This window comes from Candidatus Roizmanbacteria bacterium (genome assembly GCA_016700135.1).
GTDB lineage: Bacteria > Patescibacteriota > Microgenomatia > UBA1406 > GWC2-37-13 > UBA1450.
Genome location: CP065004.1, coordinates 1 through 57,671, shown reverse-complemented (window position 1 = coordinate 57,671; position 57,671 = coordinate 1). Strand labels below are relative to the sequence as shown.

The 57,671-nt window shown below is 42.9% G+C and carries 56 protein-coding genes and 1 tRNA gene (1 of these 57 running past the window's edge); 32 read left to right on the top strand and 25 right to left on the bottom strand.

The genetic code is table 11. The features are described from left to right. Positions 1-305: the 5' end (the start) of an AAA family ATPase gene (locus tag IPM65_00285; GenBank protein ID QQS44037.1), read on the bottom strand. 739 nt of this gene lie to the left of the window's left edge; 305 of the gene's 1,044 nt are visible here — the first part of the coding sequence; it begins with the start codon at positions 303-305; the stop codon falls past the left edge of the window. A gap of 110 nt (positions 306-415) precedes the next feature. On the opposite strand from IPM65_00285, the gene IPM65_00280 reads away from it, so the two are divergent. Beyond that, positions 416-715, top strand: a complete 300-nt coding sequence (locus IPM65_00280) for a co-chaperone GroES (protein QQS44036.1) — start codon at positions 416-418, stop codon at positions 713-715. Positions 716-750: 35 nt separating this feature from the next. After that, positions 751-2,406 carry a chaperonin GroEL gene (gene groL / locus IPM65_00275; GenBank protein ID QQS44035.1) on the top strand — a complete coding sequence of 552 codons (1,656 nt, stop codon included), beginning with the start codon at positions 751-753 and terminating at the stop codon, positions 2,404-2,406. 44 nt (positions 2,407-2,450) lie between these two features. Here groL and IPM65_00270 read toward each other — a convergent pair whose 3' ends face one another. From IPM65_00270 to IPM65_00255, 4 genes are all read right to left on the bottom strand, one after another. After that, positions 2,451-4,490 (bottom strand): hypothetical protein, encoded by a 2,040-nt coding sequence (locus IPM65_00270; GenBank protein ID QQS44034.1) that lies wholly within the window; start codon positions 4,488-4,490, stop codon positions 2,451-2,453. Positions 4,491-4,592: 102 nt separating this feature from the next. After that, positions 4,593-4,769, bottom strand: coding sequence for a hypothetical protein (locus IPM65_00265; GenBank protein QQS44033.1), 177 nt, complete (start codon positions 4,767-4,769; stop codon positions 4,593-4,595). Next, positions 4,769-5,368, bottom strand: coding sequence for a hypothetical protein (locus IPM65_00260; protein ID QQS44032.1), 600 nt, complete (start codon positions 5,366-5,368; stop codon positions 4,769-4,771). Before IPM65_00260 ends, IPM65_00265 begins: the two co-directional genes overlap by 1 nt. A 28-nt stretch (positions 5,369-5,396) precedes the next feature. After that, entirely contained in the window at positions 5,397-6,854 is a 1,458-nt protein-coding gene (locus tag IPM65_00255) for a hypothetical protein (protein ID QQS44031.1), read from the bottom strand. 132 nt (positions 6,855-6,986) lie between these two features. Between IPM65_00255 and IPM65_00250 the strand changes: the two genes are divergently transcribed. Further along, positions 6,987-7,070, top strand: a tRNA-Tyr gene (locus IPM65_00250). Between the two features lie 46 nt (positions 7,071-7,116). Here IPM65_00250 and IPM65_00245 read toward each other — a convergent pair. Then, positions 7,117-7,536: a hypothetical protein gene (locus tag IPM65_00245; protein QQS44030.1), complete on the bottom strand. Its 420-nt coding sequence runs from the start codon at positions 7,534-7,536 to the stop codon at positions 7,117-7,119. A 612-nt stretch (positions 7,537-8,148) separates the two neighbouring features. Here IPM65_00245 and IPM65_00240 point away from each other — a divergent pair. The 3 genes from IPM65_00240 to IPM65_00230 all read left to right on the top strand — a co-directional run bounded on the left by IPM65_00240 (position 8,149) and on the right by IPM65_00230 (position 9,673). Continuing rightward, positions 8,149-8,730, top strand: coding sequence for a hypothetical protein (locus IPM65_00240; protein QQS44029.1), 582 nt, complete (start codon positions 8,149-8,151; stop codon positions 8,728-8,730). 164 nt (positions 8,731-8,894) lie between these two features. Next, positions 8,895-9,227, top strand: coding sequence for a hypothetical protein (locus tag IPM65_00235; GenBank protein QQS44028.1), 333 nt, complete (start codon positions 8,895-8,897; stop codon positions 9,225-9,227). 179 nt (positions 9,228-9,406) lie between these two features. Beyond that, positions 9,407-9,673 carry a hypothetical protein gene (locus IPM65_00230; protein QQS44027.1) on the top strand — a complete coding sequence of 89 codons (267 nt, stop codon included), beginning with the start codon at positions 9,407-9,409 and terminating at the stop codon, positions 9,671-9,673. A gap of 78 nt (positions 9,674-9,751) precedes the next feature. On the opposite strand, the gene IPM65_00225 is transcribed toward IPM65_00230, so the two are convergent. Then, positions 9,752-10,975 (bottom strand): phosphodiester glycosidase family protein, encoded by a 1,224-nt coding sequence (locus IPM65_00225; protein QQS44026.1) that lies wholly within the window; start codon positions 10,973-10,975, stop codon positions 9,752-9,754. A 93-nt stretch (positions 10,976-11,068) separates the two neighbouring features. Between IPM65_00225 and IPM65_00220 the strand changes: the two genes are divergently transcribed. After that, positions 11,069-12,142 (top strand): hypothetical protein, encoded by a 1,074-nt coding sequence (locus IPM65_00220; protein ID QQS44025.1) that lies wholly within the window; start codon positions 11,069-11,071, stop codon positions 12,140-12,142. On the opposite strand, the gene IPM65_00215 is transcribed toward IPM65_00220, so the two are convergent. Genes IPM65_00215 through IPM65_00200 form a run of 4 tightly spaced genes read right to left on the bottom strand, consistent with a single transcriptional unit; the run spans position 12,136 to position 17,530 of the window. Further along, positions 12,136-13,149, bottom strand: coding sequence for a D-alanyl-D-alanine carboxypeptidase (locus IPM65_00215; GenBank protein QQS44024.1), 1,014 nt, complete (start codon positions 13,147-13,149; stop codon positions 12,136-12,138). The two genes, IPM65_00220 and IPM65_00215, sit on opposite strands and share 7 nt — an antisense overlap. Next, positions 13,100-14,503: an aspartate--tRNA ligase gene (locus IPM65_00210; GenBank protein ID QQS44023.1), complete on the bottom strand. Its 1,404-nt coding sequence runs from the start codon at positions 14,501-14,503 to the stop codon at positions 13,100-13,102. Before IPM65_00210 ends, IPM65_00215 begins: the two co-directional genes overlap by 50 nt. 52 nt (positions 14,504-14,555) lie before the next feature. Beyond that, entirely contained in the window at positions 14,556-15,251 is a 696-nt protein-coding gene (locus IPM65_00205) for a 50S ribosomal protein L25 (protein ID QQS44022.1), read from the bottom strand. Next, positions 15,251-17,530, bottom strand: a complete 2,280-nt coding sequence (locus tag IPM65_00200) for a DUF4012 domain-containing protein (protein ID QQS44021.1) — start codon at positions 17,528-17,530, stop codon at positions 15,251-15,253. The genes IPM65_00205 and IPM65_00200 overlap by 1 nt, the downstream gene beginning before the upstream one ends. Positions 17,531-17,580: 50 nt before the next feature. Here IPM65_00200 and IPM65_00195 point away from each other — a divergent pair, with 50 nt between their 5' ends. Both IPM65_00195 and thpR read left to right on the top strand, forming a co-directional pair. Next, a complete protein-coding gene (locus tag IPM65_00195; GenBank protein QQS44020.1) occupies positions 17,581-18,048 on the top strand; it encodes an adenylyltransferase/cytidyltransferase family protein in 468 nt (155 codons plus the stop codon). Positions 18,049-18,071: 23 nt separating this feature from the next. Continuing rightward, positions 18,072-18,623 (top strand): RNA 2',3'-cyclic phosphodiesterase, encoded by a 552-nt coding sequence (thpR, locus tag IPM65_00190; GenBank protein ID QQS44019.1) that lies wholly within the window; start codon positions 18,072-18,074, stop codon positions 18,621-18,623. A gap of 5 nt (positions 18,624-18,628) precedes the next feature. Here thpR and IPM65_00185 read toward each other — a convergent pair whose 3' ends face one another. After that, the gene (locus IPM65_00185) at positions 18,629-18,820 is read right to left on the bottom strand and encodes a hypothetical protein (protein QQS44018.1); all 192 of its coding nucleotides are present in this window, start codon (positions 18,818-18,820) and stop codon (positions 18,629-18,631) included. Between the two features lie 22 nt (positions 18,821-18,842). After that, positions 18,843-19,148: a hypothetical protein gene (locus tag IPM65_00180; GenBank protein ID QQS44017.1), complete on the bottom strand. Its 306-nt coding sequence runs from the start codon at positions 19,146-19,148 to the stop codon at positions 18,843-18,845. A 222-nt stretch (positions 19,149-19,370) separates the two neighbouring features. Between IPM65_00180 and IPM65_00175 the strand changes: the two genes are divergently transcribed. From IPM65_00175 to IPM65_00155, 5 genes are read left to right on the top strand one after another with little or no spacing between them, the layout of a single operon-like run. Next, positions 19,371-20,522 carry a DUF3048 domain-containing protein gene (locus IPM65_00175; protein ID QQS44016.1) on the top strand — a complete coding sequence of 384 codons (1,152 nt, stop codon included), beginning with the start codon at positions 19,371-19,373 and terminating at the stop codon, positions 20,520-20,522. A gap of 33 nt (positions 20,523-20,555) precedes the next feature. Next, a complete protein-coding gene (locus tag IPM65_00170) occupies positions 20,556-21,131 on the top strand; it encodes a hypothetical protein (protein ID QQS44015.1) in 576 nt (191 codons plus the stop codon). A gap of 9 nt (positions 21,132-21,140) precedes the next feature. After that, positions 21,141-22,496, top strand: a complete 1,356-nt coding sequence (gene secD / locus IPM65_00165; protein ID QQS44014.1) for a protein translocase subunit SecD — start codon at positions 21,141-21,143, stop codon at positions 22,494-22,496. Positions 22,497-22,499: 3 nt separating this feature from the next. After that, the gene (secF, locus tag IPM65_00160) at positions 22,500-23,372 is read left to right on the top strand and encodes a protein translocase subunit SecF (GenBank protein ID QQS44013.1); all 873 of its coding nucleotides are present in this window, start codon (positions 22,500-22,502) and stop codon (positions 23,370-23,372) included. Positions 23,373-23,374: 2 nt separating this feature from the next. After that, positions 23,375-23,998 carry an MBL fold metallo-hydrolase gene (locus tag IPM65_00155; protein QQS44012.1) on the top strand — a complete coding sequence of 208 codons (624 nt, stop codon included), beginning with the start codon at positions 23,375-23,377 and terminating at the stop codon, positions 23,996-23,998. On the opposite strand, the gene IPM65_00150 is transcribed toward IPM65_00155, so the two are convergent. After that, a complete protein-coding gene (locus IPM65_00150) occupies positions 23,979-25,331 on the bottom strand; it encodes a CCA tRNA nucleotidyltransferase (GenBank protein ID QQS44011.1) in 1,353 nt (450 codons plus the stop codon). The two genes, IPM65_00155 and IPM65_00150, sit on opposite strands and share 20 nt — an antisense overlap. 14 nt (positions 25,332-25,345) lie before the next feature. Further along, on the bottom strand, positions 25,346-26,203 hold the full coding sequence (locus IPM65_00145) for a deoxyribonuclease IV (GenBank protein QQS44010.1): 858 nt from the start codon (positions 26,201-26,203) through the stop codon (positions 25,346-25,348). A 118-nt stretch (positions 26,204-26,321) separates the two neighbouring features. Between IPM65_00145 and IPM65_00140 the strand changes: the two genes are divergently transcribed. The 8 genes from IPM65_00140 to IPM65_00105 all read left to right on the top strand — a co-directional run bounded on the left by IPM65_00140 (position 26,322) and on the right by IPM65_00105 (position 33,839). Further along, entirely contained in the window at positions 26,322-27,299 is a 978-nt protein-coding gene (locus tag IPM65_00140) for a serine hydrolase (protein QQS44009.1), read from the top strand. A 159-nt stretch (positions 27,300-27,458) separates the two neighbouring features. Then, complete coding sequence (locus IPM65_00135) at positions 27,459-28,199, top strand: hypothetical protein (GenBank protein QQS44008.1); 741 nt, start codon at positions 27,459-27,461, stop codon at positions 28,197-28,199. 21 nt (positions 28,200-28,220) lie between these two features. Next, the gene (locus IPM65_00130) at positions 28,221-28,706 is read left to right on the top strand and encodes a nucleotide exchange factor GrpE (GenBank protein QQS44007.1); all 486 of its coding nucleotides are present in this window, start codon (positions 28,221-28,223) and stop codon (positions 28,704-28,706) included. Positions 28,707-28,738: 32 nt separating this feature from the next. After that, positions 28,739-30,631, top strand: a complete 1,893-nt coding sequence (dnaK, locus tag IPM65_00125; GenBank protein QQS44006.1) for a molecular chaperone DnaK — start codon at positions 28,739-28,741, stop codon at positions 30,629-30,631. Between the two features lie 63 nt (positions 30,632-30,694). Further along, complete coding sequence (locus IPM65_00120; protein QQS44005.1) at positions 30,695-31,543, top strand: DnaJ domain-containing protein; 849 nt, start codon at positions 30,695-30,697, stop codon at positions 31,541-31,543. Between the two features lie 6 nt (positions 31,544-31,549). Further along, positions 31,550-32,551, top strand: coding sequence for a hypothetical protein (locus IPM65_00115; GenBank protein ID QQS44004.1), 1,002 nt, complete (start codon positions 31,550-31,552; stop codon positions 32,549-32,551). 23 nt (positions 32,552-32,574) lie between these two features. Continuing rightward, positions 32,575-33,141: an elongation factor P gene (efp, locus tag IPM65_00110; GenBank protein QQS44003.1), complete on the top strand. Its 567-nt coding sequence runs from the start codon at positions 32,575-32,577 to the stop codon at positions 33,139-33,141. Positions 33,142-33,218: 77 nt separating this feature from the next. Next, complete coding sequence (locus tag IPM65_00105) at positions 33,219-33,839, top strand: helix-turn-helix domain-containing protein (GenBank protein QQS44002.1); 621 nt, start codon at positions 33,219-33,221, stop codon at positions 33,837-33,839. Here IPM65_00105 and radA read toward each other — a convergent pair whose 3' ends face one another. Beyond that, positions 33,840-35,123: a DNA repair protein RadA gene (radA, locus tag IPM65_00100; GenBank protein ID QQS44001.1), complete on the bottom strand. Its 1,284-nt coding sequence runs from the start codon at positions 35,121-35,123 to the stop codon at positions 33,840-33,842. 70 nt (positions 35,124-35,193) lie between these two features. Here radA and nusA point away from each other — a divergent pair, with 70 nt between their 5' ends. The 7 genes from nusA to IPM65_00065 all read left to right on the top strand — a co-directional run bounded on the left by nusA (position 35,194) and on the right by IPM65_00065 (position 43,100). Beyond that, complete coding sequence (nusA, locus tag IPM65_00095) at positions 35,194-36,345, top strand: transcription termination factor NusA (GenBank protein ID QQS44000.1); 1,152 nt, start codon at positions 35,194-35,196, stop codon at positions 36,343-36,345. Between the two features lie 61 nt (positions 36,346-36,406). Continuing rightward, a complete protein-coding gene (gene infB / locus IPM65_00090; GenBank protein QQS43999.1) occupies positions 36,407-37,852 on the top strand; it encodes a translation initiation factor IF-2 in 1,446 nt (481 codons plus the stop codon). 15 nt (positions 37,853-37,867) lie between these two features. Continuing rightward, positions 37,868-38,923, top strand: coding sequence for a hypothetical protein (locus tag IPM65_00085; GenBank protein ID QQS43998.1), 1,056 nt, complete (start codon positions 37,868-37,870; stop codon positions 38,921-38,923). A 49-nt stretch (positions 38,924-38,972) separates the two neighbouring features. Beyond that, a complete protein-coding gene (locus IPM65_00080) occupies positions 38,973-39,944 on the top strand; it encodes a DNA recombination protein RmuC (protein QQS43997.1) in 972 nt (323 codons plus the stop codon). A gap of 48 nt (positions 39,945-39,992) precedes the next feature. Continuing rightward, on the top strand, positions 39,993-41,681 hold the full coding sequence (gene recJ / locus IPM65_00075) for a single-stranded-DNA-specific exonuclease RecJ (protein QQS43996.1): 1,689 nt from the start codon (positions 39,993-39,995) through the stop codon (positions 41,679-41,681). Positions 41,682-41,766: 85 nt separating this feature from the next. After that, on the top strand, positions 41,767-42,318 hold the full coding sequence (locus tag IPM65_00070; protein ID QQS43995.1) for a LytR C-terminal domain-containing protein: 552 nt from the start codon (positions 41,767-41,769) through the stop codon (positions 42,316-42,318). 503 nt (positions 42,319-42,821) lie between these two features. After that, entirely contained in the window at positions 42,822-43,100 is a 279-nt protein-coding gene (locus IPM65_00065) for a hypothetical protein (GenBank protein QQS43994.1), read from the top strand. Positions 43,101-43,104: 4 nt separating this feature from the next. Here the strand turns inward: IPM65_00065 and argS are convergent, their stop codons facing one another. Then, positions 43,105-44,898 carry an arginine--tRNA ligase gene (gene argS, locus IPM65_00060; GenBank protein QQS43993.1) on the bottom strand — a complete coding sequence of 598 codons (1,794 nt, stop codon included), beginning with the start codon at positions 44,896-44,898 and terminating at the stop codon, positions 43,105-43,107. A 59-nt stretch (positions 44,899-44,957) separates the two neighbouring features. Beyond that, a complete protein-coding gene (locus IPM65_00055; protein QQS43992.1) occupies positions 44,958-46,304 on the bottom strand; it encodes a cation:proton antiporter in 1,347 nt (448 codons plus the stop codon). A gap of 91 nt (positions 46,305-46,395) precedes the next feature. Between IPM65_00055 and IPM65_00050 the strand changes: the two genes are divergently transcribed. After that, positions 46,396-47,313 (top strand): PEGA domain-containing protein, encoded by a 918-nt coding sequence (locus IPM65_00050; GenBank protein QQS43991.1) that lies wholly within the window; start codon positions 46,396-46,398, stop codon positions 47,311-47,313. On the opposite strand, the gene IPM65_00045 is transcribed toward IPM65_00050, so the two are convergent. The 4 genes from IPM65_00045 to IPM65_00030 are packed head-to-tail and all read right to left on the bottom strand — an operon-like array spanning position 47,310 to position 51,930. Beyond that, on the bottom strand, positions 47,310-48,455 hold the full coding sequence (locus IPM65_00045) for a glycosyltransferase family 2 protein (GenBank protein ID QQS43990.1): 1,146 nt from the start codon (positions 48,453-48,455) through the stop codon (positions 47,310-47,312). The genes IPM65_00050 and IPM65_00045 overlap by 4 nt on opposite strands. Next, entirely contained in the window at positions 48,452-49,399 is a 948-nt protein-coding gene (locus IPM65_00040) for an SDR family oxidoreductase (protein QQS43989.1), read from the bottom strand. The genes IPM65_00045 and IPM65_00040 overlap by 4 nt, the downstream gene beginning before the upstream one ends. Further along, on the bottom strand, positions 49,396-50,691 hold the full coding sequence (locus IPM65_00035) for a UDP-glucose/GDP-mannose dehydrogenase family protein (protein ID QQS43988.1): 1,296 nt from the start codon (positions 50,689-50,691) through the stop codon (positions 49,396-49,398). Before IPM65_00035 ends, IPM65_00040 begins: the two co-directional genes overlap by 4 nt. 45 nt (positions 50,692-50,736) lie before the next feature. Next, complete coding sequence (locus IPM65_00030) at positions 50,737-51,930, bottom strand: hypothetical protein (GenBank protein QQS43987.1); 1,194 nt, start codon at positions 51,928-51,930, stop codon at positions 50,737-50,739. Positions 51,931-52,109: 179 nt separating this feature from the next. Here IPM65_00030 and IPM65_00025 point away from each other — a divergent pair, with 179 nt between their 5' ends. Beyond that, complete coding sequence (locus IPM65_00025) at positions 52,110-53,567, top strand: hypothetical protein (GenBank protein QQS43986.1); 1,458 nt, start codon at positions 52,110-52,112, stop codon at positions 53,565-53,567. 5 nt (positions 53,568-53,572) lie between these two features. Here IPM65_00025 and IPM65_00020 read toward each other — a convergent pair whose 3' ends face one another. Together IPM65_00020 and rfbB are read right to left on the bottom strand one after the other, a co-directional pair. Continuing rightward, a complete protein-coding gene (locus tag IPM65_00020) occupies positions 53,573-54,397 on the bottom strand; it encodes a sugar nucleotide-binding protein (GenBank protein QQS43985.1) in 825 nt (274 codons plus the stop codon). After that, positions 54,394-55,404 carry a dTDP-glucose 4,6-dehydratase gene (gene rfbB / locus IPM65_00015; GenBank protein ID QQS43984.1) on the bottom strand — a complete coding sequence of 337 codons (1,011 nt, stop codon included), beginning with the start codon at positions 55,402-55,404 and terminating at the stop codon, positions 54,394-54,396. Before rfbB ends, IPM65_00020 begins: the two co-directional genes overlap by 4 nt. 263 nt (positions 55,405-55,667) lie before the next feature. Here rfbB and IPM65_00010 point away from each other — a divergent pair, with 263 nt between their 5' ends. Further along, positions 55,668-56,468: an inositol monophosphatase gene (locus IPM65_00010; protein ID QQS43983.1), complete on the top strand. Its 801-nt coding sequence runs from the start codon at positions 55,668-55,670 to the stop codon at positions 56,466-56,468. Here IPM65_00010 and IPM65_00005 read toward each other — a convergent pair. Beyond that, positions 56,463-57,278 carry a PAS domain S-box protein gene (locus tag IPM65_00005; GenBank protein QQS43982.1) on the bottom strand — a complete coding sequence of 272 codons (816 nt, stop codon included), beginning with the start codon at positions 57,276-57,278 and terminating at the stop codon, positions 56,463-56,465. The two genes, IPM65_00010 and IPM65_00005, sit on opposite strands and share 6 nt — an antisense overlap. Positions 57,279-57,671: the final 393 nt, after the last annotated feature.

The window sequence follows — 57,671 nt, the reverse complement described above, 5'->3', positions numbered from 1 at the left end:
ATGGAGAGATACTCAAGGATCCTGAGTTTCACCCGATCCAGGCCGTAATGGTTTTTATCAAGACTGGCTTTTGCCTTTGCGATATCAACAACATCTTTTGTTTCGGCATACCAGGGCAATGCAGTAATCCAATCAATGTATTTTTCGATAATATCAAGATGGGCGAGATTTCCTCCGAATTTCAGTGAAAGATTGATGCGTTCTATCTGTTCAAGTGCCTTCTGCTGCAAATTAGCAGGAAGCTGTACAGATTGCAATTTTGTTTTTAGCTTTGTTATTTCCGATAAAGCCGCTTGGTTATCCATAAAATTAGCAGACAACTAATCCACTTGACAAATTCTTACTACTTCGTTATAAATATATATGTCTTGAGTAAACAGGTAATTACTATTTATAAGTTAACTATAACAGATTTATGGCAGCTAAAACAAATATCAAACCGATGTTTGATTATGTCTTGATCAAGCCTCTGGAGCGTGAAGAGGTGACAGCATCAGGTATCGTGCTCCCGGATACCGTCAAAGAAAAACCTCAAATGGGAGAAGTTATGGCAATTGGTCCCGGAACAATGAATGATGACGGGAAAACCCTTCCGATGCATGTGAAAGTCGGACAGAAAGTCATTTACAAAAAATGGGGCGGCGATGAAGTCAAGGTCGGCCAAGAAGAATGGCTCTTGACAGAACAGAAAAATATTATGGCAGTTGTTGCCTGATACAGACATTATTAATTAATAATTAAAACTAACTTATGGCAAAACAAGTTATTTTCGGAGATGATGCTCGACAAAAACTTGTCGGCGGAGTCAACAAACTCGCTAAAGCAGTTGTGACAACCCTTGGTCCCCGCGGACGCAATGTCGCACTTGAGCGAAAATGGGGCGGCCCGATGGTCGTTCATGACGGTGTCACCGTTGCTAAAGATATTGAATTAGAAGATCCTTTTGAGAATATGGGAGCACAGATGGTCAAGGAAGCAGCTTCCAAAACCAATGACGTTGCAGGAGACGGAACAACATCCTCAACTCTTCTTGCGCAGGCAATGGTCAACCACGGCATGAAAAACGTCACAGCCGGTGCAAATCCGATGATCCTCAAAAGAGGAATGGATACCGCAGTTGAAGCAGTGATTAAGGAAATCAATAAGATCAAAAAAGAAATTCCGGTAAACGACGTTGCTCAGATTTCACAGGTTGCAACCATCTCAGCAGCCGATGAAGAGATCGGAAAAATGATCGCAGAAGCAATCAAAAAGGTAGGTAAAGACGGAGTGGTCACTGTTGAAGAAGGAAAAGGCCTTCAGATGGAAAGTGAGCACAAAGAAGGTATGGAGTTTGACCGCGGATACGCATCTCCGTATTTTGTCACGAATCCAGACCGTATGGAAGCTGAGATCGAAGACCCATACATCCTGATTACTGATAAAAAAATCTCAACCGTTCAGGATATGCTTCCGTTCCTTGAGAAAGTCGTCAAGGTCTCAAAGAATATTGTCATCATCGCTGATGATGTCGAAGGTGAAGCTCTTCCGACACTTGTAGTCAATAATTTGAAAGGTACATTTAAAGCTCTTGTTGTCAAAGCACCGGGTTTCGGTGATCGACGCAAGGCAATGCTTGAGGATATTGCAATTCTGACCGGAGGAACCGTGATTTCGGAAGATCTCGGAAAGAAACTTGAGAATGTCGATATTGAAGATTTGGGTCGTGCGGACAAAGTCTGGTCTGATAAAGAAAACACCAGAATAGTCGGTGGAAAGGGCAGCAAAGAGGCTTTGAATGCACGAATTGCTCAGATCCGAAAAGAGATCGATTCTACAACTTCAGACTTCGATCGGGAAAAACTGCAGGAACGACTTGCCAAACTTTCAGGCGGCGTTGTCGTTATAAAGGTAGGTGCAGCAACCGAAGTTGAGATGAAGGAAAAGAAAGAGCGTGTAAATGATGCAGTCGCAGCGACAAAAGCAGCTCTTGAAGAAGGAATTGTAGCAGGAGGTGCAACAACATATCTTCAGGCACGAAAAGCCATCAAGGCAGTTCGTGAGAAAATGGGCTCTGAGGAAGAAAAGACCGGCGCAGACATCATCTTCAAAGCTCTCGGTGAACCGATCCGCATGCTTGCACAAAACAGCGGAATGGAACCCGGACGCGTCATGTATCAGATTGAGCAGAAAGATGATCCTGAATACGGATTTGATGCTGTCTCACGTGACTTTGGCTCAATGTTCAAGAAAGGAATTATTGATCCTGCCAAAGTAGTGCGAACTGCTATCCAGAATGCCGAATCAGTCGCAGCTGCTATCCTGACCACAGAAGCGCTTGTTGCGGATATTCCTGAAAAGAAGGAAGAACCCGCAGGAGGAGCCGGTATGGGAGGCATGGGCGGCGGAATGCCCGGCATGTTCTAAGGTAATAAACCGATTAAAAAACCCGCTCGAAAGGGCGGGTTTTTTTATGAGGAAGTATAGACCACACTACAGTTCTCCGGAACCATAATACCGTATTCATCATAAGACACTCCGTCTTTTGTCGATAGGTACTCTGAAATGTGGGAATGCATACCTGCAAAAGCGTCATAACAGACCATTTCGTTGTTCCCGCTTCGGTTCACAATTACAAGTACTTCATCGGCATCAGGATCGTCAGGGTCAGATTCCCGCACATATGCGAGTACGTTGGGATTTCCCGTATTGATAAACCGGATGTTTGCTGTCTGAAGAGCGTGTGATTGTTCCCGAAGTGTTGAAAGTCTCTGCACATGTCCCAGCAACTCCGATTTTGGAGCGGCAGGATAATCCTTCGTGAGGTCCCACTCAAAAGGTTTCCGATTCATCGGGTCAGTGACGATCGGACAGTTGCGGTTATTCATCCCCAGCTCGTCTCCTGACCATAGGCAGGGTGAACCGGGGAGAGTCATAATCATAGTAAGACCGACCGCAGTTTTATCCCATTTGGCTTCGGGATGACCAAGCAGATCATTTAGCCGGATCACATCATGAGTACCGGCATTGTTCATCATGGTTTCGACAACCTGTTTGGGGTGACGGGAGACAAACCATTTGATATAGTCTGCAAACTGATATGCATTCACCGGATACGCACGATCACCTGACAGATGCTGACGGCGTGTGGGTGTGTCACCGATCAGAAAATCGAGCGTTTTCTGCCAGAAGCGGTAATTCATGACGCCGTCAAATTTGTCGCCGTTGAGCCAGTGCGCTTCATTTTCGTTGTCCCAAATCTCTCCGACAATCCATAGTTCAGGGTCAATGGTTTTGACAAGCGTTCTGAATTCATTCCAGAACTCAGGACGGTTGATATCATTGGGGACATCAAGCCTCCATCCGCCGTTTTTCTTTGTCCCGTCCTTTTTTTCTCCGCTCATCATGGCGCTCCAGAAACCTATTACTCCCAGTTTTTTCTGAGCTTCTTCAAGCATTTGAGGATCTTCCAATATTGCTTCTCTCGTTCCGGCATTTTGAATCCGGGTAACCCAGGTTTTCCACTCTTCAGTCTGCTCATCGAGAGGTTTCCCAACGGCATATCCCTCGCCCAAAAAATGGTCCCGTACCCCGGCGCTATGGTGATCCAGCTCTGGAAGAGTGTCATGGCCCCACCAGCCTTTCCAGCCTGTAAGCTTCCCCTCTTGATCAAACTGAAGACCTCGATACCAATCGGTATACGAAGACTGGATCCCGTTTTTTTCAATATCTTGGAAAGCTGTATGAGCGCGACCGGTATGGTTGACTGCAATATCAAGGACGACCGGGATGTGATCCGTCAGTGCATCGAATTGTTGTAACCCTGTCATCTTCATTTCTGCCCGTTCTCGTTCATCTGCTCCGTAGTATTGTGCGTCTGAAAATCCGGCGAAGCGGTGATTTACACTGGTATAATCGGCTGTATTGTATCCGTGTACGGTATCGGACTCAAAGATGGGATTGAGGTAGAGGCCTCCCGCTATGTTTTTTAAGTAGTCGATATTTGCGATGATCCCTTCCAGTGTGCCGCCGGCAAAATTGACATTATCGAAAAAATCGCGATCCTTCCTATTTTGCAGTTCATGCCAGTGTGTCGTTGCCGCTTCACGAATTTCTACATCAGGTGACCATAGGTTGGGATTGCAGAAACGGTCAACCATAATCTGATACATCGGTTTTGATTCCTTCACCCATTGGGGAGTGGGATAGGCATAAGCAGCTGATACTTCCTGAAGGAGGGTCAATAATGCTTCCGTGCGGCGGCGGGAGTCAGGAATAGCCTGAATTTCTTCCAGAGCTTCCTGTACTTCTGCGGGTTGATGTTCTCTTTCGAAACGCACATACTCATCGATATAGCCCTTTTGGATATGCTGGCGATATGTCTCGGGATCGTCAGCGCGCGCTCTGGTACAAGAGAGAAAGAATCCATTTAAGCCTTGAAGACCCGGTTGACCCGGAATGTAATACGGAGGACCTTGTAAAAGAGTTGAAATGTGTTCCGCTGCAAGCATGCAAATGGACAAATAATAACTTGTCCTTTGATATGATCCTATCTTATTACCTGAGTTATTGTCAATACATCATGAAGAGATCTGCGTACCTGAAATGCACAGTTAGTTGAGTTGGAATGAAGGAGTTCCTGAAAAAAGGAACATCAGAATACCGAGTACAACAAGAAGTATGAAAGTGAGAGCAACAACAATAAATGGAAACACAGTAAGCAGTCCGCCGGTAATTGCCGTAAATAATTTTCTCAGATTTTCCAGTATATCTACCGGAGGGTTTTCCATTAGTGTACTGTTGAATTAGAACTCAAACTGTCAATGATATGAGGAAGTTTGGTCAGCGGGAAAAGCTGTTCATCCTCCGCCAGATCTCCGTCGGAATAAATATCGATGGATCCGATTTTCATCTCCACATCGTATTCTCCGATGATATTATCGAGAATGAGAAACACCATATGATACATTTTTTCGTCTTCATCATCCATATCCTCAACATACAGTGAAAGATTAATCCGTCCTTTTTCTTTCTGATACGAAAAGCTGATATCATTCGGAGTCAGGATGAGATCATCAAGCTGGACTTCAAGTTCGGAGACATCTTTTCGCTGTCTGAAAGGAATGATATGCCATCTGTCCAGATCAGGGGCATACTTCACAAGCTCAATAACATCGGAAAAAGCTGATTTCATGCCGTTTGCACTCACGACAAATTCACGCTGTCCTTCCATTTCGGGACCGATTTCAAATACGAGATCTTTGTTCACTTTTTGGAGTTCATTCAACACCTGCGGCAGAAGTTCTTTCTCATATGCTTCATAGTAAAAAAGCCGCTCTTCCTGTTGCTGAAACCATTTCCAAAAATCTTTGTATGTTTGGTCAGTCATATCCAGTTATTGTACCACAGGTTTATCTTTATTTATCGTACGCCTTCAGCATCTCATACGCCTGTTCATATGAGATGATCCATCCTGTAGTCCGTACACTGCGGTAGAAAAAGGAAGTATAGAAATCGCCGAACCGGTTGTATACCTCAGGATATCCGCGATATCTTGAAATATTGAATTCGTATGTTTCAAGATGCTTTGCGGCATAAGTGAGATATTTTTCTGACTTGCCGTATTGTGACAAAGCAATAAGAAGTTTTATGTATTCCATTCCCCAATGGCTCCAGATGACAAGTGATCCGTAGTACGGAGCTCCGATATTTACAGGAAAGTGCAGTCGTTTTTTTCGAAAATCATTGTGATATCTTATCGGAAACGGCTGATCAATCTCATTTTCAATAATATAAGAGACTGCCTTATTGAGATACGTGCGATCTTTAGGATTTTTTACGGATAGAAATCCGGTTTGAAATGCGATAAGCCAATCAGATGAATACCAATTCCCGTCACGTGCTTCATCACTCATGTCTTCCAAAAACAGACCTTCTTCCCGCCAATATTCAGCCAAAATCCGTTTTTTATATACGGCAAGGAAGGCTTCATCATTCTCTATCAATCCAAGTTTTTGTGCCAGCTCCGTTGTTTTCCAAAATATTACATTATCATAAAAGCCTCCATACTTTTTAACGATGTCTTTCGTTCCGGAAAGTAAAATATCTTTTTTTATAAAACCCGATTCGGTATCAAAGACCGTAGCTTTGTACGTATAGTAATGCCTTCTTAAGATTGCTCTATACTCATGCAGCATGTCCTGCGTTGTTTCAGTTGTTGCCAGTTTGTATGGTGTACTTTTTTTAAACGGATATATTTCCTCAAGCGATTTGCTCCCCAGAAGCTGGTCAAAGGCATACAGCAGACTGTATAAAGTATCAGACGGGGTAGCATAAATATTCAGCAATATGACAGAGTTCGGAGTAGTCGGCACGATTGTCGTTGACAACTCTTCTGATTGACTGAAAACATTCAAAGCGTATGCCAGGGTTTTGAGGTAAATTCTTTGACGGTTGAGCCAGTCATCCATATTCAGTGCCGTTCGCGGGTCCAGAATACTGTGATAAAAAATGCCGAGGGATCGGGGATACAGGACACTGAAATGATCTCCCGAGATCAGGTACATATTTTTGGGATCAAACCGTTTCTCATGAATCTCTTTGATAATATCAGCCACGATAGAAGATCGGGTGCGATTCCGTCTTCCGAAGCGGCTTCCTACAATATGCCAGGCTGATTTAAGCATGGAAAAATGTTTCCAGAAAAGATGATAGCGGAGCTTAACCGACCTTATCTTTTTCAGCACCAGCTGATTATCGATTTCATCCACTTTTGAAAGATCTTGTATCAGTGAAAATCTGACGAAAGGATTTGTGAAGTATGAGACGACTGCGATAAGGCAGAGGACAATCAAAGTAATCTGAATATAAATCATAATGAGTCGTGTAGGATAATTTGCTCTATCAAAGGAAGTATATCAGGAACGGATGCCGGAAATCTTGTGCGAGGGTTTGTGAGTCGTTTATACTTTTCTAACTCAGTGTTGAGTGGTATAATAAACGCTTAACCAGGGGTGGCGGAGTGGCCAATCGCAACAGACTGTAAATCTGTCGGGCTTTGCCCTACGGGGGTTCGAATCCCTCCCCCTGGACCCTGAAAAAAAAGAGAGCGTACGCTCTCTTTTTTTTATATAATGATTACTTTTCCCCGATCTTTGTTTTATTTTTCTTATAGTACTCCAGTATTTCGGTGAGCCAGCCGGCGCTTCTTTCAGGATCATTTCTCATATACCACTGTAGTTCAAATCCAAAGTGGCACATTTCTTCAATTTTTGTTTCTTTCGTGAAATCGTATGATTTTTCTGAAGTCATCCATAGTTCTCCAAGAAGAACGCAAAACATATCGAATGAGATATGATAATTAACATAGTCACGGACGATAGCAAGAAAAACAAATTCTTTCTTTGAATATGGATCGTTATCAATGAGAAGGTAATGAGATGTAACCTTAAATTCTGAAAGATACATGTTGAAATGAACTTTAATTCTGTCTTCATTTTGTACTGTCCAGTGTTTTTGATCAATATCCTTACCTGGTTTTTGTCCGGAAATATGCATATTGGTATTATAGATGATGAAAATGAGAGGGAGAATTACTTCTCCCCCTCAAGTTACCTTGCGATTACTTGATACTATTCACCTCTGAAAGTAGCACCAGGAGGTTTTCTTCCTGCTTTTGTACCACCTTCACTGTGGGTAGACCAATGTGCATCAGTTTGTCCTGGATTATTCCAGGAAAGATGCCCTTGATCAGGCCAGAATACGGATGTATGACCTTGCATGCTTGTAGTTCCACTAGGGGCAGGTTGTCCGTCAACCAAAGCATCCAAGTCAAAAACTCGACCACACGGAGCGACATAGATATTGGCCATTACGCCATTCCTTTCTATTCATATACGTCAAAGTTCGGAGCGAAATATCTTACTGGAAATCGCAAGGCAAGAAGTAAGATAATCAGATTTACTGAGGCATGTTACGGTAATCTGATTAGAACTTTATATATCGAACGATCTTGATATTGAATGACAGGTTTGTCAATATTACTGACAGTACTCCCTTTTTAATAACAGTAAGTATATCCTATAATAATTGACTTTTTACCTTTAATTTAATTTAATATCCCATTCTGTAGGGCCAAATATGGAATAAGCATTCTGTATGGTATGCCCTATGAACAGTGCAGAGACGTTTCGGCTACTATCTGCCGAAAGGCAGTTTATCTATAACCATCTGAATTCAAGAGAGGAGGCTATCGTGGATGATGATCGGGATAAGTCGTGTGGTGAGATGACTGTAGATGCAGTATTAAAGGCTGTTGCCAATGCTGTGGCATTACTCATTGTCATTGGTGTTATGGCCTTATGGGAGTTCGGAATAAACCCGAACAACAACTACAGCGTCTATGCAAACGGCGACACCGTGTATTCGGTCGCCGGAGTCAAGTGTGAGGATCAGAAGATCCGGTGGAACTTCCAGATGGGTGAGATGTGGTACGGCAACGATAAAAACCATGTCCGTCTCCTCGTTTGGGTACAAAATGCACCGGAAGATGAACCTTCACGAGTTCAGGAAATTGAGGTTGCAGAACGCAGCTCTCTGTATCTTGAAGGCTGTGAAGGCAAGAGTGAAGAGGTCGCGTACTTTTGGAGCATTGACCGCACAAAGCGGGAAGTGCATTTGAGAGTACGCAAATATGAAATCGCAGAATCCCGGTATTACATCATCCCAAGTATGGAAGGAGAAGGAAAATGAACAACCGCAATGCCTTCATGATCTTCGTAATCCTGCTCAGTATTCTGGTCGCTTGTGTCAGCTCAGTTGCGAACCTTGTGTCGACGCAGATTCTCCTCAGCTTGTTTTTCACCTTGTTGATCATCCTCGGTCCGCTCAAAATCGGCGAGGACAGTTTCGACCTGGTGGATAAGTACATTGATGGGATTATCGATCGAGGTACAAAGCTCCACTGGCTTTGGCATCTTGTCTACAGCGGCATGATCGGTTTGATCTGTTTCGTCGTATGGCCGGCAGTTGCCGTGTTTCTCATCGACAACGATCATCTGATGCTTCGCGAGTGGTACCAGTACTACCAGTACCTTGACCGTAACCCGTCGGGCCTCTCCTCATACCCGGTCTATGCTATGGAGTTTGGGTATCTGGCACTCGGCACATCAGTCCTTGGGTATGCCATTGAAGGCGTGATTGTCACGCTCAGTGCCTGGGCCAAAGGCAGAATGAAGCGAGGTGCCTGATGGCATGGAAGAAGGAAGAATCAGAGGAAGATCTCAACTGGGCCAGCTGTTTGAAGGCTCTGCTGGATCTCATCCGCATACTGATTTATGTTGCAATCGGCATTTGGTGGGTCGTCGAATTCATCTTCAACCCAAACAGAAACGTGAGTACGTATTTCCTGGCAGGGCACACGTACGGCATGGCCGTAAAATGCCAGGAAGAGTACCAGCGTTGGGAACTCAGGGTTGATGCGATCGAAGACAGCGCCACCGTGACCCGTCGCCAAGTAAGTCTTGATGGAAATCCGACCGGCGAAGAATCGGTTGAGATCTCCGAAAAGAACGACCTGACATTTCCCTGCAGGGACGAAGAAGTCGTTGCCGGGCTGGTCTGGTCGATCGATCCTGAGGAAGGAATTCATTTCCGTGCGCCGCGTTCATTTGAGATCTGGGAGATAGAGAAGTAGCTGAAAACGTTTGAAGCAAGATGAGCGTCCGGACGGTGCCGACAGGTACCGGAAGGACGCTTTTCTTTTAGGAAAAACTTACTTACTAACCAAAAGTATCCCAAAGGGAGTATTTCTTCCGGGGCCGACGATATATCGTCCGGAACTCCAAAGGGCAGTCGAGCCGCCACTATCCAGATTGAGTGAACTTGAGATTCCGAGAGTCTGGAGGACATGTGCCATCTCTGCAGCAGATACATTATGTACGACACCGATATATACGGTACTGCCTGTCGTGCCGATAAAACTTCTTGATCCCTTTCCTGACCGTTTCGGTTCTCCGTCACCGCCAAATACCCGATTACCGTTCAGAGTCAGAAGCGGCTGACTGGCAATGACAGAATCAACTCCTGTATCTCTGCCCCATTCCTGAGAAGCCCCCACAAACCGTCCGGAATTCCCGGAAAAAATAACGGCAGGCACTGTGCTGTATACATTATTGTCGGAGTTGAAGTAATATTTATTTTTATTCATCAAAAGAGTATCAAAAGAATTTGCTTTTCCGGCACAGCTCGGATAGGAAGCAGGGCAGAAATACGGGCCGTTGATCCCTGCAAATGCTCCGCTTCTTGCTGCATAACTTCCCAGTGAATCAACGGGACAGTTGTCACGGCAGTCACTCTCGGAGGCCGTATCAACAATCACTCTTGTGTTGTTCAGGTCTGCAGAAATAATATCGACCATATAGGTGCCGACGGAAGTTTCAACGGATTGACGGCTGTATCCTGATGAAGGCGGAACATTATTAACAGATACACTTGAAGGAATAGTGAAGGAAGATGATATCTCTGAGCGTTCCGCTATGATTGATTTGTTCAGTGATGCCAGATTTGCCTGAGCAGATGCGTAGTTAAGCTTTGAAAGGAATGTTAAAATTTCAGCGTATGATTTTTCGAACTCCGCAATTTTCTTATCGGAACTTTTTGGAGCGGTTTCTTTCAACTGAACCAGTTCCTCATATGTTTCGACTGCGGCTGAAAAGGTTTCATTTGTTTGCTCAAGTTCATTTTGAAGTTTTTCGTTTCGTACATACTGATCTTCTTGTTTCAAAGCAAAAAGATCCGAACCTACTTTTTCAAGCTGTGTTTCGAGTTCGTGAATCTTTCTATCTTTTGTTTTGATTTCGTTGTTAAACCGGGTAGTTGTCTGATAATACTGCCAGCCTCCGCTTAAAGCAAGAGTTATGATTACTACTATAAAAATAATAGGTTTGAGATTTTTCGGCAGATGTATTTTGGGTACAGAGAGTTTTAGCCGTGTCATTATGTTTTGATTATACAGACATTGTGAATGTGTACTCAAGTAAGAATGAATGATGACCTTTAGCTCCTGTGAGCTTTCTGCTATCATGAGTACATGACACTTACTGAAGTCAGTTACTACACCAGAAAATTTGCACCTGTCGGGATCATTACAGGTCTTGTTATTCTGATTTTTGTATTTGGTTTCAGGCTGCTTCTTTTGTATTTAGAAATACAATCAACTGCTCCGAAACCTGTAGCCGATACGACACCAGTTGCGACAGATCAGATCTTCGGACCTATCAAACGTCCTCAAATCACGGATGCAAAGCCGTCTTCAAACTATACGTGGGTGCTTGATACTCTGGACGGTACTCCGAATGTCGATGAAGCAACATCTGCTGCTAATGTCTATTTCGTACCTCAACAAACTGCAACGTTCGGATTTCTGGCAAAAATATATGCGATGGCAAAAGCTGCCGGAATTGATACCGATATTATCCAGCATCAGCTGCAGGATAAAACGGCAGTATTTGATGACGGAGTCAGGAAGATGTCTATTGATATCAGGACGTTCAACTTCACCTATGATTATAAGGTGACTGATGCGGACAATGTCGATACGGTAGTTGACCCGAACCTTGAATCCACGGTAGTCTCAGATGCGACGGCATTTCTGACAAATGTCGGGCGGTATCCGACGCCGCTTTCTCTCGGAGACAAAAACGTCATATATATGCGTCTGGATCCCACGACACGGGAGGTCGCAACTCTCAACAATCCGGCAGGATCCAATATGGCAGAGGTAGACTTTTTTCCCGAAGATATTGACGGGCTTCCCGTTGTAACTTCCACTTATTACAACAGTCCGAATTATGTTTTGTTTCTGACCGGAGGAGATGATAACCGACCGATACGGGCGAGAATCTCATACTTTGAAATGTCTCCGGATCAGGTCGGGCTCTATCCGCTCAGATCGGCACAACAGGCATGGGACGATCTTCAAAAAGGGAAAGGAATGGTGGTTTCGGCAGGTGCAGCAAACGGTGAAGTCAAAATCCAAAAGGTATTTATGGCATATTATGAACCGGATACATATCAGGAATATGTTCAGCCGGTATATGTCTTCTTAGGAGAAAACCGTGTTGTGGCATACGTTACAGCGGTGGCAGATGAAGCTCTTCAATAAGCCGAAAGCGGAGGATCGATATACGTCACATTATTTTTTATCCAATCAACCAGAACTCTCGTATCAAGGAACCGGTCATCACTTTTCATAACGACAATGATATAGTCATGTCCGTTGTGCCGATAAAAGCTGACAAGGTTTTCTCCGGCAGCTTCTGTGTATCCGGTTTTCAAACCTCCCAGCCCCTGAATCTCACCCAATAGCTTGTTGACGTTCGTCAGTGTATGGAAAGTATTGTAATCTACATCTGAGATGATGATTTCCTTGGTTCCGACCATTTTGCGGAGATACGGGTTTTTCAGGAGTTCACGTGCTGCGATACTCAGATCAAACGGAGTTGTTTTTTGCTGGATGTTATCAAGTCCTGCAGGATTGGTAAAGTGAGAGTTTTTCATCCCGAGTGTCTGTGCCTTATTGTTCATTTCTTCAACGAAAAAGCGGAAACCTTTTCCGTCAGCAAGGGCATAGGCAGCATCATTTCCGGAATGAACGAGTGCTCCGTACAGCAGATTTTCAACCGTAATTTTTTCTCCCGGAACAAGCCCCATGACCTGGCCTTCGATATGCGGCTGATTTACCGTCACGATGTCCTGAGCGCTATAAAGATCATTGGCAACAAGGGCGGTAATGATTTTTGTAGTTGATGCCGGGAAAAATTCAGCATGTTCATTCTTTTTATAAATGGGGGTAAATGAATCATATTCGACAATATAAACACCCGCCGCTGTCACATAGGGAGGGAAGGATTGGCTGACTTGGGGTATGGGATGGATGGTATATTGTTCCGTTGTTTTCAGTTCGGCAAACGTTTCTCTGTTGTATGCCAAAAGCTGAAAATACGGATAGTCTCCGGGATAAAAAAGGGTCAGAAATGTGGCAAACAGGAAGAAAAAATAGAATCGAAATGGCACGATTACACGGTTAAAAGTTAATAATGGCGAGATAACAGATATCTCGTTATTCTTTATTGTCCACGGAAATACCCAGTTCTGCAAGCTGTTTTTCATCAACGACGGAAGGCGCGTCCATTACTGCCGTTTTGCCGCTCGAACTCATGGGGAATGCAATTGCTTCCTTGAGAGATCGCTCGTTTTTCAAAACCATGACATGACGGTCTATCCCGAGGGCGATTCCGCCGTGCGGTGGAGTTCCGTATCTGAAGGCTTCAAGCATGTGTCCGACACTTGCTTCAGTTTCCTCTTTTGAGTAACCCATTGTTTTGTATGTTGCTTCCAAAATTTCAGGTTTATGTGCTCGGATGCTTCCCCCGCCTGCCTCAAAACCGTTACAGACAAGATCATACTGTGTTGTCATAATCCGATCAATATTCACACCCTTCATATGCCACTCGAGATGTTCGGGTAGCGGCATACTGAACGGATTGTGTGTGAACGTCCATCCGCTTTTTCCGTCTGCGACTTCTGCTTTATCCTCGGTGTCAACTTTCTTAAAGAAGGGAAAATTTATGACCCAGGCAAAAGCGAGGACTCCGTCCTTTTTCTCCTGTTCAGTTCGTAAATCAAATTTATCAGCACCGAATTGCTTCATGGCATCTGCATAATCAAATACAGGGAACGTGTCTTTCTGGAGTTTGCCTCCGACTGCTTTGACGGCATATTTGACGATACTTTCTACGGTCTGCATGACATCATCGCGGCTGACGAAACTCATCTCAAGGTCAAGCTGAGTATGCTCAAATCCGCGATCGGCTCTCAGATCTTCATCTCTGATGCAACGTGCAAACTGAAAATATCTTTCAACACCGGCGACCATCAGGAGTTGTTTGTACTGCTGAGGTGACTGCGGTAGTGCATAAAATTTCCCCGGCTGCAGTCTTGCGGGGACCAAAAAATCACGGGCCCCTTCTTTAGTGGATTTCGTAAGCATCGGAGTCTCAACTTCGGTAAATTCTTTCTCGTGCAGTGCTTCCCGAAGAGCATGAATATAATCTGATCTCAGCTTTAAGGTTTCTCCCAATCGTTTCCTTCTCAGATCAAGATAGCGGTATTTGAGACGAAGTTCTTCATCGATATCATATCCTTCCGAATCAAGCGGGATAGGCGGAGTTTGGGCTTTGTTGAGAATTTCAAATCCCTTAACTTCCATTTCAATAGTGCCTGTCGGTATATTCGGATTTATCAGACGTTCGGGTCTTTTCTTGATAAGACCTTTCACAAGGATTACTGATTCAGGGGTGAGTTCACGGAGGCTCTCATCACCGACAGCCTGGAGTTTGCCGGTCCGGTCCCGAAGATCGATAAAAATAATTTTTTTGTGATCGCGCTTGGTATCAACCCAACCATACAGTTCTACTTCTTCATCAATATGGTCAAGAGTATCAATGACTGAGAGTTGTTTCATATGAAGGGATTATACCAAAAAAGAGGTACCAGATGATAGAAAGAGATTGTCTTTATTTCTCTTCTTTCTCTCCGGCTTCGGCAGGTGCAGCTCCTTCGCCCTCAGCTCCTTCTTCACCTTCTTTTTCTGTCAGGATTTCCGGAGCTTCTGTTGTAGTCTCTGGTTCAATTTCTTCTTCGACGTGTTCGGTCACTGAAACGATAAGCATTTCAGGATCTTCATCAACTTCGTACGCGTCAGATTTGGCAAGATCGGAGACACGGATAGCGTCGCCGATTTCTTTCAAAACCGAAATATCGATCTCGATAGCATGGGGAATATTGGTCGGAAGTGCACTGACGACTACTTCCTCTACCTGAGTGAGAAGAACTCCGTTCTTTCGTTCGACAGCTTCGGATACGCCGATAAAATGCAGAGGCACACGTGCTTCAACTTTCTGTTTCAGGTTGACCTTCCGGAAGTCTACATGAAGAATTTCTTCCGTAACCGGATGATACTGGATATCCGAAACAAGGGTCGGATAATCGTTATCACCGACTTTGATGTAAATGACTGTCGTTTCACCAGCAGATTTAAAAAGATTATTAAAAACCTTTGCATCAACTGACAATGCAACGGAAGTAAAACTTTTCCCGAAAATATTTGCAGGGATCATTCCTTCTTTACGAAGTTTGCGTGTTTGTTTGCCGAACGTTTCTCGTGCTTGTGCTTCCAAGACGACTTTCTCAGCTGGTTGTGGTTGGGTCATTATTGGTTTTTAGTAAATTCTATCAGGAAAATCTTATCTGATGAAACTGAGGTATTATAGAGGATTTTATCACTCTCTGCAAGAGGAGAAAGATTATGTCGGGTCACCGAAATGTTTGACGGCACCTCAAAAGCAAACTGCAGATCATAATTCGGAGAGCCGATCTGTTTCTGCAGGATTAGCTGATATACTCCTGCTCCCTGGATAATAGTTGTCGGAAGACGGTATATGATCTCGACTTTCCGTTTTTCCTGCGGCTCAACAGTTAGGAGGAAACCGACAGTCTTGTAGGTAAAATTGGTTTCATCATATTCCTCAACCGGAGATCCGTCCACCGTTACACTTTGGATGAATGAATTCGGAGGAAGAAGAACCTGAAAATAATTTTTGTAGGTTCCCCCGGGAAACACCCCCTGATTGGAGTCATTGGAATACATAACTGAAAGCGTGTTCACTATCTTTCCCGAGGAATCAATCGAAACCTTCAGAGAAGTCGGCCGCTGGACGAAAAAATTTGCTTTGTTGACACCGAGGTTGGCGTCCAGCTGGTAAGCATAATCAGGAATACAGTGATCTGATACGGTACAGCTTGGTGACAACATACGTCCTGACCAGTACTGTTCCTCAAAAACCGATTGAAGCCCGGGGTCTTTGCTGTACAAAACCAGCTGCTTTTGATTCAGTGAATCTTTAATATTTGAAAAGAGCGCTTCCATATCGGCATCTGCCAGATGCAAAAGCATCTGATCCATTACATCGGATAAAAAGCTTTTTTTCTGTATCGATCCGGGGAAAAACTCTTCTTCGGCATATAGCTGTGCTTTCAGATAAAAATTCTCTGCGGTAATGGTATCTCGATAATCGGGAATATACAGACTGTCAACAGTACTCAAAATATTTTTCACTGCCGTTGTTGTGAGAAGCAGTCCTCCGTCAAAATCCGTTTCTCCGACTTCAATTTCCAGGAATTCCTCTGCCTGAGTGAAATTGTCGATAAAATCACCCGTAAATGCCGAATCACGAAGATACCAGAACGGTTGCTCCATAAATTTTGAAATCGGTTCGGGCGGGGCGATATGTGATGTCAACTGTCCGTCGGCATCGTACACGTCGTAGACCTGTATATCACCGATTGTGTAATTTGAAACATGAACAATAGCATATGATCCGATAAAACCACCTCCCGGCCGGAGTTCCATATTATTGGCAAATAACAGAAGATATTTTTTGTCCGTATCACGGGCAAGAAGAGTATCCAGATGAGGACCGATCGATTCATAAAAACCGAGAGACTGATCAATCTTCCTGAGTTTTTCTTTTGCGTCAGTCAGCTGTGCATTCCAGGTGGGCATCTTATTTTCCAGCAGGTCGATTTGTTCCCGGACATCAGTAACATTTGAATTCAGCCTTTCTTTTGCTTCTATGAGTTCGGTCACATCCTGATCAGACTTGTTTTTTTCAAAGATACCGTCGGCCAGCAACTTTGCATCCTGTTGAAGGTCAGATGCTTTGGACATAATGACGGATGCCGATGAGTTCAGTTGTATCAGATTCTCAAACGGCAAACCGATTGAAAAAAAGTACAAAACGGGTTTAGAAAAACTAAATAAACCTTCACCTGCAGCAAGCATTGCGCTGCCACGCTCAAGATGCGGTTCTGCGGTTTCAACATTCCCTTTAATCAACTGTTTGTAAGCGAAATAATGGGAGACAGTACTTCCGAGAAGAGGAATCATGAAAATAAATTGCGAGAAAACCAATAATGCTATACCGAATGAGACAAGTTTTCTGGGTGTAAGAAATTGTTTCCAGGAAAACGGCTTTTTTTTCGGTTTCGATTTTTTGACTTGTTCGAACGGTTGCTGATGGAAGATATGAAGAAATATATCCTCAGTCCGGGAAAAGGAAAACCAGAAAAGAGTATCGATATCTTTGTCATACTGTGCAGGACTGGTCTCAAGATTCAGTATTTTTATGTGCTGCAGTTTGTATTCATATGCAAACGAAGCATATGTCTGAGCAAGTTCATATTCATTAAACAGTATAAAAATAAACTTAGTATCAGTCAGGTTCTTTATTGACGGCAGGAGAATATCCGTGAATTGTACGAAGATACAGATATCATATTTGGAGTAATCCGTGACCGGAGTTGAAGTTGAAAATACATCCAAATTCATTTCTTTTAGCTTATTTTTAAGTTTTTTAAGAAACAGAGTGTCATGCGGAGCGACAATTAATGCTTTCTGTGATGTATCCTGTATTTCTGTTTTCAGCAACATATGATAGATTAAGACAACGGAATGAAGAGTTGGCTTGTTATAATTGTAATATGAAACAGAACATATGGAAATACGAGAGTGTCGAAAGCTTGCGTGATAAGTGGGACGGCAAGATTTCGGTATTATGCGGAGGCTGTTTTGATTTGATGCATTACGGACATTTCTCTTTTTTACGCGATGCCAAGGCAAGTGGAGATATTCTTATAATCGCTCTTGAATCGGATGAGGCGATAAATAAACGGAAACACCGTACTCCCATTCATTCCCAATTGCAGCGTGCTGAAATCCTAGCAAGTCTGGATGTAGTTGATTATGTTATACTGCTTCCTTTCTTCACCGAAGATAAGGAGTACGGTCGGATGGTTGAAGTGATCCGTCCGTCATTGGTTGCGGTTACCAAGGGAGATCCCAACATTGAGCGGAAACGAAAGCAGACGCTGGCTGTCGGGGCAGACGTTGTGGAGGTAAGTCCTTTGCTTGAAGCATTTTCAACTTCAAAAATTCTTAATTCGTTATAACTGTTATTAATTACTGAATTACTATGCGTTTATTTCTTGCGGCGGCTATTCCTGAAAATGTCGTATCGGAGCTTGATGCTTTGTATGACGGATTGAAACGGGATTACCATGAATTCAACTGGGTACCTCAAAAAAATTACCACGTGACGATTGCCTTTTTAGGCGAACGAAGTGAAGACAAAATGCCGTATATTATTGAAGCAATCGAGCGCTCGACGTTTGATATACAGCCGACAAGGCTTTTTGCACTTGAGACCGGGATGTTTGTTCATCAGGGAATTATTTTACGGCTTGCTTTCAGCCGGAATAAAGATTTTGAAAAGATCCGTGAGAGGACGGTCGACCTTTTCAGTATGGAGAAGGAAAATGATTTGAAAAAGAAATATATCCCGCATATGACACTGGCAAGATATAAATTGCCGTCAAAACAACAATATTTCCATCTGCGGAAAAAACTTCAGAGGTTGAACACTACAATCGAATTCCCGGTTACGGAAATCCATTTGTATAAAAGCATAACAAAGCCAACGAACCCAGAGTATGAAATTGTCCATACTTTTGAGCTCGTTGAGTGAGATAGTTATGAAATACTATCCCATGTTTCTTTGCTGACGAATTTGGTCAGTTTGACGCCGTCTTTTTCAGCTTTTACTGCATAACGAATTTGCTTGTCTCCACTTTTTGTTTCTCTTTCATAAGTTACTTTTTCAACCTGTGAAGAAGGAATAGAAACTTTTCGTCGGTTTTTTACGTCATAAAACTCAATGTCCATACTGTTCACCTCCTTTCCGAAATTAAAATGTTATTAAATTGGTAATATCGATAGCTCCCGAAATTTGCGCTACATATAGAGCGACCTGCACGCAGACGATAATCATAGTAATCATAAGAGATTTCAAAAGATCATTGCGAAAATATGCGGTATTCTGTTCCTCTTGGAGGAATACGGGTTTTGTTTCCGGGTGCTTTTTTTGGACAGCAGGTAAGGGTGTAGATTCCTTTGGCTCTGTCTGAACGGAAGTCGGTCGGATCACTTCCTGCTTTTTTTGAAGACGGTGACGCTGTGCCTCGATTTTTTGTTTTTTAGTTTTCTTAGGCATGATGACATTTAATCATATTGACAGTCCATATGCAAGAGGTTACAATGACCTTCGTCTTATGGGAACGGGGAATTACGAATGTTTATGAGAATTAAGGCTTTACAAAGCCTTAATTTTTTTATTTGAGTAGAGCACTGTTTTTTTCAGGAAACACATAAAAAAATGTATTACAATGTTCATACAGATGTAACTGTAGTCATTATTATTTGAGATATCCTTTACATGAACAAAAAAATTATATTGATTGTCGGTGCGGTAATTTATCTGGTGACCAGTTTCGGATCTTACAAATACTTCAGTGCAAATACAGTTGATACTTCTGAATATGAAGCTCCTGTCGTCGATGCAGACGGCAACGTTGTTGATACTGCCCCCAAGACTGAAGAATGTCCTCTCAACGGTAAAATGTATTCTAAAAATCAGCGTGCGAAATGGGAGAAAAGGAGACCTCTCGGTATTATGGTACAAAACAATACTGAAGCAAGACCTCAATCGGGATTGTCGAGCGCTGATATCGTCCATGAAGCAGTCGCGGAAGGCGGAATAACCCGTTTTCTTGTTATGTATTACTGCGATGAATCGAAAATTGTCGGATCGGTGCGATCGGCACGTATTTATTTTATAAGACTGCTGCAGGGATACGGCAATAACCCTCTTTACGGTCATGTCGGCGGTGCAAACACTCCGGGACCGGCAGATGCCCTGGGTGAGATCAAAAAACTCGGTTGGTTCGGATACAATGATATGGACCAGTTTGCCGTACCGTTCCCGAATTACTGGAGGGATTATGATCGTCTTCCCGGACGGGCGACTGAACACACGGTATATACAAATACATTGAAGCTCTGGGATTATGCCGCCAAAAATAGAGACCTTACAAACGTTGATGAAGATGGTGTCGCGTGGGACGAAGACTGGGAACCGTGGAATTTCCAGGATGATGCAAAAGAAGGATCGCGCGGAGATGTAGCAAAGATCAACTATGACTTCTGGGACAACAACCTGGGTTCGGCATATACAGTCCAGTGGAATTATGACGCCGTAACCAATAGCTACAAGCGTGTTAACGGCGGAGACCCTCATGTAGATAAAAATACGGAAGAACAATTAGCATCCAAAAATGTTATCGTTGCTTTTGCAAATGAAAGTGTCGCAAATGACGGCTACGAGCACGGAGAACATATGCTGTATGATGTTATCGGTTCCGATGATGCCATTATTTTCCAGAACGGTGAAGCTATAGAAGGTACGTGGAAAAAGCCGAAAGCCACCGATATGATGCGTTTTTATGACTCGAAGGGGAAGGAAATTGATCTTGTCCGCGGACAGATCTGGATTTCGATCCTTCCTTCAGGCAACAAAGTTACCTATTAAGCATTATAATTGGACTAATTAATTGAAGCGATTATGTTAGAAAATCTCATACCGTCAAAAGTACGCAGGAAAATACTTGAACTTTACTACCATAATATTGATCAAACGTATTATCTGCGAGAAATTGTGAGATTGACTGATGAAGAGGTAAACGCCGTCAAGCGCGAACTTGATATTCTCCATGAATCCAAAGTCCTTACCCGCGAACGGCGTACAAATAAAGTATTTTATGCTCTTAATAAGAATTTCCCTCTTTTTGATGAGTTCCTGAGAATATTTACCAAGCAGACGACGCTTGCTCAGCTGATTTATAAAAATATCAGCCGTCTCGGGAAGATCAAATTTATTGCCGTATCGACAAAATTTTCAAAGAAGATCGCAGTTAAAGAAGACGAAATTTATGTACTTCTCGTGGGTATTGTCGTCATTCCTGAAGTTGAAAGTATAATGCAGGCGGCAAAAAAGGACCTCGGCTGGGATATCAATTATACCGTCATGCAGGAGGATGAACTTCAGTTCAGAAAACGTAATAATGATCCTTTCATTTGGAAATTCCTGAAACAGCCGAAGATCATGCTTGTCGGCCAGGAAGAGGAACTATTGAAATAATAAGAGATTATGAAATACATAAAGTACCTTTTTATCGCACTGCTTGCCTTGCTTATCTTATGGATAGATCTTCCCCGTCCGATTCCGATCAGATTTAATGCATTCGGCCGTGAAGTAAATACCAGAATCCCGACTCTTGCGTTTACTATGCAGCTTGGAGATCGGATTATCCGAAAGGAATTTAAAACTCAGCTTGGTTTGGATTTGAAGGGAGGAAGCCATCTCGTTTTTGAAGCCGATACTTCAAAAGTTTCTTCTGCAGATCTTGAAGATGCTTTGACATCTTCACGTGATATTATTGAACGCCGTGTCAATATGTTCGGCGTATCCGAACCCGTTGTCAGGACTGTCCAGTCAGGAGAGATATATCGGATTGAAGTCGATCTCCCGGGTGTGACGGATGTCGCTCAGGCGTCGTCTCTGATCGGACAGACAGCGCAGCTTCATTTTAAGGAAAAAGGCGAGCAAACGGAAGAAGAGGCGACTCAAAGCGCGGGACTTGCATTTCTGAATCTTAGGCAGGAAACCGGACTGACTGGAAAAGACGTCACAAAGGCAACGGTCGTTTTTGATCAGCAGAACGGTCAGCCTCAGGTGCAGTTGGATTTTACGGCTGAGGGGAAAAAGAAGTTTGCAGAGATCACCAAACGCAATGTCGGCGAACCCGTAGGGATATATCTTGATGAGATACTCATATCTGCACCTGTTGTACAGCAGGAAATTCGGGACGGGAATGCGGTCATCTCCGGAAATTTCCGTGTAGAAGATGCCAAACAACTTGCAACTGCAATCAATTCAGGCGCGCTTCCTCTTCCGATCAAACTCGTTGAACAGAGGAGCATCGGTCCGTCGCTCGGAGCGGTAGAAGTCCAGAGAAGTGTTATTGCCGGGATCGTCGGACTGGGAATGGTGCTTACTTTCATGATAGCCTATTACGGCAGGCTCGGAGTTATTGCCGGGATCGGGCTTATTATCTACGGCCTTATCACCTTTGCGATTTTCCGTGCTATTCCGATCGTTCTGACGCTTCCGGGAGTAGCCGGTTTTCTTCTTTCGATCGGTATGGCAGTTGATTCGAATATTCTTATTTTTGAGAGAATCAAGGAAGAGCAGCGAAAGGGAAAATCATTTGAAGCAGCTATCCGAATCGGATTCGGTCGTGCAATTGACGCTATTAAAGATGCCAATGTCACCACATTGCTGGTAGCCTTTATTCTCTTTAATCCGTTGAATTGGGAATTTCTTCCGCAGTTCGGTTTAGTGAGGGGATTTGCTTTGACTCTTGCCGTCGGAGTTGCGACGAGCCTATTTACCGGTGTAGTCATCACAAATAGACTTATTAAAACCTTTTATACGTATAAATAGACTATGTTCGATTTTATTAAATACTGGAAAATATATGCTGCAGTATCGGCAACAGTCATTCTGCTCGGGCTGTTTTCGATTTGGAAATGGGGGTACGTGTACTCTATCGATTTTGTAGGCGGCACCAATCTGGAGTATCAATTCAATCCGGGAGTGACGAAACAGCAGGTAGAGGAAGTATTGGAGCAATCAGATGTGGAAATAGTGACCCTCGAACAGCGCACGGATAATACTTTTTTTATCAGACTGTCTGCAATAGACGAACAGAAAGAAGACTCTCTCCGTCAGGTTTTGCAAAACAGTCTGGAAAGTGAAATTACGGTTATCCGTACCGAAACGGTCGGACCGACCATCGGTGCTGAAACATTGAGAAAAACCGCAATTGCTGCAGGGATTGCCGTTGTCGGAATCCTACTTTACATTGCCTGGGCGTTTAGGAATGTTAATTTTGCACTTGCAGCAATTACTGCATTGCTTCACGACGTACTTGTCGTTGTCGGCACATACTCAATCATTTCACACTTTTTCGGAGCGGAGCTTGACACGTTGTTTGTCACGGCTCTTTTGACAACCATGTCATTTTCAGTTCATGATACGATTGTCGTTTTTGATCAGATCAGAGAATACCGGAAGAAGCATGGTGTAGGGCATATTGAAGAATTTGCAAATAAAGCACTGACTGACACGATGGTTCGCTCGCTGAATAATTCGTTTACTATCATGTTTATGCTCCTTGCCCTTGTCCTTTTGGGCGGAGTTACGGTCCGGTATTTTGCAGTTGCGCTTCTTATCGGGACTATTACCGGTACTTATTCATCTCCTTTTGTTGCAACTCCGGTTGCAGTCTGGCTTGAGAAGCGAAGGCTGAGCAAGTAATCATGAAAATCCAATCCTTCTCTCTCGGGCAGATGCAGGCGAATTGTTACCTTCTTGAAGAAGAGGGGAAAGCACTTCTTATCGACCCTGCCGATTCCGCCGATTTTATTCTTGAACAAATACAAAGGCAAAATCTTGAACTTATCGGAATCATTGCCACACACGGGCATTTTGATCATGTTATGGCAGTGGGGGAAATACAGATGTCGTATCCACATCTGTCACTTCACATAAACAAAAAAGACACATTCCTTCTTGAACGGCTTCCGGAAACAGCCAGGCATTTTTTAGGATTTGATCCGACAGTTGTTCCTGTCAGGCTTACTGCTGATCTTCCTGAGGGAGCATTTAATATCGATGATTTCAGTTTTGAGGTGATACACACCCCGGGTCATACGCCCGGGAGTATCTGTCTGTACTTCCAAAATCAGGGATTGTTGTTTAGCGGTGATACTTTGTTTCAAAACAGTATCGGGAGATATGACTTTTCATATAGTGACAAAGATGAACTGAAAAAATCACTTAAAAAAATACTGAAGCTACCCGTAGAAACAAGAATATTTCCGGGGCATGGGGAAGAAACACTCGTGGATTATGAAAAAGGAATTATTGATCTGTATTTTTGAGTTCCCGCAGGCGAGCAAGAAGTGCTTCGCGTTCATTTGGTATCTTTTCATCATCTACTTCCTCAAAAATCTGATCCATAATGTCTCCGATCTTCGGTCCGGGTTTGATCCCTAAAACTTCCATCACATCATGACCTGTGATTTTCAGGTCATGTACTGTGAAAGGGACATTCTGAACTTCTACAAGACGCTTTTTAAAAAGTTCTGTCCGCCAGGAAGTTTCTTTGGAACCTGAACCGAGCCGGTCTCCGGTTCGCAGAGCAAGCATATCATCGATGTTCTCAACTCCGATCTGCCTGATAAATCTTCTGATAGCCTTATCAGTCTGCTCTTCCGTGACAGTAAATTGATGGTGCCGCACAAGGAGAACCAGTTTTTTCTTTTGATCCTTAGAAAGCTTAAATCGGTCCGCAATCTCCGCTGCCATTTTTTCTCCGACTACTTCATGATTATAAAAGGTGATAATCTCCGTTTTCGGATCTTTACGATATGTTTCGGCCTTGCCGATATCGTGAATCAGTGTCGCAAAGCGTGTTATGACATCATCCGATGGACAATTCCGCAGTGATTCGACAAGATGAGTTCCCACGTCATAAATGTGATGCCTCTCAGGGCTTTTTTGATCAACATCGAAGTTTTTCTCAACCTCGGGAAGAATATGCTTCAGTATTCCCGTAGAGCGAAGAAGCAGTATCCCTTCTGCGGAGTGAGAAGATACAAGCAGTTTGAAAAATTCATCCCGGATACGTTCTCCTGAAATCTGATTTATTTTTTCTGCATTTTTCAGTATTGACTTCAATGTATGTTCTTCAATCTCAAATCCGAGCTGAGCTGCCTGACGTACTGCTCTCATAAGTCTCAATGCATCTTCTCCGAACCGGATGTCAGGATCACCGACTGCACGAATTACTTTTGCCTTAATATCGTTTTGACCGTTGTAAGGATCTACTGTTTGTGCTCCGTCGTATGCGATTGCATTGATAGTAAAATCACGACGGGCTAAATCATCAGTAATAGTGTCTGACCAGGTCACTTCGTCGGGGTGGCGTGCGTTTGTGTATCCCGACTCTTTTCTGTAAGTTGTGACTTCAAATATGTGTTGGGTATCATCCATTTCTATCGGAATCCCAACGGTTCCGAATGTATTATTGTAGAAACTGTGCGGGAACATCTTCCGGATTTCTTCAGGCTTAGCATTTGTTGTGAAATCCCAGTCTGAGACGGGAACATCCATCAAAAGTCCGCGTACCGTTCCCCCGACAATAAATATTTCAAAATTTTGATCACGGAATTTCTTCATGAAGTCTGTGATTTTCTCGGGGAGGTGTAGCATGGGATTATTATACTTCATTGCGTTATCAAACTCTTGAGGATGTCAATATTTTCTTTATCAGGCCCCTTACTGTCAAAGCCAGGTGTCTCAATAATAAATGGGATATGACAGGTTTTCGGGTGATTCAGAAAATTCTTAAAAACATCACGTCCGACAAATCCTTCCCCAATATTTTCATGACGGTCACGCAGGTCATTGAGCTTATCACGGCTGTCATTCATGTGGATGACTTCAAGTTTATTGAGCCCGATCTTTTTTTCAAAATCGTCAAGGAAAGATTCAAACTGTTCCATGCTCACGAGATCATATCCTGCTGCATGGAGATGACAGGTATCAAGACAGATTCTTACACGAGGGTCATTGACATCTTCAACTATTTCTGCAAGCTGATCAATTGTTTGTCCGATTTTTCTGTTGCCGGCATTCTCCAAAATAAGTAGGGTATTATCAGGAGTTTCAGACAGGACTTTTTTAATGTTTTTTAGGAGAGTCGGGTAGTATTGTTCATCCCGGCAGCTAACGGTTTTATCTTTATTCTTAAAAGATCCCGTGTGCACGATGCTTCCCACAACTTCAAGGCGTGCAGCAAGCTCAAGTTCATGAGTAAGAGCTGCAACTGATTTTTGTCCGGTGATGCCGGGATCAGCAAGATTGACCAGATATAAAGCATGAAAGTATACAGGACGTATCTTAAGCTCGTTTTTCAGTGCGGTGAACTTCTCAGTTGTTTTTTTGTCAACCTGAGCCGGACTCCACGTGAAAGGAGAACTGGAAAATATTTGAAGACAATTCCCTCCTTTGGTATTAATGCTCTCAAGCGCCTTATGATAACCTCCTGATGTTGACTGATGTGCACCGATTCGCTGTTTCATACTGATGTGAATTGATATATTGCTTTCTAATATGGCTCCTTTATAATGAGAAATTGTTATCTATCTTTTTATGATAAATCTCCTTAAAAAGTATAAAAACTTTATTATACTCGCATCAATGTTTTTTTTCGGCCTGTTTATTGGGGTCTTAGGCTTTAGAATCTACACAATTACTGAAGAAAAATCACACATATTTTCTTCGATTTTACATGATCCGACAAGTGGAGTATTCACGAATCCGATACTTGATTGTGAATTTTTTCAAAATGATGAATTCACGTCGTTTCGTAAACTGGAATACAAAATTAATGATTTAATAGAGGAAGAGGAGAAAAATGAAAACGTTGATAGGGTTTCCGTCTATTTCCGGGATATGAATACCGGTGCGTGGGTGGGAGTGAACGAGAAGGAAGCTTTCTCTCCTGCGAGTCTTCTAAAGGTACCCGTAATGATGGTTTATTATAAACTTGCAGAGAAAGATCCGACTCTTTTATCAAAGGATTTGGAATTTCATTCGGATGACTTTGCATCTGTTAGCCTTACCCAGAATATAGTCCCTACGGAAACCTTATTGGAGAATCAGAAGTATAAAGTATCTGACCTGATTTCACGTATGATCATCAACTCTGATAATCAATCACAATTCCTATTAATCAGTCAGTTACCACAATCTGATATGGATATGGTATATGTAGATTTGGGAATTACTATTCCTGGTGTACGTAGTACCGAAGATTTTATGACGGTGAAGGAGTATGCTTCATTTTTCCGGATTTTGTATAATGCCACTTACCTTACAAGAGAGTATTCAGAGCAGGCGCTAAGTATCCTTTCTAAAGTCGAATATACTAGTGCTCTTCGTGCGGGGATTCCCGACGATATTATTCTTGCTCATAAGTTCGGAGAAAGAGGATACACGACTGAAGACGGAAGAGCGACACAACAACTCCATGATTGCGGAATCGTTTATTATCCAGAGCGTCCGTATTTGCTCTGTGTCATGACAAGCGGCGAAGATCTTACGAGGTTGAGTGCGACAATTAAGAAAGTATCTGAACTTGTATATCAAGAAGTCGATTCTCTGCCTGCAAAATAATATCTGCTTGACATGTATTAGCAGAGTTGCTATATTAATGCTAATAATGAAGAAATATATAGGATACTGATATCCTGTATTGTTTGTTCTGTCTTTGAAAATCATCGGAAGATAGAAGTTATAGCAATTTTCTTCGTTAATCGCTAGTTGTATACCAACATGGATGAACTAACACAACGTCAAATTGATATTCTGACGGCAATTATTAAAGAGCATACCGAAACCGGACAGGCAGTTGGTTCGGAGATTATCGAAAAGAAATATAAACTGGGAGTATCTCCGGCAACGATCCGTAATGAAATGGTTGCATTGGAAAAAAAAGCCTACCTGCAGAAAACTCATTTTTCTTCCGGCAGACTCCCTTCTCCTAAGGGTTATCGTTTTTATATCAACAACGTCATGCGTGAAAAGGAGTTGTCAACTGTAGACGAGGTGGCATATAAACACAGTATCTGGGATGAAAGACAAAAAAAACATCGTGTCCTGTCCCAAGCAGCGCGTGTGTTGGCACAGCGGACTGGCCTCCTCTCACTTGTGGCTACCAACTCCGGTGACTTGTATTATGCGGGTATCGGTCACATTTTGGAGCAGGATGAATTCCTCAATCTGGATGTCTCAAAAACTCTTTTTAACAGACTGGATGAAATCAATTTCTGGGAAGAGATTTTAAGACAAGCTTTGGTAATAGATCAGGATCTGCTTTTTATCCTGGGGCCGGAGGATTTCAGAGATCCTGTTTTTGACAATTGTGCCAGTATTTTCGGCGATTTTGAGACTCCGACTACTAGGGGTATTATCGGTATCGTCGGTCCCAAGCATTTACATTATGATACTATTGTTCCTCAGGTTCGTTTTTTTTCGCACCTTATTGAGGACATCATAAAAGAGTATTCGGAGTAATTACCTATTTTGATGAGAACTATGTCAAAAAAACAGAAACAGGAGAAGCATCCCGTTCAGGAAGAATCAGTACAGGATGAACAAACGCAAAACGATGAACTGAGCCAGGAAGTTGAACAGTACAAAAATTTATATTTACGTGCGCTTGCGGATTACAAAAATCTGGAGCATCGGATGAATCAGGAGAGGCAGAGGATGAGGGTATCACTCAAAAAAGATATCATTTATACACTTCTTCCCGTTCTTGACAACCTGAATCAGGCGGAAGTGTTCAATCAGGATCCCGGACTGAAGATGATAAGCGGCTCATTCAAAAAGGCACTTGAAGAGTTGGGTGTGAAAGAGCTGGATCTTATGGGAACTGAATATAACCCTGAAACGGCAGAAGTTGTAGATGTGATAGAAGGAAAAGAAGATAATATCGTGATTGATATCTTACAGAAAGCATATCAACTGGACGGACAGATCATAAGACCGGGCAAAGTACGGGTCAGTAAAAAATCATAAGCAATCTGTATTAATAATTTCATTTTAAACGTATGTCAAAAACAATCGGAATAGATTTAGGAACAACAAACTCAGCGGTTGCCGTCATGGAGGCAGGCAAACCGAAAATTATTTATTCTCAGGAAGGTCGTAACGTCATTCCTTCAGTTGTAGATCCGACTAAACGAATCGTCGGAGACGTGGCAAAACGACAGCTTGTACTCAACCCGACAAAAACCATTTATTCAATTAAACGATTGATGGGTCGCAGAATTGACGATAAGGCTGTTAAAAAAGAGCAGGATTTTCTTCCGTATAAAATCGTGGAAGGAGCTGAGGGGCGTGTTGCTGTGGAAGTGGAAGGGAAAAAATATACACCTGAAGAAGTGTCAGCCATGATTTTGAAGAAAATCAAAGAAGATGCTGAGGCGTATCTCGGAGAAAAAGTGGAGAAAGCCGTAATTACCGTTCCCGCATATTTTGATGATTCTCAAAGACAGGCAACGAAACAGGCAGGACAGATCGCAGGACTGGAAGTCGAGCGTATTCTGAATGAGCCGACTGCAGCGGCACTTGCTTACGGATTGGAAAAATCTCACGCACATACAATTGCTGTTTATGATTTGGGTGGCGGTACGTTTGATATCACTATCCTAGAGCTTGGTGACGGTGTATTTGAGGTAAAAGCTACAAACGGAGATACTCATCTCGGCGGTGACGATTTTGATCAGGCGCTTATCAACTACATTGCTGATGAATTCAAGAAAGAACATGGTGTAGACCTTCGTAAAGATACCCAAGCATTGCAGAGATTAAAAGAAGCAGCAGAAAAGGCTAAGATTGAGCTTTCCTCATCACAGGAAGCGGAGATAAACCTTCCTTACGTTACGGTACAGGACAATCAGCCGCTGCATCTTGTCCAGAAGATCACCCGTGCAAAGTTTGAATCGCTTGTAGATGAACTGATCCAGCAAAGTTTTGGACCGGTGCGTGATGCATTAAAAGATGCAGGCATCGAAGCAAAAGACGTCAATGAAGTTATCATGGTCGGAGGTATGACCCGAATGCCGAAAATTATTGAGGAAGTCAAAAAGTTTTTCGGAAAAGATCCCAACAGATCAGTCAATCCTGATGAAGTCGTCGCAATCGGCGCCGCAATTCAGGCAGGAATTCTGACAGGAGAGGCAAAAGATGTTGTCCTTCTTGATGTGACTCCCCTTACTCTCGGTGTTGAAACATTGGGAGGAGTGATGACGCCTCTTATTGAACGGAATACCACGGTCCCGACTTCAAAATCGGAAGTATTCTCAACCGCACAGGACAATCAAACCCAGACGCAGATTCACGTGCTCCAGGGCGAACGCCCGATGGCACGGGACAATAAATCTCTCGGTACATTTACTTTGGACGGTATTCCGCCGGCCCCGCGGGGAGTGCCGCAGATAGAAGTTACGTTTGATCTTGATGCGAACGGCCTTTTGACGGTCACCGCAAAAGATAAAGCAACCGGGAAATCTCAAAGTATTACCATTAAAGGCGGTACCGGACTTTCCGAAGAAGAAATTGAAAAGATGAAGAAAGCGGCTGAAGAACATGCTGAGGAAGATAAAAAGGCAAAAGAAAAAGTTGAGGCAAGAAACAAGGCCGAACATCTGATTTACACTGCAGAAAAAGCCGTGAAAGATGCCGGTGACAAACTTGACGCAAAAATCAAAGATCAGGTTGAAACACAGGTCAAAGAACTGAAAGATCTTGTTGCGAAAGAAGAGTCTTCTGCAGAAGAGATCGACAAAAAGGCGGAAGAACTTTCGACTTCTCTGCAGCAGATCGGTCAGGCAGCATATCAAAGTCAGTCTCAGGAGGCCGGTACATCAGAAAAAAAAGATGAAAGCAAGAAAGATGACGAAAAGAAAGGTGATGTTGAAGAGGGAGAAGTGGTAGAATAAGACAGAATTGAAACAACCTGAGGGGCGAAAACGCGTTTTCGCCCCTCATTTATTTGTATATCTATGAAAGATTATTACGAAACTCTTGGTATATCCAAAAACGCTACACAAAAAGAAATAAAATCCGCTTATCGTAAGCTTGCATTGAAGTGGCATCCTGACCGGAATAAAGAACCTGATGCTGAAAAAAAATTCAAAGAGATCAATCAGGCATACGGAGTCCTGTCTGATGAAAAAAAGCGTCAGATGTATGATCAGATGGGTCATCAGGCTTATACTTCAGGCGGAGCCAGGGCATCAGGAGGTCCGGGAGGACAGGGACCGTTCGGTGGTCAGTATTACTATACCAATATGGGAGGTCAGGGATTTGATTTTGATTTCGGCGGAATGGATCCGTTTGATATTTTTGAGCAGTTTTTCGGAGCTCGGTCTCCTTACGGCTCACAGCGACAGACACGATCAGTTTATCAGATGAACTTGAGTTTTGATGAAGCTGTCAAAGGTGTCACAAAGTCGACGGTCATAAACGGGAAAGAACATAAAATCAAAGTTCCCGCAGGTGTCGATTCGGGTTCAAGAATTCGATTTTCGGAGTTTGATGTCGTTGTTGAAGTGAAGCCGGATCCCCGTTTCAAGCGACAGGGTCAGGATATCATAACCGAACAGGAAATCTCATTCCCTCAGGCAACGCTCGGTGATGTTGTCACCATAAAAACAATCGACGATGAAGTGAAACTGAAAATCAAACCAGGGACACAGTCAGGAATGACCGTGCGCCTCCGTGAAAAAGGCATGCCTTATCCCAACTCCAAGCAACGCGGTGATCACTACGTCGTATACAAAATCAAAACTCCGACAAAACTCTCGGGGAAAGCAAAAAAACTTATTGAAGAACTCAAGAGTGAGTTATAACTCCTTATGAACATAAAAACGCACGGAGATCATATCTCTTTATATAAACAGTACATTTCTTACGTACATGCAGTTCATGAATACCTGCAATCAAAAGGATATCTACAGCTTGATTTGCCGGTCCTCTCGCCGGCACTTATCCCTGAAAGCTATCTTGAAGTGTTTGAGACAGAGTTCAGATATATGGATCGCAAAGAAAAACTGTATCTGACTCCGTCTCCCGAACTTTTTATCAAACGGCTTCTTGCTGAAGGTATTGGGGATTGTTACTATCTCGGCAGTTCTTTCAGAAACAGTGAACCGAACTCTCCGAAACACCTTCCGGAGTTTACGATGCTGGAACTCTATAAAGTCCGTGAAACCTACAAATATATGGCAAAAGAAGTCTTGGAAATGCTTAGATTTGTGTCCAGAAAACTTCACGGTTCGACACATATAACTTATAATGGAAAACGGATTTCACTTGATTCCTGGGAAGGACTGACTGTCGCTGAAGCGTTTCAGAAATACGCATCGGTTTCTGAGTCAGAGCTTTTTGATACGAAAGCATTTTTAAAGAAGGCAGCGGGAAAAGGATATGTAGTCAATGGATTTTCTTATGAAGATGTCTGGTCTCAAATGTACACTCAGGAAATTGAACAGCATCTCGGTACAAACGGACATCCTACCGTATTGTATGATTACCCGGTTTGTTTTGCGGCACTTTCGACCCCCAACCCTGACGGAAAAACCGCTCAAAGATTTGAATTTTATATAGAAGGAGTCGAACTCGGCAACTGTTATTCGGAACTGACTGACACTGATTTACAGGACAAACGTCTTTCCGATGAATATGAAGAACGGAAAAAGTCTGGTAAAATAGATCATCCGATTGACCGCGGATTTGTTGATGCATTGCGAAAAGGACTTCCAGTCAGCACAGGTATAGCAATCGGCGTCGAAAGACTGGGAATGGTTTTGTTGGATGCACAATCCATCGAAGATCTGAAATTAATCACAATTTCTTAAATTATTAGCATTTTTTTCAATTTATGGCAGTACAGGCAGGTAATCTTAAAAAAGGCGAGTTTATTATGTATCAGGGCGATATTTGGCAGGTACAGAAGACGGAATTTTATTCTCCCGGCAAAGGTTCGGCTTTGATGAGAACCAAAATAAAGAATGTATCATCGGGAAAAACAATTGACTATACGTTCAAATCAAATGAATTTGTTGAAACCGTCGAGGTCAACAGTATCGAAATGCAGTATCTATATAAAGATGCTGAGAATGCTATTTTTATGGATCAGCAGTCATATAATCAATATGAGGTCCCGCTTGATATGGTCGGGGATATCATTCAGTTTTTTAAAGAAGGCGAAACAATGTATGTATACATGCAGGATGAAAAACCTTTGAGTGTTCGGCCTCCGGCCAGTGTGACGCTCAAAATAACGCAGACTGATGATGCTGCCCGAGGTGATACAGTCGGTAATGCGAAAAAAGAGGCAGAGGTTGAAACAGGTGCAAAAGTGATGGTTCCCCTCTTTATCAAACAGGGAGAGATTATCACTATCAATCCTGAAACGGGCGAGTATACCGGCCGCGCATCTCAGTGATAAGATTTTTTATAATCAGGTAAGTATCGAAGCGGGGTTTTCCCCCGCAGTGTTAATTTGAACCAATTACTATCTTCATGATCACCGTCGGGAAACTTCTCAGAAAAGCAAGAGAACAGAAAAACATCACGCTTAAGCAGGCTGAAAAAGACACCCGTATTCGTGAACGATACTTAAGTGCAATAGAACGGGAAAACTGGGCAGCATTCACTTCCCGCGTCTACATCACGGGAGTAATCAAATCATATGCTTCATACCTGGATATTGATCCGGAAAAGGCAATGGCATACTTCCGTCGTGATTATGAAAAGAAAGAAGATGTCACTTTCAAAAAAAAACTTCCCTCGCTGCAGCTCCTTCCCGAGACGAAAAAGCTGCTTTTTGTGATTCTGGGAGCTGTTTTTGTTTTTTTTGCCGTATATTTCGGATATCAGTTTGATCAATATCTTTCTCCTCCGGGAGTTGAGATCGTATCGCCGAAAGAAAACGTTTTTCGAAATGTTCAGAAAATTACCATTATCGGCAAAACCGAGCCTGAGTCAACAGTATCTATCTACAATGAGGAACTGTTTCCAGATGATCACGGGTTATTCAGATATGAATTTCCTTTGAAAAAAGGGCTTAATACGCTTCAGATAGAAGTTACGGGTCCAAACGGTAAAAAAACGCTGCATGTAGAAGAATATATGCTTGAATGATCAAAGAATCATCTGATATAGTTCTTTAACGGTCCGGGCAGTAAGAGAAGATACAGGTTGTGAAAACTTCAGACGTTTTGCTTCATTTAGAATCTTTTCCTGACCGTAAATTTTTCTGATTTCTCCCAAAAGTCCGACTTCTCCCGTGAAAATACTTGAACCGGAAAGAGGTACATTCTTCACAGATGAAATAATGGAAGCCACAATCCCCAAATCGGCAGCCGGAGATTTCACATCAACACCGCCGATGACATTTATGTAGATGTCATATTTGCTTAAATTCAGTTTCAGGTGTTTCTCAATCACGGCAAGCAGAAGCAGAACTTTGTTGTAATCAACCCCCTTGACCACACGGCGAGGCATCGGCAAAAATGAAGTTGATGCAAGAGTCTGTATCTCAAAAAAGAGAGGACGTTTCCCTTCCATAATACCCACGAGTGCTTTTCCCGGGACGTGAAGTTTCTTATCTTCATCCACAAATGCCAGCGGATTGTTTACTTCTGACAATCCGTCTCCTTTCATTTCGAAAATTCCGATCTCATCTGTCGATCCGAACCGGTTTTTCTGTGCTCGAAGTACGCGGAAATTGGAGATTTTTTCTCCTTCAAAGTTCAGCACGGCATCGACCATGTGTTCAAGAGTCTTGGGGCCGGCAACATCGCCTTCTTTGGTGACGTGCCCGACAATAATGATCGGAATACCGGACTGCTTGGCAAGCCGGATCAGTGCAGCGCTTGCCTCACGAAGCTGAGAAACACTTCCAGGTGGCGATTCAACATTTTTTGTATAAATAGTTTGGACGGAATCAATTACGATTACATCCGGTTTGGCTGCTAAATCTTCAACTCCTTTTACGATCGACTCAACTTGAAGGGTATCGGAAAAAACAAACGATGACACGTCCATTTCCAGCCGGTCAGCACGTTCTTTTACCTGTTCGGCTGATTCTTCTCCTGAAATATACAGAGTGGTGAGATTTTTCAAACTTTGCAGAAGCAGTGTCGATTTTCCCACTCCGGGTTCTCCTGTCAGAAGAATAACCGCACCTCTAACAATTCCGCCTCCGAGTACCCGATCAAGTTCGAAAAGTCCTGTCGGTTTACGGTTTTTATCCAAAGCTCTGATATCTTTGAAGGCTGTTGTGGCAAATGATTCGACTTTTTTTGACCTCCCGGTCGTGGTTTCTTTTAATTCTTTGAAAGTATTCCATTCCTGACACGAGGGGCAGCGTCCCATCCAGGCCGCAGCTCCTTCACCGCAGTTTGTACAAACGTATTGTGCCATGGGTATATTGTACCTGAATAAAGCGCGTTCTTTCATTGAATTTCACGGTTTTTCTGTTAGAATTAGCTTTATGGTAATAGTAAAAAGTGAATTTGCATTAGCATTAAACCAAGTCGCTTCTGAGCGCGGAATAAGTGTTGACGATGTTATCGAGTCAATGGAAGCAGCCATTATGGCCGCATTCCGCAAGGAACATCCTGAGTTTTTTTCGGATGATCCTGAAGAAGACAACGGTATATCAGTAAAAATCGATATTAATACGGGTGAGACCCATATCATGCGTGAAGAAGAAGATATTACCCCTCCGGGATTCGGAAGAATCGCCGCCCAAACTGCCCGTCAGGTGATTATTCAAAAAATCCGTGAAGCTGAAAAGAAAACAGTCATTTCTCATTATCAGGATCAGGTCGGTACTATAATCCGCGGTCGTGTAATCCGACGTGATATGAGCAATGTTTATATAGATCTCGGTAAGGCCGAAGGAGTTCTGCCGCGGGAAGAACAAATCCGCAACGAAACATATATTGTCAACAACCGATATGTCTTTTATCTGAAAGAAATCGGCACTTCAAAAGCAGGATATTCACGAATTGTCCTTTCAAGAACAGCCCCGGAACTTATTTCCGAACTGTTCAAAAGAGAAGTTCCGGAAATAAACAGCGGCACAGTAGAAATAAAAAGTGTTGTCCGGGAACCGGGTGAACGCGCAAAGATTGCCGTATTCAGCAGTCAGAGCGGTGTCGATCCGGTCGGTGCATGTGTCGGACAAAAAGGAGTACGGGTGCAGACAGTCACTGATGAACTCAACGGGAAAGAAAAAATTGATATTATTCAGTGGAATGAAGATAATAAAGTTTTCATTATCAGCGCCTTATCTCCTGCACAAGTTATCTCAGTCGAAATTGATGAAAAGGAACATCGTGCTAAGGTCACCGTAAATGAAGAACAGGCCCCTCTTGCTATCGGAAAAGGAGGCGTCAACGTAAATCTGGCAGCACGCCTTACGGGTTATGATATTGACATAGTACAAATACCGTCAGAAAAGGACGAAAAGAAAGCCGAAGCAGCTGAAGAAAAACAGCCGGAAGCTTCTGAAAGTGTAGAATCAGAACAGGGAGAGGAAGCAACTGCAGAGCAGTCCGCAGAAACGGAAGCTGCAAAAACGGAACATTCTGAAGAAACTGAAGAAGCTGATGCATCCGAAGAGAAAAGTAAAAAATAATATTTTGCTGTTTCTTCCTTCATAGTTGTAAAACGATACGTTACTAGTTACACATACTTATATGGTACGACCGCCGATTGTCACAATACTCGGACATGTGGATCACGGAAAAACAACACTTCTTGATACCATAAGAAAAAGCCGCATAGCTGCCAAAGAACATGGCGGTATCACGCAACGTATCGGAGGTTATGAAATCCATACCGGTATAAAAGGGTATGAAACGGACAAAATTACTTTCATTGATACCCCCGGACACGAAGCCTTTTCAAAACTGCGTTCCAGAGGTGCAAATGTTGCGGATATTGCAATTCTGATCATTGACTCAACCGATTCCGTCATGCCTCAAACGATCGAATCAATCGCGCATATCAAAAGTGCAGGTATTCCGTATATCATCGCCCTCAATAAATCAGATCTTCCGACTGCAAATCCGAAACGGGTGCAGAGAGATCTTCTGAAACATGAAGTGATTACCGAAGAAATGGGAGGAGATATTGTCGCTTTGCCGATTTCAGCAAAAAGCGGAGACGGCGTACCCGAACTTCTTGAGTCGATCCTGCTTATTGCATCCGACCTGAAGCTTGCCTATAAAAAAGAAAATCCTGCATCTGCATATATTGTTGAAACAAAAAAAGATCAGCGGGGTGTCGTTGTAAGCGCCATCATTAAAGACGGTATGCTGAAAGTGGGCGACGACGTATACACAAATCAGGGCAAAGTCCGTGTCAGATCACTTATCAATGATCTCGGGAAAACACTGCGTGAAGTCGAGCCTTCTACTCCGTTTGAGCTCTTAGGATTCTCAGAAATGCCTGAGGTCGGGACATTTATCACATCGGAAGAACAGAAAATTAAGGAACAGGAAAAGCAGGCAACAGGGCCGCAACGTGCCGATTTTGATGCATTTTTAAGCGGTGAAGCACCGACAAAAAAGCTTTCAGTCGTGCTGAAAGCGGATTCACAAGGATCTCTTGAGGCAATCACCAATGCGTTGAGTAAGAATGAAAATATTGAAGTAAGGCTGAATGCGGTCGGGGATATCCACAGATCTGATATTTTCTTGGCAAAAACGACCAAATCAATTGTCATCGGATTCTCAGTACATTCAGACAATGAAGTAAAAGAGCTTGCCAGACAAGAAAAAGTTATTATTAAAACCTACAATATCATTTATGAACTGCTGGAAGAACTTGAAGAAGTAAGTGCCTTATTGATGGAAAAGGAACAGCAGGAAAAGAATTTGAAAGCACAGGCAAAAGTACTGGCAACATTCATAATTGAAGGGGAGACCATCTTCGGATCTCTTATTACTAAGGGAAAAGTGAATATTGGTGATCCCGCTGAAATCTACCGCGGTGACAATCTTATAGGAAAAAGCCGCCTTATCTCCCTCAAGATCAGGGCTAAATCTGTCCAGGAGGTCAAGAAAGACCAGGAGTGCGGAATGCAATTTTCACCTGCACTTGACATAAAGGTTGGTGATATGATAAAATTTATCCTATAATATTTTTATACGGATATGATGCCCACCAATCAGCAGCCGGAAGATGCTGCAAAAACAATCGGACAAATAAAGGAAGTCATTGCAAAAAATGACTCAGGTATCATTGTGCTTCCTACCAAACCCACCTCAGACGCCATTGCAGCGGGAACCGCTCTTTATATGGCTCTTACCAAAATGGGGAAAAATGTGACTCTTGTTGCTTCGGCAGTCCCGGAGAGTGATTTGGTCGGAGTTGATAAAATCAAAACTGAGCTGAATACGGGCGGAGACAATCTTGTGATTTCATTCCCGTATGAAGAAGGTGCAATCGATAAGGTCGACTATAATATCAAAAATGAACGGTTCAATCTGGTTATTATCCCCCGTGAAGGACATGAAAAACTTGAACCGAAAGATGTCCAATTCTCTTATAGCGGAGGGAAAATCGAATTTATTATCACAATAGACACTCCGAATTTGAATGCAATCGGTGATTTGTACCAGAAAAATCAGCGTGACTTTGAAGGACAGACCATCATCAATATCGACAGACATCTGATCAACAATTCATACGGAATGATCAATTATGTCATTAAAACAAGTTCTTCTACATCTGAGCTTGTATTGAAAGTAATCGACGGAATAAAAGCACAGCTTGACAAAGATATCGCAACCAATCTGTATGCAGGAGTTGTGGCAGCAACCAACAACTTTACCGCATATTCAGTCAATGCAGATACGTTTGAAGCAGTAGCAACATTACTTCGTGCAGGAGCAGTAAAGAAACCGATGGTACCGACACAGAGTCAATTTACCCGTCCGCAACAGCAACCGATGCCTATGGTACCCGGTATGGGCCAGAGACCCTCATTCCCGCAGATGAATCCGTTCCAGAATTTCGGACAACAGCAACAGCAGCCGATGCAGAAACCAGTACAGCCTCAGCAAATGCCGCAAAGACCTGATGAAAAACAACAGCGCCAGCTTGAAGAGGTCGAAAAAGCTCCTCAGTCTCAGGAAGGTCAAAGGAACATTGTAGAGGAAAATGATCTGAAACCGAAAATCTTCCAGGAAAGTGACGGTCTGATCTAACTTCATTCAACTTCTTTTCGCATAAGACAAGTACTGTATAATGTACTTCATGGATATTCTTCCTTATGTTTTCGTGCTTATTTCAACAGTCATCATACTTGTAGTCCTTCGTATGTGGTTTAACCGCATTGAAGAAAAAACTAAAATTTCGGAAGAACTGACGCAATGGCTCAAGCAAATGAGCGAATCCAATCGTCAGGTTGATCAGAAGCTGACTCACAACATGGATATGTTCAACGCCCGTCTTGATAAGGCGGCGCAGGCAATGATGGGTGTGCAAAAAAGTATAGGAGAATTTTCAGAGATTGGACGCTCCATGCAGCAGCTTCAGCAATTTCTCCAGTCTCCGAAACTGCGCGGTAATATCGGAGAGCAGGTTTTGAAAGAACTTCTTTCCCAGTCACTGCCGTCTGACACCTATGCTCTGCAATACGGATTTAAAAACGGTGAGAGAGTGGATGCGGTGATCAAAACCAGCCAGGGACTTATCTCGATCGACTCCAAATTTCCGCTTTCCACCTTTAAGAAAATGGCAGAGGAGAACGGTGAAACACAGAAGGAACTTCTGCAGAAGGAGTTTGTCCGTGATGTAAAAAAGCATATAGTATCGATTTCAAAAAAATATATTCTTGTTGCTGAAGGGACACTGGATTATGCGCTGATGTACGTGCCTTCCGAAAGCGTATATTACGAAATTATCAATAACGGAGATCTGTATGATTATTCGGCAGAGATGCGGGTGATTCCCGTTTCTCCGATGAGTTTTTATGCATATCTGAAAGCGATTCTGATTTCGCATGAAGGAGCTCGTATACAGAAGCAGGCAAAAGAAATTCTCTCCACGCTTCAGGCGATGAGGAATGATTATGAGAAGGCAGAAGAAGCAGTTTCCGTCCTGAATAAGCACATCAGCAATGCGTACAATCAGTCTTCGAATGTTGTGCAGCATTTGTCGAAGCTGGGACAAAAGATAGAGTCGACGGCTTCTTTATCAGCTTCTGATGAGAAGATGCTGGAGTAAAACGGGGTTCTTCATTCCTGACACCCAAGAAGTTGTTTGAATAAAATAATGAAAATCCAAGTAAAACACACAATTAAACCCGGTGAAAAACTACAACCGCAGGAGATTGTGGATATTATTTTAAAAACCCGAAACATTAATGATAAAGAGACCTTTCTCAATCCCCCGTCTCCGCTGAAATTTACTCTGAAAGATTTCGGTTTTACTAAAAGGCAGATTGACCACGCGATGGATCTGCTTCAACAGATTTTTGACAAAAAGCAAACAATCGTTGTGTATACGGATTATGATGCCGACGGAATCACGGGCGGTTCGGTGCTTTGGGAGACGCTTCATACAATCGGATTCAACGCCATGCCGTATGTCCCTCACAGACAGCACGAAGGATACGGATTTTCAAAAATAGGGATTGATAATGTGAAAAAAGAATTTGATCCCGCACTCATCATCAGTGTGGATCACGGAATTACGGGAGTGGAACAGGTTTCATATGCTAAGTCGATCGGTATCCCAGTCATCATCACGGACCACCACCACAAACAGGAAAAAATTCCTGAGGATGCAGAGGAAATTTTTCATATCCCGGCGCTGTCAGGTTCGGGAACTGCATATTATTTCGCAAAAGAAGTTTTTCTTCATTTTAAAAACCAGATATCCGAGACAAAAGTCAAGGAATTAAAGCGACATTTTGAAACGGATTATCTGTCCCTCGCAACAATCGGGACTGTGGCGGATCTTGTCCCGCTCGTCGGTCCTTCACGCAGTGTCGTCCGGGCTGGCCTTGCCGCATTCCCTCATGTCCGGCGTCACGGGATCCGTCAAATCTGCAAGCAGGCGGAAATTGACGGTAAAATCATTTCTCCGTATGAAATCGGATTTATCATTGCCCCGCGAATCAATGCTGTCGGAAGACTGGAGCACGCGATTGACGCTCTCCGGTTACTGTGTACCACCAGTGAAGAACGTGCGGCAGCACTTGCAAGCAAGGTCGGAGAGATGAATACCACAAGACAGGATCTGGTAAAAAAACAGGTGGAAGAAGCCGTTGTGCAGGTCCAGAAGATGAAAGAACTACCAAAGCTTTTAATATTGTACTCTGACCATTGGCATGAAGGTGTGATCGGACTTATAGCATCAAGCATTCTGGAAAAATATTATCGTCCCACAATCGTGATGACAAGAGGTGACGGGTTTTACAAAGCCTCGGTTCGTTCGATCCCGGGTTTTCATATCACTGAGTTTCTCGGCGGTCTTCAGGAATATCTGAAAGGATACGGCGGCCATGCGGCTGCTGCCGGATTTACTCTGCCTGCTGAGAATCTTGATATTTTTATGAAAAAGGCAATTGATAAAGCGTCAAAACAACTTTCGGATGATGATCTGGAACGTATTATCCAAGCTGATATGCAGATTCCGCTCAGCAATCTGTCTGTCAGATTGTCCAGGTTGATTGATACCCTTGCACCATTTGGTGTGGGAAATCCGAAGCCGGTATTTATGAGTGATGCTGAGCTATTGCATGCAAAAATACTCGGGAAAAACAGGGATCATCTGAAACTTTCAGTGAAGCAGCCTGATATGAGATCCGTTCCCATCGATATGATTGCATTCGGTCAGGCATCAATTTTTCCGGAGCTTTCGAAAGGTCAAACCGTCAAAGTCGTTTATCAGCTGGATATCAATAAATGGAACGGAAATGAAGATTTACAGGGCGTTGTACAAAAAATAATTCTTTAGTTCTTACAAATCCTTGACACCAAATCTAATAAGTGAGTTATAATAGTTTTGGAAACTTCATTACATATTTTTTAAATGTATACCTATGTGGAAAGCAGTAATCGCAGTCATAATTGTAGCGCTCATCGGAGCGGGAGGATATTTGTACTATCAGTCAACACGGACAAGTACGCCGGTTACTGAAACTTCAACGACACCTACGCCGGAAGAGATCGCAACACCGACTCCTCAGGAAGTTGACCGTGCGCAGTACTCCATTGAGGTACAAAACGGCAGCGGTATCGTGGGCAAAGCAGGAGAAGTCCAGCAATATCTTGAGGATGCAGGATTTACCGTAAGCGGGACTGCAAATGCCGACAGCTATGATTATGAAGCTACCGTCATTTATGCGTCATCTGATGTCGATCCGTCATGGGTAGAAGAACTTCGGAACGTGATCGGAGAAGAGTATGATGTCGAGGGTACAGTTGAAGAACTGGACATGGATACCGATGCTGATGTCGTAGTCATTGTCGGACAGAACAATGCTGACGGAGAGTCTATGTCTCCTGAAGAGGAAGAAGAAACTGATGTAACTCCGACAGAAAAGCCGGAAGCTACCAATACTCCAACACCCAGTCCGACCGTGAGTGAGTGATTACAGGATCAAGTTTTATATATAATCAATAAGTACTTCTTATATTAAATTAGTTGAGTAATGGTATAATAATATTGCTTCGCTAGAGTGAAATAGGATTGTATGCATAATCTTATATTCCGACACAGTGCGAAGTAAAGTCACTTTCCAACTCAATCGGAGGCCAAGATGGCTAAAGGTGGATGGGGAAAGATCATGCCTCAACGCGCTTCCTTTCGAAGTCTGACGAGGACGTATCGACAAAATGGTCAACAGTTCTACATGCCCTTTCCGCAGTTTAATCTGTTCACGGGGCAGGGAAACAGTCACGACCATAAGTTCTACGATCCGAACAGGCAACGTTCAGGATATGCCGGCGAAAACGCCGAGCGAAAACGCGGTAAAGGATGATCTGGTAGTGTAGCGTAACCATTGATAGCTCTTGTCATTGACAGCATATATGAGCTACACATATTTGTTCTGAAGTACAGAAGAGCTATCAATATTTCTACTATAATACTTATATGAAAAGACTTAATCTTTCACCTCAACAGATTGCTGATCTTATAAATCCTGCAATAAGCGATTTAAATATAAAAAATTGTGAAGAAAAGGGGTATCAATGGGTGGAAGACATTTTATATCAAGATCCAGTTGCAGATAATATTGAATCAGAAGAAGAGTTGATATTTTTCTGTGGAAAAGCAGTCAAGTATGTAAATAAAGGCGCTTTGTTGGGAAAAACCTCTCAAATGCCTACAGAATTCAATACTTATTACGGTGTGTATATTCCGAAAAAATAATTAATTACATCTTCTCTACGGTCTCGATACCGAGGAGGGAAAGTCCGTGTGAAAGGACTGTGGCTACTTTTTCCGTAAGGAGTATTCTGAAGTTTCTTGTATCTTCTTTCTTTTCTTTCAGTATCTGATGCTTCTGATAAAAAAGATTATATTTCTGTGACAGATCGTACAGATAAGTCGTGATATAATTCGGTGCAAAGTTGTTGGCGGCATCAGTCACAACTTCAGGGTATTTGATCAGAGTGCGAAGAATTGCCGTTTCTTCTTCGTGGAATGAAAGGGATCCCTCGACTTCGCTCGGGACGACGCTCACTTTATTCAGTACTGACTTACAGCGGACATACGTGTACTGGACATATGGACCGGAATTCCCCTGCATATTCAGAATCTCATCCCAATCAAAAACGATATCCAGATGAGAGCTTCTTTTCAGATCATTCCATTTGATGGCGCCGATACCTACTTTTTCTGCGACGTTACTTCTTAAGCCAAAACCCATGATGTTCTTTTTAGCAGAATCTGAGTGTTTATTGTTAATGGAAACCACTTCAGATCCTTCAAATTTGCTTTCATGCTTACTTAGTTCAAAAGCCCGTTTCGTTGCCTCCTCAAGTACATCCTCAAGCCAGATCGTATTTCCTTTTCTCGTGGACATTTTCATATCCTTAAATCGGTACATTCCGTGCTTGATATGGATGCGTTGTCCTTCTTTTGTCCAGCCGAGCATTTGTTCAAGCTCAAAAATTTGTTTGAAGTACAATGCCTGTTCGGCTCCGACTTCATTGATGATCATGACTTCCTGCCCGTAACGGGGATTTTCCAGTCGGAATTTATCAGTGGCAAGATCACGGGTAGAGTACAATGTCGCACCGTCCTGTTTGATAATCATAAGTGGCGGGAGCTTGTCATCAGGATAAAACACCAGTTCAGCTCCTTTACTTTCTTTCAGAAGATTTTTTTTGCGGAGTTCAGCAATCACGGGCTGCATTTTATCTTCAAAAAATGACTCTCCGTATCCTCTTCCTTCATTTTCTGTGAATGATATACCGAGTTTTTCATATATTTTATTGAACTCCTTCCATGACCAATCGATACATTTTTTCCACAGACGGCGTGCTTCCTCATCTCCTTCTTCCAGTTTCTTAAACCATTTCCTTCCTTCTTCCTCAATCTTCGGGTCTTTCTCTGCTTCTTCATGGAATTTGACATAGAGAGCCACCAGTTCTTTCACCGGATTGTCGGATAGTTCAATTTGCTGTTCGTTTCCCCATGTTTTGATCGCATATATTTGCTTTCCGAATTGTGTCCCCCAATCACCGAGGTGATTATCCCGAAATACCGTCGCACCGGTTGCAGACAACAGATTTGCTACTGCGTCACCGATGATTGTTGATCTGAGATGTCCGACCGTAAAGGGCTTCGCGATGTTCGGAGAGGAATACTCTACAATGATACTTTTACCCTGATACGTGATGTTGTTTCCGAATGATGAATCGATATTTTGGAGAGTATTCAGTAACTTATCTTTTGAAATCCAGAGATTGATAAATCCAGGTTTCATAACTTCCACTTTCTCGATCAACCCATCCTTTTCGATATTGTCTGCTATTTCCTGGGCAATCTCCATAGGGTTTCTTTTTGTTGTTTTTGCAAGTTGTAAAGCAACCGATACGGAGTAATCTCCGAACCCTTCCTGTGCAGGAGCCGAAACATTCAGCATTTCAGTCGGCATTCCCATTTTTTGCAAAGCCCGTGAGATTTTTTGACGGATTTTTTCCTTTGTCATGAGTTCAATCATACCATAAACACGGATGGAATGGTGCGATAAACCGCATTGCTGCAATTCAAACTTTGATGTTACGCTTCTTTGGCAACACCGATTTTCCTCGCGATAAGAGGAGTAAGAGGAGGCTCGAGAATAAGCGTAAGAAGAATGATCCACATACCGATCGCAATGACAAAATCTGACTGAATAATGTCAAAGGTTGCTGCAATAACAAGAAGTATTGCCGCAATGATTCCCGTCTCCCGGATGAAACTTAAAAATACGAGATCTTTGATCTGAAACACTCCCTGATACCACCAGGGAGCTAGGGAAATAAAGACGACAATAGGACGCAGCACAAACATAAAAATAAAACCGGCGGCAAGGCCGACGGGTGCAAGCTGAATAAGAGTTGAGACAGGGACGAGTGCACCGAGAATGATAAAGATAAACGGTTTTATCAAATGATTCAGAATACTCTCATAAAAATGAGAGATTTTTTTGATGCCCCCGATGACCTCAGTGAGAAGTCCGCTGACAAATGCGGCTAAGAAACCTGCCCCGCCGAGTATGTTCCCTAAAACAAACGTAAATATCGGTACGGCAAGAACAAGTGCAGGATCCGCTTCTTCAGACTTTTCCTGCCCGTAGTAAAACCTTTTGATAAGAGTAAAGCCGAAATATCCGACCAGAATTCCTGAGATAATCTGCAGAGCAAAAGCATCATAGGTGCTTTTCTGAAGCAGCGGGACAAAATACGGGATAATTCCCGTCTGCATGGCAGGAGCGGAAATCAAAGCAAGAAGCAGGAATCTGGTGAAGATACTTCCGCTGACATCGGTAAGTGCTGACTCGGAAATGGCGATTTGTTTGAGCTCGGGTCTGGTAAATTTCAGTGATTTCAGCGTCGGGATAATGGCCGTCGGATCAGTAGAGGCAAGTGCCGCACTGAGGATAAGGATAGACGGAATAAGTGCAGGAGTAAAATTGCCCATCAGGTTCATAAACCCATACATGACAAAAGCAAAACCGACTGAACTGATGATTACACCAAGAAGCGACAAAGCGGCAATCGGCATAAACCATTTTTGAAAATTGCGAAACGGTATCTCAAGTCCGCCGGCAAAAAGAATAATGGCTCCGAATACCTCCATAAGAATTTTCAGACTTTCAACATCTTCCGTAAAAAATGACAGAAACGGTTGTAATGCCATCCCGGCAAATATTGCCCAAACAAAAGACGGAATTATTGTTTTCGGGGCAATCCTATTGATGTAGTAGCCGATAAACAGCATCGATCCTATCACGAAAAGCTGAAAATCGACTTCATGCATGAAATGACTTTCTTCCTCCAGAAATGAGTGGGCAATAAGCGAAAGGATTGTAAGGAATATAATCAGAGTGAGGTAAGGGATAAAAGAACGAAGTTTTTTTCTCATATCATATTGTCATATTAGCATACATTTCCCGGCATTCGCAATCTGACTGTATTGCAAAACAGGTTTAAGTTGATAGAATAGAGACACGCATATGAAAAGAAAGCTGACTGTCATTGTTGCACTTATTGCAGTGTTTATCCTGTTCATCCTTGTCCGGTTCTTTCTTTTTGAAAAAACAAACCAGCTGGGGAGGATAAAAGTACTCTCATCTCCGACAGCCGGTGTGTTCATAAACAATGAACCCAAAGGAAAAACACCGTTTGAAGAGAAGGTTCCTCCCGGCGAATACACCATAAAACTTATTCCTGAAGGCGAAGACAGCAAAACTGTCTCCTGGGAAGGGAAAGTCACGGTACATGCCAATACCCTTACATATATCAGCCGTGCACTCGGTACTTCAGACCTGACATCAGCCGGCGAGATATTGACCGTCACGAAAATGGAAAAGAAACCCAAAGAAGAAACCGGTGAGGTCTCCGTCGTCACAGACCCTGCAGGTTCAATTGTATTTCTTGACAATGATGAAAAAGGTATCGCGCCGCTCACTCTCAAAGACGTTCCGGCCGGTGAACATGAACTTGCCGTGTATCTGCCGGGTTTTTTCAGAAGAACACAGAAGATAAATGTGGCAAAAGGATACTCAGTGGAGGCCATCTTCAAGCTTGCCCTTGATAAAACGCACAAGACTCTGGAGCAGGAACTGACTGAGCAGCAAAAAGAAGCTTCCGAATCCGCTTCTGCAGAGACTGAGGAAGGGTCAGAAACCGATGAAACGGATTCAGATACAAAGTCAGCAAGTACTTCTACTAAAAATACACTGACGATATCCGATACTCCGACCGGATTTCTGAATGTCCGTGACGAGCCTTCTACGTCCGGTGCTCAGATCGATCAAGTCAGTCCCGGAGATGAATATGAATACACCGATGAGAAAAACGGCTGGTATCAGATCAAGCTTTCAGACGGGACGGAAGGTTGGGTATCAGGAGACTACGTTGATGTGAATTAATTATCCTTCCAGACGATCTTATTGTAGAAGAAGTACGAATAGGGAATGACCACAAGAATAATGATAAGGATCTTATAGATAATCCACGTATGCAGCTCAAGCGAACTCAGATGCAGGACGCGGTCTCCGAAAATCGTAAGAGCAAGCCACATTCCGACTCCCTGAATGACAACGGATCCTGAAGAAACCAGATTGAATTTCAGTAAACTGAAGAGAAGTGAAGTAGACCTTCTTATGCGCTTGTGGGCAAAGCTCCAGTAATTATTCAGCATAAAATTCGAGATAATTGCAATTTCCGCACTCATCATATTTGACAATACTTTCGAAATATTAAATGAGTGAATAAAAAGGTAAGCCAAACTGAAATCGACAATAAATCCGATCCCACCGACCACGCAGAATTTCACAAAAGGGGAATGCTGAATGACATATATAAATGTCTGAATAATGTATTCGAGCGAGTTAATTTTTGAGACGCCTTCTTTGCGGTCCTTAAAATTGATCGGCACTTCCCCAATCCGCGCTTTTGAAAGAATAGCGTTATCAAGAAGCGCCACCTGAAAAACATATCCGGTGTACCCTTCGAGTTTTGCCAGATTATCACGTAAGACCCAGGCTTTGATCGCACGGTATCCCGTCGTCCAGTCAGTAATACGGAATTTCATATATCCGATCCTGATGAACCAGTTGGCAAAAAATGAAAATACTTTCCGATGAAGCCCCCAATCGGCAGGAATAGATCCGCCGGGGCGGTATCGGGATCCGATGACAAAGTCTGCACCCCGTTCAATTGCTTTCAAAAATTCAGGAATTTTCTTTGGATCGTGTGACAAATCCGCATCCATCTCAAAAAGAACATACGGCTTTAATTTTTCAAGGCTTGTCTGAAAGCCTTCAATATAGGCTTTTCCCAATCCTTCTTTTCTTGTATGAATGACGTGAAGATTGCGATATTTCTTTTTATCGGAGTTGTATAAATCTTCGACAATCTTGCCGGTATGATCAGGAGAGTCACTGTCAACGACTACGATATGAATTTCCCAGTTCGGGATCCCTTCAGCAATATCAAAAATCTGATTGATCAGCTTTGTGATATTGTGTGCTTCGTTGTATGTCGGTAAAACTATAACTGCTTTTTTCATATTGTGTGAAGAGCACTTCTGAAGTACTCAATAGTTTTTGTAAGCCCTTCTTCAAGATGTATTTCAGGTTGCCAGTTCAGCATTTCACGTGCTTTGGTAATATCCGGTTTGCGCTTTTTCGGATCATCCTGACCGATCGGATGATAGACAATTTCTGAACCTGTTTGTACCATGCTTTTGATCATTTCGGCAAGTTCCTTTACGGTCTTTTCATTCGGATTTCCCAGATTAATGGTTTGGCCGTCAATCCCTTCGGTTTCGCCGAGTGCTGCCAGTCCCCGCACAAGATCCGAAACATAGCAAAAAGATCGTGTCTGAGATCCGTCTCCATATATCGTAATCGGTTTTGCCTGAATGGCCTGAGTGATAAAGTTGGAAACGACGCGGCCATCATCAAGTTCCATGTTCGGTCCGTACGTATTGAAAATACGGGCAATGCGGACATGTGTCCCGTATTTCATATGATACGTCATCGTTATTGCTTCTGCATAGCGTTTTGCTTCATCATAACATGACCGTTCACCTGCAGGATTTACGTTTCCCCAGTAGGTTTCTTTTTGTGGGTGTTCGAGCGGATCTCCGTATACTTCCGATGTTGAAGCCAGAACTATGCGATCACATTTTCCTGCTCTTGCAAACTCCAGAAGATGATAACTGCCCTGAGAGTTGGCAAGCATTGTTTCGACCGGATGTTTTTTGTATTGTACTGGTGAAGCGGGAGATGCCAAATTGAAGGCGATATCAACGTGAGGTATATCTTTCAGGTCATATGTTGAGACATCCTGCTCTACAAAAGTCAGAAGGTCAGGAGAAATACCGGCAAGATTGTTTTTGTTTCCGGTAATGAGATTGTCAACAACCCATACATGATGTCCTGCATTCGTGTAATGTCTCGTCAGATGAGAGCCGATAAAGCCCGACCCTCCCGTTATGAGAATATTCATACTGCTTGTCTTCCGGTAGAAATATAAGTAAATCCCCGATCTTTCATTTCCTGCGGTTGATAGAGATTTCGTCCGTCAATAATAAGCGGAGCGCTGAGTGCTTTCTTTACTTTTTCCAGATTAGCCTGTTTGAACTCATTCCATTCAGTAAAAATCAGCAGCGCATCTGCCCCTTCTACCGCTTCGTACATGTCATCAACATATGTGATTTTGTCACCGACCGTGCGCCGTACATTGGACATGGCAGCCGGATCGAAAGCACTAATCTCGTATCCCATTTTCAAAAGATCTTCGATAATATAAACAGCAGGAGCGAAACGGATATCATCCGTATTCGGCTTGAATGCCAGACCCCAGGCCGCCAGTTTCTTGCCTTTCACATTTGCGTTAACTTTATGAATAAAATTATCCCGTACTGTTCTGTTTATCCGTTCGACGGCATCTAGCAGTCCTGTGTCGAGTTCCAGATGTTTGCCTGTTTCGTTCAAGGCCATGACGTCTTTCGGGAAGCATGAACCCCCGTATCCGATCCCGGCACTGAGGAACTTGTGTCCGATACGATTATCGGCGCCGACTGCTTTTGTGATGGTTTCAATATCTCCTCCCGTTTTCTCTGCATACAGGGAAATCAGATTGGCAAAAGCGATTTTGGTGGCGAGCATGGCGTTTGATGCATACTTGATTATCTCAGCACTTGCCAAGTCAGTAATAACACGTTCTCCGGGGAGAGGTTTATGAACTTCTAGGAGTTTCTTAACTGCTTTTTGAGATTTTGATCCGATTACTACCCGGTCAGGATACACGGTATCATTGATGGCGGTTCCTTCCCGCAAAAACTCAGGGCAGGATGCGACGTCGACTTCGGCTCCTTCAGGTTTGACTTTGTTCAGAATTTCTTCAACTTTCAGATTCGTTCCCACAGGAACGGTACTTTTGCATGAGACAACAGTATACCCTTTTTTCAGATTTTTCCCGATATTGGTTGCGACATCAAGGACCGATGAAAGATCTGCTTCTCCGGTAGATGTAGGAGGTGTTCCCACTGCAATAAACACAACATCAGATTCGGGAATAGCTTTGTCATAATCTAACGTAAAATGGATGCGGCCGGCTTCAAGGTTCTTTTGGAGGAGTTCTTCGAGGCCCGGTTCATAAATAAGCGGATCTCCGTTCTTCAACCGCTCGATTTTGTCAGGCGTACGCCCGACAACCCATACATTATTTCCGAAGTCGGCGAAGACACAGGCTGTCACAAGGCCGACATAACCATGGCCGATAAATGTGATTGTCATATGTGAAATGATATATAATTGCACGCGAAAAAACAAGTAACAGAATTATACAGTAATTTTCTGACAATCCTGCAATATTCCCTGATCGATGATGCCGGAAAGGATTTGAGCATGCGGCAAAGCCAGAAAATCCTGCATCCACGGTTTTGAGAGCAAAGACTGAATGATGGCTTCGCTGGAGTCCGGATGCCGGGTTTCAACAAAAATATTCCGCAGAGTACTAAAGGATGAACCGGGCTGTTGTGCATGTTCAAGTGCATGAGTTACAGCATACTGCGCCTGTTGTGTGATTTCAGCTATTGCCGGTTCATTGATCTGAAAACCTCTGTCCTGATGATACATGCGCGGTCCCCGCAGTGCAAAAACCTGATTCGGAAATCCGAATGTGTTCGGATATTTGACTTTTGCTGGTCGTGGGTCAGTTGATATAAGCAATGTGTGCGGATTTTGAATTTTTTGATATGAAGGCAGGTTCGGTATTGCACTGTTTATTCCTCTCAGGACCCGTTCCTTTCTTTCCAGCAACTCAGCGATAAACTCAGGAATACTTCCCGTATCAAGTGCCGGAACTCCTTCCGCGTAGACCGCTTCGGGATCGTAACTATTTTGGGTCATTGCTTTAATCATCTGTTCGATCGGGATGCAGCTGTTGACTGATCTTCCCCGATCGGAGTAAACGGCAAGTACTTTGTTTTTACCCGTGAGATGATCCTGTGCCAATGCAGTGGTCGGAGTATCAGTGTATCGTGCAATTTGTGAGGCGGTTACGACAGCGTTTAATACCGGGTCCTCATGAGTGACTAAGTTATGGACGAATTCGGTAATATCTCCTTTGTGGATATGAGGATCATAATTTCCGTTTTTTTCTAAATGGGCTTTCCCGTCCTGTCCGCCGCACCCGTTCGGTCGGACACCGGGCAATGCAGTTTCCCCATCGTAATGAGCCACAACTGTGACTCCCCGGCAAAACTGAAGAAGCGGGATAAACGGCTCTCTGGTACCGGCTGCCGCGATAGATCGCAGATAAAAAGCATTTGCCGGTAAAATAAGCCGGGCATCGGCACATCCCCATATCAGATCAAGTTCTCCTTTATCATGCAAGTCGTCCCATTCACCCCGTGCATTGTATGCAGGATACGATTGATTATCTTTGTAAAGACGCTCAGGTGACAACGTCACCAATTCCGGTGAAGAAAGTTGTTCAGGTCCGAGGTTATGACAGTACTCAGTTTGGGGCATAATCTTATAGAATTAATTGATATTGTTAATTTTCTTTTTAAGTTAATGTAAAGTGAGAAATATAGCCTAAATATAGGAGCTATAGTAAAAAAGCGTTATACATATCGGTGATATATTGAGAACCGGTTAGTACGGGAGTAAATTATCTACTATTATTTAATCGGAGTATAATTCCCGGTATGAAACATAAAAATCAAACAAAACACGCTAACGATTCTTCCGTACATCGCTATGCACTGAACAGACATCATAAATCGGCACTGACCAAATACCTGAGTTCCTATTGCAAAGAGTTCTTTTCTTCAAAATCGTCGCTTTCCCAAGAGAATATTGAAAGGGTTTCTTCATACCTGGGCAGACATGAGTTTATTACAAAGAAATATTTATCACCGGAATTCCAGCTTTTTACTCAATTGGCAAAAAATTTGTTCCCGAACGTAAGAGCGGGGAAAATTGCATGTATTGACGGTCGGGAATCCCGGGTCATTCAGGACGGAAAGGTTTTCAGCCGTTGGTCAATATCTGCAGGAATACCGACTTTGATCTACAGAAACGGAAAAAAACATCTTGCATCGGGAAGATTGCGTGCGGCCATTTTGTCAGTAGCAAAGCAGAAAGGTGAGATATTTGAACTCATGAAGATTCATACTTCAAGATCAGCCCCACTTGATCATGGCTGTGCTGCGCTGAAACGATTAATCATGCAGGAAAACAACGGCACATTGCCGGCGGATGCAAATCTGGTCAAAACGGGAATCAAACTACTGCAGGAACGGAAGGCGGTAATTCGGGATTCATTTAACGCTGTAAGAAAAGAATTGAGACTTCCCACCATGAAGAAAGTTACGGTGTTGGGATTAAGCGACACTGATACTCTCGGACTGACATTTATGGGCAATGATGAAGAAACTCCGCTCAGTACCGTTGATATTGCACAACGGCTTTTCCCGTCATTCGGTCCGTACATTCAGGATCTGTACGGAAAAAAATACTCAAAGATAGGCCTATTTAAGGAATCATTCGTCATGCCTGAATCAATTATACCGTTTGAGGATATGAATTATCATATTTCATCAACACTCATGGAGTATAAACCGTTTATTGATGAGCTGCAGAAGTATATAAGAAATTCCAATCTGAACTTGCTTACGGATAATCAGGTTCGTGCCTTTTACTATACAGCAGCAAGGAATTTAGCGAATCAGTATTTACTCGGATTTTATATGAATGAGGGGCATCCTCACCATCCGCTTGCGACACACGGTGAGAAGTACGGAAGCATATCGTTTGACGGTATACATGTCGGCCAGCTTGATCCCGGACACCAGACACTGAAGGCAAGTCCGTCAACGGAACAGGATGCACTGGACCAAGCAGAAATTCAGCACGCAGTACTGCATGCTAATAATTCTGAGAAGCCTCATGTATTGTTTGTAGTAACCGCTGTCCCGCAAGCTGTCCTTAATGATGAGAAAGCAATGACCGGATATCGGGGAGTGAACTATAACTTTTTGAATTTGATTCTCAACAATACAGTATTTTCAAAACTGGTACAACAGAAAGAGTTGTTGCCTGTACCTGTGCTGCTGAATGAGTCAACACGGGAAATCGTAGAAATTCCGAATCAGATGGTGTAGTCCGATTAGGAATCCAGAAGTGCAAGTCCTTCTTCAAATGTCTTCATCGGTGTGAAGATATTCTTTGATGTCATAATTATCGAATACTGCGGTCTTTCGGCTTTTCCTTTCATATATTCTTTGTAAGTTGTCGGCATGATAAGTGATTCAGGCAGTTCATAGTGCTTCGCAATGATAGTCCCGACTTCGAAGGGCGTATATGATTTTGTACCTACCAGATGATAAATCTCCGGTTTGTAATGAGTAGCTAGATATTCAAGTCCCATCGCAATATCATCGATAAAGGTAGGGGTCATTGCTGAATCGGCGATCATGGTGATCGGTTTATTGTGTTCAAGGATTTTCCGTAGTCTCTGGACGAAATCCGGCTTCTTTTCTGAAGCGTATCCATATGGATAACTGATGCGGACAATCATAGCCTGATTATCCACAACCTGCTCTCCTTCATACTTCGTTTGTCCGTAGTATCCGATGGGATTCGGTTTACTTTTTTCATCAAAAGGTGGAATTTTCCCATCAAATACAAAATCCGTCGAAACATATATCATTTTTTTGCCTGCATTCCTGACCTCGTCGAAAAGATTTTTTGTGCCTTTGACATTTACATCATGTGCCTTTTCTTTTTCGGTTTCCGCGCCGTCAACGTTTGTATATGCGGCCAAATGGAAAAGCAGATCGTATTCGGTTTTTCCCAGTACAGAGGAAACTGTCGGCTTATCGGTAATATCAAGATCACGACTCTCAAAAGCAATCATGTCATGCTTGCTTTTCAAAAGTTCTACTATCCGTGATCCGACTAGTCCGTTTGCACCTGTTACTGCAATTTTCATTGATTGTATTGTTTCTGATAATATTCCTGATAGGCTCCGGATTTGACATCCCGCCACCAGCTGTCATTTTCGCGATACCACTGGATTGTTTTTTCAATGCCTGTTTCAAAATTATACTGCGGTTCCCATCCGAGTTGTTCTTTTGTGCGGCTCCAGTCAATAGCATACCGTCTGTCATGGCCGGGCCGGTCTTTGACATATTCGATCATGTCTTCCCCTTTTCCCATTATCGTAAGAATTTTTTTGATTGCGTCAAGATTGGAAATATCATCGGTCAAACCGCCGATCAAATATGTCTCGCCGATTTGTCCTTTGGTCAGGATTGCATCTATTGCCAGACAGTGATCTTCGACATACAGCCAGTCACGGACATATTGGCCGTCTCCGTAGACCGGTACTTTTTTTCCTTCAATGATATTTGTTATCGCAAGAGGAAAGAGCTTTTCCGGGAAGTGATACGGACCGTAATTATTGGAACAGTTTGAAATTGTTATGGGCAATTCGTACGTTGTGTAATATGCACGGACAAGATGATCTGATCCTGCTTTTGAGGCTGAGTACGGACTGCGGGGATTGTAGGGAGTATCGACATGGAATTTCTCGGAGGTTCCGAGTTCAAGCGCACCGAAAACCTCGTCTGTTGATATATGATGAAATCTTTTTCCCCCATTTTTTAATGCCGATTCCAGAAGAACCTGTGTACCGAGGACATTCGTTTTTACAAAAGGGGTGGCATCCTGAATGGATCTGTCGACATGACTTTCTGCCGCAAAATGGACCACGGTATCAACTTCTGTCATGACCTGATCAACTGCCGTCCGGTCACAGATATCGCCTTTAACAAATGAGTAGTTGGGATTTTCTTCAACGGGTTTGAGGTTTTCAAGATTGCCGGCATAGGTCAGAGCATCAAAGTTGATGATTTGATCTTCCGGGTGCTGACGCAACCAGTAATGGATGAAGTTTGCGCCGATAAAGCCGGCTCCTCCTGTGACAAGTAATTTCATATACTTAGTATTTTATCATGTCGAAAGAGGAACGGTGAGAATGGTTCGCAATTTCTGTTATCCTGAACTTTGAGACAAAGGCTTATCTCCCTCGGGACGAGATTCAGGTTTTACAGTGAATGACTCGTAACCGAAAATTTGTTCAGAAGTGAACTCGCCATAATCCTGTCAGCTCAAACATCCACTTCATTCACAAATTTTGGTTACTTCGTGTGATTGTCAGGTGAGATTATTGCGCATTGTAAGCATGGTATAATGCCTGTATGTTCGATATCCTTCAAAATGCAGCCCGTGCTGCCGCAAAAATCCAGCTGCGATACTTCCGTACAACAGAACTTGATATTTCGCACAAAACAGATCATCAGAATATTGTCACGAAAGCGGATAAAGAATCGCAGAATGTGATGGAGCAGTGTATTGTACGTGAAATGAAAAAATCGAAAGGGATCAATGAGGAAGATATCGGGTTTATCGGGGAAGAAGATCTGAATACGGAAGGGAAGCATCATTTTGTGATTGATCCGATCGACGGGACTTCAAACTTCGCATCGGGAATAGATTATTTTTGCAGTTCTCTGGCATATTTTTATAAAGGAGAACTTCAGGCAGGGTTGATTTACAGACCTGCCCATGATGAAATGTACTTTGCTGAAAAAGGGAGAGGGGCAATGGTTATCATAGGAGGAAAGAATGTATCTCTAAACATGAAACGCCTTGATACCAAGAATTTGATGATGAGCACCAACTTCGGCGAGACGATGCGGAATGCCGATCAGTTGCCGCTTATTGAAAAATTGATGCCTTCGTATAGAGGCGTACGTGCTTTCGGAGCAGTAGCTCTCGATCTTGCAAAAGTAGCCGGAAATGAGATTGGAACATCCGTTGATAAAGGACCGTTTATATGGGATATATCGGCCGGGAAAATCATCATTGAGGAGGCAGGAGGGGTAGTGTTTGACTGGAAAGGGAAGGAAATTGAACTTGATTTGTCAGACAGAAAGAAACGATATAGCCTTATTGCCTGTCATCCTGAGATCAAGCCGATTATTTTATCATTGTTATGACGGTTTCTTCGCAAGAGGAAGCGAGATATAAAAGGTAGAACCTTTCCCCGGTTCGCTTTCTACCCATATTTTTCCCTTGTGCTTTCTTATTATTTCCTTTGAAATAAATAATCCCATCCCGAATCCGGGTGATTTTTGATCGGCCGATTCAAAAACCTGGTAGAGACGCTCAAAGATTTTTTCATGTTCTGATTCCGGTATCCCGATTCCTGAATCCTGTACGCTTACAATGACCTGTTTATCAGCTACCTCCGTCACGATAATGATCTCACTGTTTTTAGGTGAGTATTTGACGGCATTGGTAATGAGGTTTGTCAAAACCTGATAAATTCTGAATTTATCCGCATACACAAGAACAGGTTTGCCTCGATTGTATACGATCGGATGATGGGCTGCGGCTTCTTTGGTAAGTTCAATGGTATCCTGAATGACAGAGTGTATGTCAAATATTTCCTTTTGAAAAGTCAGTTTTCCAGTCTGGATTCTTGAAACATCGAGAAGGTCATCAACCAGAATTTGCAGTCTTCTGATTTGTTCCTGATTTTTATCGATAATTTTCTGAATTTCCCGGTCATGATAGTGTTTCATTTTGCGTTCAATGATATCGGTATACAGTTTTATACTGGTAAGAGGGGTCTTAAGTTCATGAGAAGCCATATTGACAAAGTCGTCCTTCCGGAGTTCAATTTTCTTTTGATCGGTGATATCAGAAATAATGGAAGCTGCTGCAATAATTTCCTCGTTGCGATTGCGGATCGGAGAAGCACTGACCTGAATATATCGGGTGTCTCCGTTTTTTTTGAAAGACAAACTCTCGGTTAGAAACGGATTTTCCTGTTTTGATAGCCTGAGTGATGGGAGAATCGGATAAGGTTATTTTTTCACAGGCATTTGTAGTGTCAAGTAATATTTCAGAATCCATTTTAAACCCGAGAGGTATGCTTATCCCCAGAATTTCAAAAAGACGATGATTTGATTGAATAATTGAGAAATCTTTATCTGAAACTAATACTCCTACAGGTAACTGCTGAAAAATGGTCTCGAGCCTCTTTTTACCGTTTGCTTCGCGCTCGATAAGCCGGTCAATTTCTTCTTTTAGCCACCCGATCACCCAGGCCAAAAGAAAGTATACGACACTGAGAAAAATGGTAGTCTCGATTGATGCTGAAAGACGCTCTCCCTCATATCCGCGTGAATAAATAA

Excerpts from the sequence above, each read along its gene's own strand:
- secD (QQS44014.1), top strand. The coding sequence starts at position 21,141 with ATGAAATACATAAAGTACCTTTTTATCGCACTGCTTGCCTTGCTTATC.
- recJ (QQS43996.1), top strand. The coding sequence starts at position 39,993 with ATGAAAATCCAAGTAAAACACACAATTAAACCCGGTGAAAAACTACAA.
- IPM65_00170 (QQS44015.1), top strand. The coding sequence starts at position 20,556 with ATGTTAGAAAATCTCATACCGTCAAAAGTACGCAGGAAAATACTTGAA.
- radA (QQS44001.1), bottom strand. The coding sequence starts at position 35,123 with ATGGCACAATACGTTTGTACAAACTGCGGTGAAGGAGCTGCGGCCTGG.
- groL (QQS44035.1), top strand. The coding sequence starts at position 751 with ATGGCAAAACAAGTTATTTTCGGAGATGATGCTCGACAAAAACTTGTC.
- nusA (QQS44000.1), top strand. The coding sequence starts at position 35,194 with ATGGTAATAGTAAAAAGTGAATTTGCATTAGCATTAAACCAAGTCGCT.
- IPM65_00220 (QQS44025.1), top strand. The coding sequence starts at position 11,069 with ATGACACTTACTGAAGTCAGTTACTACACCAGAAAATTTGCACCTGTC.
- IPM65_00025 (QQS43986.1), top strand. The coding sequence starts at position 52,110 with ATGAAACATAAAAATCAAACAAAACACGCTAACGATTCTTCCGTACAT.
- IPM65_00010 (QQS43983.1), top strand. The coding sequence starts at position 55,668 with ATGTTCGATATCCTTCAAAATGCAGCCCGTGCTGCCGCAAAAATCCAG.
- IPM65_00175 (QQS44016.1), top strand. The coding sequence starts at position 19,371 with ATGAACAAAAAAATTATATTGATTGTCGGTGCGGTAATTTATCTGGTG.
- IPM65_00040 (QQS43989.1), bottom strand. The coding sequence starts at position 49,399 with ATGAATATTCTCATAACGGGAGGGTCGGGCTTTATCGGCTCTCATCTG.
- IPM65_00215 (QQS44024.1), bottom strand. The coding sequence starts at position 13,149 with ATGAAAAACAGCTTGCAGAACTGGGTATTTCCGTGGACAATAAAGAAT.
- IPM65_00065 (QQS43994.1), top strand. The coding sequence starts at position 42,822 with ATGAAAAGACTTAATCTTTCACCTCAACAGATTGCTGATCTTATAAAT.
- IPM65_00080 (QQS43997.1), top strand. The coding sequence starts at position 38,973 with ATGGATATTCTTCCTTATGTTTTCGTGCTTATTTCAACAGTCATCATA.
- thpR (QQS44019.1), top strand. The coding sequence starts at position 18,072 with ATGCGTTTATTTCTTGCGGCGGCTATTCCTGAAAATGTCGTATCGGAG.
- IPM65_00085 (QQS43998.1), top strand. The coding sequence starts at position 37,868 with ATGATGCCCACCAATCAGCAGCCGGAAGATGCTGCAAAAACAATCGGA.
- IPM65_00260 (QQS44032.1), bottom strand. The coding sequence starts at position 5,368 with ATGACTGACCAAACATACAAAGATTTTTGGAAATGGTTTCAGCAACAG.
- IPM65_00050 (QQS43991.1), top strand. The coding sequence starts at position 46,396 with ATGAAAAGAAAGCTGACTGTCATTGTTGCACTTATTGCAGTGTTTATC.
- IPM65_00255 (QQS44031.1), bottom strand. The coding sequence starts at position 6,854 with ATGATTTATATTCAGATTACTTTGATTGTCCTCTGCCTTATCGCAGTC.
- IPM65_00115 (QQS44004.1), top strand. The coding sequence starts at position 31,550 with ATGAACATAAAAACGCACGGAGATCATATCTCTTTATATAAACAGTAC.
- IPM65_00195 (QQS44020.1), top strand. The coding sequence starts at position 17,581 with ATGAAACAGAACATATGGAAATACGAGAGTGTCGAAAGCTTGCGTGAT.
- IPM65_00155 (QQS44012.1), top strand. The coding sequence starts at position 23,375 with ATGAAAATCCAATCCTTCTCTCTCGGGCAGATGCAGGCGAATTGTTAC.
- infB (QQS43999.1), top strand. The coding sequence starts at position 36,407 with ATGGTACGACCGCCGATTGTCACAATACTCGGACATGTGGATCACGGA.
- IPM65_00055 (QQS43992.1), bottom strand. The coding sequence starts at position 46,304 with ATGAGAAAAAAACTTCGTTCTTTTATCCCTTACCTCACTCTGATTATA.
- rfbB (QQS43984.1), bottom strand. The coding sequence starts at position 55,404 with ATGAAATTACTTGTCACAGGAGGAGCCGGCTTTATCGGCGCAAACTTC.
- IPM65_00245 (QQS44030.1), bottom strand. The coding sequence starts at position 7,536 with ATGCATATTTCCGGACAAAAACCAGGTAAGGATATTGATCAAAAACAC.
- IPM65_00120 (QQS44005.1), top strand. The coding sequence starts at position 30,695 with ATGAAAGATTATTACGAAACTCTTGGTATATCCAAAAACGCTACACAA.
- IPM65_00070 (QQS43995.1), top strand. The coding sequence starts at position 41,767 with ATGTGGAAAGCAGTAATCGCAGTCATAATTGTAGCGCTCATCGGAGCG.
- IPM65_00150 (QQS44011.1), bottom strand. The coding sequence starts at position 25,331 with ATGCTACACCTCCCCGAGAAAATCACAGACTTCATGAAGAAATTCCGT.
- IPM65_00035 (QQS43988.1), bottom strand. The coding sequence starts at position 50,691 with ATGACAATCACATTTATCGGCCATGGTTATGTCGGCCTTGTGACAGCC.
- secF (QQS44013.1), top strand. The coding sequence starts at position 22,500 with ATGTTCGATTTTATTAAATACTGGAAAATATATGCTGCAGTATCGGCA.
- IPM65_00230 (QQS44027.1), top strand. The coding sequence starts at position 9,407 with ATGGCCGTAAAATGCCAGGAAGAGTACCAGCGTTGGGAACTCAGGGTT.
- IPM65_00030 (QQS43987.1), bottom strand. The coding sequence starts at position 51,930 with ATGCCCCAAACTGAGTACTGTCATAACCTCGGACCTGAACAACTTTCT.
- IPM65_00265 (QQS44033.1), bottom strand. The coding sequence starts at position 4,769 with ATGGAAAACCCTCCGGTAGATATACTGGAAAATCTGAGAAAATTATTT.
- IPM65_00270 (QQS44034.1), bottom strand. The coding sequence starts at position 4,490 with ATGCTTGCAGCGGAACACATTTCAACTCTTTTACAAGGTCCTCCGTAT.
- IPM65_00280 (QQS44036.1), top strand. The coding sequence starts at position 416 with ATGGCAGCTAAAACAAATATCAAACCGATGTTTGATTATGTCTTGATC.
- IPM65_00020 (QQS43985.1), bottom strand. The coding sequence starts at position 54,397 with ATGAAAATTGCAGTAACAGGTGCAAACGGACTAGTCGGATCACGGATA.
- IPM65_00105 (QQS44002.1), top strand. The coding sequence starts at position 33,219 with ATGATCACCGTCGGGAAACTTCTCAGAAAAGCAAGAGAACAGAAAAAC.
- IPM65_00200 (QQS44021.1), bottom strand. The coding sequence starts at position 17,530 with ATGTTGCTGAAAACAGAAATACAGGATACATCACAGAAAGCATTAATT.
- IPM65_00180 (QQS44017.1), bottom strand. The coding sequence starts at position 19,148 with ATGCCTAAGAAAACTAAAAAACAAAAAATCGAGGCACAGCGTCACCGT.
- IPM65_00140 (QQS44009.1), top strand. The coding sequence starts at position 26,322 with ATGTTTTTTTTCGGCCTGTTTATTGGGGTCTTAGGCTTTAGAATCTAC.
- IPM65_00135 (QQS44008.1), top strand. The coding sequence starts at position 27,459 with ATGGATGAACTAACACAACGTCAAATTGATATTCTGACGGCAATTATT.
- argS (QQS43993.1), bottom strand. The coding sequence starts at position 44,898 with ATGATTGAACTCATGACAAAGGAAAAAATCCGTCAAAAAATCTCACGG.
- IPM65_00130 (QQS44007.1), top strand. The coding sequence starts at position 28,221 with ATGTCAAAAAAACAGAAACAGGAGAAGCATCCCGTTCAGGAAGAATCA.
- IPM65_00145 (QQS44010.1), bottom strand. The coding sequence starts at position 26,203 with ATGAAACAGCGAATCGGTGCACATCAGTCAACATCAGGAGGTTATCAT.
- IPM65_00045 (QQS43990.1), bottom strand. The coding sequence starts at position 48,455 with ATGAAAAAAGCAGTTATAGTTTTACCGACATACAACGAAGCACACAAT.
- IPM65_00225 (QQS44026.1), bottom strand. The coding sequence starts at position 10,975 with ATGACACGGCTAAAACTCTCTGTACCCAAAATACATCTGCCGAAAAAT.
- dnaK (QQS44006.1), top strand. The coding sequence starts at position 28,739 with ATGTCAAAAACAATCGGAATAGATTTAGGAACAACAAACTCAGCGGTT.
- IPM65_00240 (QQS44029.1), top strand. The coding sequence starts at position 8,149 with ATGAACAGTGCAGAGACGTTTCGGCTACTATCTGCCGAAAGGCAGTTT.
- IPM65_00205 (QQS44022.1), bottom strand. The coding sequence starts at position 15,251 with ATGACCCAACCACAACCAGCTGAGAAAGTCGTCTTGGAAGCACAAGCA.
- efp (QQS44003.1), top strand. The coding sequence starts at position 32,575 with ATGGCAGTACAGGCAGGTAATCTTAAAAAAGGCGAGTTTATTATGTAT.
- IPM65_00210 (QQS44023.1), bottom strand. The coding sequence starts at position 14,503 with ATGAAACAACTCTCAGTCATTGATACTCTTGACCATATTGATGAAGAA.
- IPM65_00185 (QQS44018.1), bottom strand. The coding sequence starts at position 18,820 with ATGGACATTGAGTTTTATGACGTAAAAAACCGACGAAAAGTTTCTATT.